This window comes from Streptomyces sp. NBC_00210 (assembly GCF_045160975.1).
Lineage (GTDB): Bacteria > Actinomycetota > Actinomycetes > Streptomycetales > Streptomycetaceae > Streptomyces.
This window is the reverse complement of sequence record NZ_CP108120.1, coordinates 2117608-2173638: the sequence shown is the minus strand read 5'-3', so window position 1 is coordinate 2173638 and position 56031 is coordinate 2117608. Positions and strand designations below refer to the sequence as shown.

At 68.9% G+C, this 56031-nt stretch carries 55 protein-coding genes and 1 pseudogene (2 of these 56 cut by a window edge); 35 read left to right on the top strand and 21 right to left on the bottom strand.

Going from position 1 to position 56031, the window contains the following annotated elements; all coding sequences use genetic code 11:
• The 3 genes in view from OG729_RS09765 to rpmG are tightly spaced (at most 31 nt apart) and all read right to left on the bottom strand, a layout consistent with a single transcriptional unit that may run on beyond the window.
• Positions 1-1096: the 5' portion of a CobW family GTP-binding protein gene (locus tag OG729_RS09765; protein WP_405805571.1), read on the bottom strand. Its footprint begins 59 nt before the window's first position; only the first 1096 of its 1155 coding nucleotides appear in the window; it begins with the start codon at positions 1094-1096; its stop codon lies beyond the left edge, outside the window.
• A complete protein-coding gene (locus OG729_RS09760) occupies positions 1096-1350 on the bottom strand; it encodes a type B 50S ribosomal protein L31 (RefSeq protein WP_360870238.1) in 255 nt (84 codons plus the stop codon). The genes OG729_RS09765 and OG729_RS09760 overlap by 1 nt, the downstream gene beginning before the upstream one ends.
• 31 nt (positions 1351-1381) lie before the next feature.
• Positions 1382-1546, bottom strand: a complete 165-nt coding sequence (rpmG, locus tag OG729_RS09755) for a 50S ribosomal protein L33 (protein ID WP_405805569.1) — start codon at positions 1544-1546, stop codon at positions 1382-1384.
• A gap of 68 nt (positions 1547-1614) precedes the next feature.
• Between rpmG and rpmB the strand changes: the two genes are divergently transcribed.
• Both rpmB and rpsN read left to right on the top strand, forming a co-directional pair.
• Positions 1615-1851, top strand: a complete 237-nt coding sequence (gene rpmB / locus OG729_RS09750; RefSeq protein ID WP_345511970.1) for a 50S ribosomal protein L28 — start codon at positions 1615-1617, stop codon at positions 1849-1851.
• The gene (rpsN, locus tag OG729_RS09745; RefSeq protein ID WP_405805567.1) at positions 1851-2156 is read left to right on the top strand and encodes a 30S ribosomal protein S14; all 306 of its coding nucleotides are present in this window, start codon (positions 1851-1853) and stop codon (positions 2154-2156) included. Before rpmB ends, rpsN begins: the two co-directional genes overlap by 1 nt.
• A gap of 640 nt (positions 2157-2796) precedes the next feature.
• On the opposite strand, the gene OG729_RS09740 is transcribed toward rpsN, so the two are convergent.
• On the bottom strand, positions 2797-3300 hold the full coding sequence (locus tag OG729_RS09740; RefSeq protein ID WP_405805565.1) for a hypothetical protein: 504 nt from the start codon (positions 3298-3300) through the stop codon (positions 2797-2799).
• 101 nt (positions 3301-3401) lie between these two features.
• Here OG729_RS09740 and OG729_RS09735 point away from each other — a divergent pair, with 101 nt between their 5' ends.
• Entirely contained in the window at positions 3402-3683 is a 282-nt protein-coding gene (locus tag OG729_RS09735) for a hypothetical protein (protein WP_405805564.1), read from the top strand.
• A 5-nt stretch (positions 3684-3688) separates the two neighbouring features.
• On the opposite strand, the gene OG729_RS09730 is transcribed toward OG729_RS09735, so the two are convergent.
• The 4 genes from OG729_RS09730 to OG729_RS09715 form a co-directional block, all read right to left on the bottom strand.
• Complete coding sequence (locus OG729_RS09730) at positions 3689-4423, bottom strand: TIGR03943 family putative permease subunit (protein WP_405805563.1); 735 nt, start codon at positions 4421-4423, stop codon at positions 3689-3691.
• Positions 4420-5430 (bottom strand): permease, encoded by a 1011-nt coding sequence (locus OG729_RS09725; protein WP_405805562.1) that lies wholly within the window; start codon positions 5428-5430, stop codon positions 4420-4422. Before OG729_RS09725 ends, OG729_RS09730 begins: the two co-directional genes overlap by 4 nt.
• 170 nt (positions 5431-5600) lie before the next feature.
• On the bottom strand, positions 5601-6776 hold the full coding sequence (locus OG729_RS09720) for an RNA polymerase sigma factor (protein ID WP_405811094.1): 1176 nt from the start codon (positions 6774-6776) through the stop codon (positions 5601-5603).
• A gap of 8 nt (positions 6777-6784) precedes the next feature.
• A complete protein-coding gene (locus tag OG729_RS09715; protein WP_405805560.1) occupies positions 6785-7192 on the bottom strand; it encodes a YciI family protein in 408 nt (135 codons plus the stop codon).
• Between the two features lie 289 nt (positions 7193-7481).
• Between OG729_RS09715 and OG729_RS09710 the strand changes: the two genes are divergently transcribed.
• From OG729_RS09710 to OG729_RS09680, 7 genes and pseudogenes are all read left to right on the top strand, one after another.
• Positions 7482-7658, top strand: coding sequence for a hypothetical protein (locus OG729_RS09710; RefSeq protein WP_405805558.1), 177 nt, complete (start codon positions 7482-7484; stop codon positions 7656-7658).
• 172 nt (positions 7659-7830) lie between these two features.
• Positions 7831-7962 (top strand): hypothetical protein, encoded by a 132-nt coding sequence (locus tag OG729_RS09705; protein ID WP_405805557.1) that lies wholly within the window; start codon positions 7831-7833, stop codon positions 7960-7962.
• 78 nt (positions 7963-8040) lie between these two features.
• Positions 8041-9027 carry an LLM class F420-dependent oxidoreductase gene (locus OG729_RS09700; protein WP_405805556.1) on the top strand — a complete coding sequence of 329 codons (987 nt, stop codon included), beginning with the start codon at positions 8041-8043 and terminating at the stop codon, positions 9025-9027.
• Between the two features lie 137 nt (positions 9028-9164).
• Positions 9165-9524 (top strand): ArsR/SmtB family transcription factor, encoded by a 360-nt coding sequence (locus OG729_RS09695; protein WP_405805555.1) that lies wholly within the window; start codon positions 9165-9167, stop codon positions 9522-9524.
• Positions 9525-9739: 215 nt separating this feature from the next.
• A pseudogene (locus OG729_RS09690) lies at positions 9740-9943 on the top strand (DUF4331 family protein); the annotation flags it as partial.
• Between the two features lie 355 nt (positions 9944-10298).
• Positions 10299-10610, top strand: a complete 312-nt coding sequence (locus tag OG729_RS09685; RefSeq protein ID WP_405805553.1) for a hypothetical protein — start codon at positions 10299-10301, stop codon at positions 10608-10610.
• Between the two features lie 300 nt (positions 10611-10910).
• Positions 10911-14924 (top strand): molybdopterin-dependent oxidoreductase, encoded by a 4014-nt coding sequence (locus OG729_RS09680; RefSeq protein WP_405805552.1) that lies wholly within the window; start codon positions 10911-10913, stop codon positions 14922-14924.
• Positions 14925-15011: 87 nt separating this feature from the next.
• Here the strand turns inward: OG729_RS09680 and OG729_RS09675 are convergent, their stop codons facing one another.
• From OG729_RS09675 to OG729_RS09665, 3 genes are all read right to left on the bottom strand, one after another.
• Complete coding sequence (locus OG729_RS09675; RefSeq protein WP_405805551.1) at positions 15012-16952, bottom strand: ABC transporter permease; 1941 nt, start codon at positions 16950-16952, stop codon at positions 15012-15014.
• A 90-nt stretch (positions 16953-17042) separates the two neighbouring features.
• A complete protein-coding gene (gene modA / locus OG729_RS09670; protein WP_405805550.1) occupies positions 17043-17849 on the bottom strand; it encodes a molybdate ABC transporter substrate-binding protein in 807 nt (268 codons plus the stop codon).
• Between the two features lie 99 nt (positions 17850-17948).
• Positions 17949-18344 (bottom strand): helix-turn-helix transcriptional regulator, encoded by a 396-nt coding sequence (locus OG729_RS09665; protein WP_360870270.1) that lies wholly within the window; start codon positions 18342-18344, stop codon positions 17949-17951.
• A gap of 321 nt (positions 18345-18665) precedes the next feature.
• Between OG729_RS09665 and OG729_RS09660 the strand changes: the two genes are divergently transcribed.
• The 3 genes from OG729_RS09660 (at position 18666) to OG729_RS09650 (ending at position 22724) form a co-directional block, all read left to right on the top strand.
• A complete protein-coding gene (locus OG729_RS09660) occupies positions 18666-19085 on the top strand; it encodes a TOBE domain-containing protein (RefSeq protein WP_360870273.1) in 420 nt (139 codons plus the stop codon).
• A gap of 334 nt (positions 19086-19419) precedes the next feature.
• The gene (locus OG729_RS09655; protein WP_324976219.1) at positions 19420-19620 is read left to right on the top strand and encodes a DUF6229 family protein; all 201 of its coding nucleotides are present in this window, start codon (positions 19420-19422) and stop codon (positions 19618-19620) included.
• A gap of 269 nt (positions 19621-19889) precedes the next feature.
• On the top strand, positions 19890-22724 hold the full coding sequence (locus OG729_RS09650; protein WP_405805548.1) for a type 2 lanthipeptide synthetase LanM family protein: 2835 nt from the start codon (positions 19890-19892) through the stop codon (positions 22722-22724).
• Between the two features lie 323 nt (positions 22725-23047).
• Here the strand turns inward: OG729_RS09650 and OG729_RS09645 are convergent, their stop codons facing one another.
• The 6 genes from OG729_RS09645 to OG729_RS09620 all read right to left on the bottom strand — a co-directional run bounded on the left by OG729_RS09645 (position 23048) and on the right by OG729_RS09620 (position 31191).
• A complete protein-coding gene (locus OG729_RS09645) occupies positions 23048-24853 on the bottom strand; it encodes a 3-deoxy-7-phosphoheptulonate synthase (protein WP_405805547.1) in 1806 nt (601 codons plus the stop codon).
• A 198-nt stretch (positions 24854-25051) separates the two neighbouring features.
• Entirely contained in the window at positions 25052-27226 is a 2175-nt protein-coding gene (locus OG729_RS09640; protein ID WP_405805546.1) for a prenyltransferase/squalene oxidase repeat-containing protein, read from the bottom strand.
• Positions 27223-28179 carry a dTDP-glucose 4,6-dehydratase gene (gene rfbB / locus OG729_RS09635; RefSeq protein ID WP_405805545.1) on the bottom strand — a complete coding sequence of 319 codons (957 nt, stop codon included), beginning with the start codon at positions 28177-28179 and terminating at the stop codon, positions 27223-27225. Before rfbB ends, OG729_RS09640 begins: the two co-directional genes overlap by 4 nt.
• Entirely contained in the window at positions 28176-29051 is an 876-nt protein-coding gene (gene rfbA / locus OG729_RS09630) for a glucose-1-phosphate thymidylyltransferase RfbA (RefSeq protein ID WP_405805543.1), read from the bottom strand. The genes rfbB and rfbA overlap by 4 nt, the downstream gene beginning before the upstream one ends.
• Positions 29048-30343 (bottom strand): hypothetical protein, encoded by a 1296-nt coding sequence (locus tag OG729_RS09625; RefSeq protein ID WP_405805542.1) that lies wholly within the window; start codon positions 30341-30343, stop codon positions 29048-29050. The genes rfbA and OG729_RS09625 overlap by 4 nt, the downstream gene beginning before the upstream one ends.
• On the bottom strand, positions 30340-31191 hold the full coding sequence (locus OG729_RS09620) for an acyltransferase (RefSeq protein WP_405805541.1): 852 nt from the start codon (positions 31189-31191) through the stop codon (positions 30340-30342). Before OG729_RS09620 ends, OG729_RS09625 begins: the two co-directional genes overlap by 4 nt.
• 540 nt (positions 31192-31731) lie before the next feature.
• On the opposite strand from OG729_RS09620, the gene OG729_RS09615 reads away from it, so the two are divergent.
• The 8 genes from OG729_RS09615 (at position 31732) to OG729_RS09580 (ending at position 38173) form a co-directional block, all read left to right on the top strand.
• Positions 31732-31878 carry a hypothetical protein gene (locus OG729_RS09615; RefSeq protein ID WP_405805540.1) on the top strand — a complete coding sequence of 49 codons (147 nt, stop codon included), beginning with the start codon at positions 31732-31734 and terminating at the stop codon, positions 31876-31878.
• Positions 31875-33116, top strand: a complete 1242-nt coding sequence (locus OG729_RS09610; RefSeq protein WP_405805538.1) for an MFS transporter — start codon at positions 31875-31877, stop codon at positions 33114-33116. The genes OG729_RS09615 and OG729_RS09610 overlap by 4 nt, the downstream gene beginning before the upstream one ends.
• The gene (locus OG729_RS09605) at positions 33113-34036 is read left to right on the top strand and encodes an NADP-dependent oxidoreductase (RefSeq protein WP_405805536.1); all 924 of its coding nucleotides are present in this window, start codon (positions 33113-33115) and stop codon (positions 34034-34036) included. Before OG729_RS09610 ends, OG729_RS09605 begins: the two co-directional genes overlap by 4 nt.
• A 374-nt stretch (positions 34037-34410) precedes the next feature.
• Positions 34411-34743, top strand: coding sequence for an ArsR/SmtB family transcription factor (locus tag OG729_RS09600; RefSeq protein WP_405805534.1), 333 nt, complete (start codon positions 34411-34413; stop codon positions 34741-34743).
• A gap of 465 nt (positions 34744-35208) precedes the next feature.
• Positions 35209-36054, top strand: a complete 846-nt coding sequence (locus OG729_RS09595; RefSeq protein ID WP_405805533.1) for an aldo/keto reductase — start codon at positions 35209-35211, stop codon at positions 36052-36054.
• A gap of 140 nt (positions 36055-36194) precedes the next feature.
• Entirely contained in the window at positions 36195-36650 is a 456-nt protein-coding gene (locus OG729_RS09590) for a hypothetical protein (RefSeq protein WP_405805531.1), read from the top strand.
• A 158-nt stretch (positions 36651-36808) separates the two neighbouring features.
• Complete coding sequence (locus OG729_RS09585) at positions 36809-37138, top strand: hypothetical protein (protein ID WP_405805529.1); 330 nt, start codon at positions 36809-36811, stop codon at positions 37136-37138.
• 6 nt (positions 37139-37144) lie between these two features.
• Entirely contained in the window at positions 37145-38173 is a 1029-nt protein-coding gene (locus OG729_RS09580; RefSeq protein ID WP_405805527.1) for an MAB_1171c family putative transporter, read from the top strand.
• A gap of 154 nt (positions 38174-38327) precedes the next feature.
• Here OG729_RS09580 and OG729_RS09575 read toward each other — a convergent pair whose 3' ends face one another.
• The 4 genes from OG729_RS09575 to OG729_RS09560 form a co-directional block, all read right to left on the bottom strand.
• Positions 38328-39407: a DUF1015 family protein gene (locus tag OG729_RS09575; protein ID WP_405805525.1), complete on the bottom strand. Its 1080-nt coding sequence runs from the start codon at positions 39405-39407 to the stop codon at positions 38328-38330.
• Positions 39408-39442: 35 nt separating this feature from the next.
• Positions 39443-40708 carry an aminotransferase class I/II-fold pyridoxal phosphate-dependent enzyme gene (locus OG729_RS09570; protein ID WP_360870283.1) on the bottom strand — a complete coding sequence of 422 codons (1266 nt, stop codon included), beginning with the start codon at positions 40706-40708 and terminating at the stop codon, positions 39443-39445.
• Positions 40701-42083 carry a lysine 2,3-aminomutase gene (locus tag OG729_RS09565; RefSeq protein WP_360870285.1) on the bottom strand — a complete coding sequence of 461 codons (1383 nt, stop codon included), beginning with the start codon at positions 42081-42083 and terminating at the stop codon, positions 40701-40703. Before OG729_RS09565 ends, OG729_RS09570 begins: the two co-directional genes overlap by 8 nt.
• A gap of 164 nt (positions 42084-42247) precedes the next feature.
• A complete protein-coding gene (locus OG729_RS09560; protein ID WP_405805523.1) occupies positions 42248-43543 on the bottom strand; it encodes an MFS transporter in 1296 nt (431 codons plus the stop codon).
• Between the two features lie 130 nt (positions 43544-43673).
• On the opposite strand from OG729_RS09560, the gene OG729_RS09555 reads away from it, so the two are divergent.
• From OG729_RS09555 to OG729_RS09490, 14 genes are all read left to right on the top strand, one after another.
• On the top strand, positions 43674-44234 hold the full coding sequence (locus OG729_RS09555) for a CGNR zinc finger domain-containing protein (RefSeq protein WP_405805521.1): 561 nt from the start codon (positions 43674-43676) through the stop codon (positions 44232-44234).
• Between the two features lie 321 nt (positions 44235-44555).
• Positions 44556-45296, top strand: a complete 741-nt coding sequence (locus OG729_RS09550) for an SDR family oxidoreductase (RefSeq protein WP_360870294.1) — start codon at positions 44556-44558, stop codon at positions 45294-45296.
• A gap of 8 nt (positions 45297-45304) precedes the next feature.
• Positions 45305-46570, top strand: a complete 1266-nt coding sequence (locus tag OG729_RS09545) for a glutamate-5-semialdehyde dehydrogenase (protein ID WP_360870297.1) — start codon at positions 45305-45307, stop codon at positions 46568-46570.
• A 109-nt stretch (positions 46571-46679) separates the two neighbouring features.
• Entirely contained in the window at positions 46680-46964 is a 285-nt protein-coding gene (locus OG729_RS09540) for an acyl carrier protein (RefSeq protein WP_360870300.1), read from the top strand.
• On the top strand, positions 46961-48319 hold the full coding sequence (locus OG729_RS09535; protein WP_405805519.1) for a TrpB-like pyridoxal phosphate-dependent enzyme: 1359 nt from the start codon (positions 46961-46963) through the stop codon (positions 48317-48319). Before OG729_RS09540 ends, OG729_RS09535 begins: the two co-directional genes overlap by 4 nt.
• Positions 48316-49425, top strand: coding sequence for an acyl carrier protein (locus tag OG729_RS09530; protein WP_405805517.1), 1110 nt, complete (start codon positions 48316-48318; stop codon positions 49423-49425). The genes OG729_RS09535 and OG729_RS09530 overlap by 4 nt, the downstream gene beginning before the upstream one ends.
• Before the next feature lie 32 nt (positions 49426-49457).
• On the top strand, positions 49458-49730 hold the full coding sequence (locus tag OG729_RS09525) for a phosphopantetheine-binding protein (protein ID WP_405805516.1): 273 nt from the start codon (positions 49458-49460) through the stop codon (positions 49728-49730).
• The gene (locus tag OG729_RS09520; RefSeq protein WP_405805514.1) at positions 49727-50929 is read left to right on the top strand and encodes an acyl-CoA dehydrogenase family protein; all 1203 of its coding nucleotides are present in this window, start codon (positions 49727-49729) and stop codon (positions 50927-50929) included. Before OG729_RS09525 ends, OG729_RS09520 begins: the two co-directional genes overlap by 4 nt.
• 61 nt (positions 50930-50990) lie before the next feature.
• Positions 50991-52046: an acyl-CoA dehydrogenase family protein gene (locus tag OG729_RS09515; RefSeq protein ID WP_405805513.1), complete on the top strand. Its 1056-nt coding sequence runs from the start codon at positions 50991-50993 to the stop codon at positions 52044-52046.
• Entirely contained in the window at positions 52043-52645 is a 603-nt protein-coding gene (locus OG729_RS09510) for a 4'-phosphopantetheinyl transferase family protein (RefSeq protein ID WP_405805511.1), read from the top strand. Before OG729_RS09515 ends, OG729_RS09510 begins: the two co-directional genes overlap by 4 nt.
• Entirely contained in the window at positions 52645-53583 is a 939-nt protein-coding gene (locus tag OG729_RS09505; RefSeq protein ID WP_405805509.1) for a hypothetical protein, read from the top strand. Before OG729_RS09510 ends, OG729_RS09505 begins: the two co-directional genes overlap by 1 nt.
• The gene (locus OG729_RS09500) at positions 53583-55139 is read left to right on the top strand and encodes an amino acid adenylation domain-containing protein (protein WP_405805508.1); all 1557 of its coding nucleotides are present in this window, start codon (positions 53583-53585) and stop codon (positions 55137-55139) included. The genes OG729_RS09505 and OG729_RS09500 overlap by 1 nt, the downstream gene beginning before the upstream one ends.
• Positions 55140-55150: 11 nt before the next feature.
• Positions 55151-55675 (top strand): flavin reductase family protein, encoded by a 525-nt coding sequence (locus OG729_RS09495; RefSeq protein ID WP_405805506.1) that lies wholly within the window; start codon positions 55151-55153, stop codon positions 55673-55675.
• Between the two features lie 30 nt (positions 55676-55705).
• Positions 55706-56031, top strand: partial view of an AMP-binding protein gene (locus OG729_RS09490; protein ID WP_405805504.1) — the beginning only. The gene runs 1273 nt beyond the window's last position; 326 of the gene's 1599 nt are visible here — the first part of the coding sequence; its start codon is at positions 55706-55708; the stop codon falls past the right edge of the window.

The window sequence follows — 56031 nt, the reverse complement described above, 5'->3', positions numbered from 1 at the left end:
GACCGGCGGCGTACTCGTCGTCGGTGAGCAGGCAGGACTCGAGCAGCTGTGCCAGGCCGTCGCGGTCGAGGCCGGGGGAGGTGAAGACGAGGTGCTGGCAGCAGTCGCCGTGCTCGGGGTGCCAGTCCAGTGCGGCAGCGGCTCGGCGCATGGGAGGCACCATTTCCCAGGCGGCGTCCGGCAGGGAGGCCAGCCAGGGCCCGGCGTTCTCCACGCACAGTGCGCCGCCGGCGGCATCCCAGGCGAGCAGGGTGTCGGGGCGGTCGGCGAGCCAGAACCGGCCGCGGCTGCGGGCGGCGGCGCAGCAGAGGTCTTCCAGTGCCTGGTAGAGGCGTTCGGGGTGGAAGGGGCGGCGGCGGTGCCAGACGAGGGTGGCGACCCCGGCTTCGTCTGCCTCTTGGGGCAGCAGGGCGCAGGCCGGGTGCTGGGCGGCGGCCGCCGCTTCCACGTCGAAGCCGGCGAAGGCCAGTTGGGCGAGTTCGCCTGATCCGGCGGGCACCCGGCGTGCGGTCGGGTGGAGCTGGGCGAGGAGTGCGCGGTCCTCGTCGTCGGCTTCTTCGCTGTTGACGAGAGCGAGCACGGGTGCGTACTCCAGCTGCCGGGCCCAGGTGTCGCCGACCGTGCGCTGATCGGTGGCGGCAGCGGCGAGACCGACTTCGGCCAGGTCGTCGCCGTTGGCGAGGTAGGGCAGCACGAGCGCGGGGTCGACGGCGGTCATCACATTGGTGAGATCGAGGGCGTCTCCGCCGTGCGCGACCACGACCTCCGCCATCGCCTTGGGTTCGACGGAGTCCCACAGTTCGACGATCGCGAGCCGGGCCAGACCGCCGGCGGCCAAGCGCTCCAGCTCGGGGACCAGGTCTTCGCGCAGCGCGCAGCAGGCGCAGTCGTTGACGAGCGGGGCATCGCCGTAGGACAGCCGGCGCGAGGAATCGCGCACCAGGCGCCGCAGGGTGCCTTCGGCCGCTGAGGCCAGGTCATGGTGGAGGGCGACACTGCCGGGGACGGTTCGCAGGAGACGGTCCACCACCTCCTTGCGGGCGTCGGAGTGGAGCCCGACGACGATCACGACGGGCAGCCGGGGCTGGTTCTGCATCAGTTCGCCTCGCGCCGGCCGTAGCGGCGCTCGAATCGCTCGACGCGGCCGGCGGCGTCCAGGACGCGGGCGGTGCCTGTGTAGAAGGGGTGGCTCACGTTCGAGATCTCGACGTCGATGACGGGATAGGTGTTGCCGTCCTCCCACTCGATCGTCTTGTCGCTGGTGGCGGTCGAACGGGTGAGGAAGGCGGAGCCGGCGGCCTTGTCGCGGAAGACAACGGGGCCGTACGGAGGGTGGATTCCGGGCTTCATGGTGTGGTCCTTCAGGGCAGGGGTGATGGGGTCAGCGCTCTTCGCGGAAGTCGACGTGCCTGCGGGCGATCGGGTCGAACTTGCCCAGGACCATGCGGTCGGGATCGTTCCGCCGGTTCTTGCGGGTGACGTAGGTGTAGCCGGTCCCGGCGGTGGAGCGGAGCTTGATGATCGGGCGTACTTCGGTGCGAGCCATGGGCGCTAGTATATGACAATGGTTTCCATTTCCAAAAGGAAGCCGTCTGAAGAGAGGCAGGTAACACCTTGTCCGCCCACTGCCAACTGACCGGCGCCCAGCCGGGCTTCGGCAACAACATCTCCCACTCGCACCGGCGTACGTCCCGGCGCTTCGACCCCAACATCCAACGCAAGCGGTACTGGTTGCCGAGCGAGGGCAGGCATGTACGCCTGACGCTCAGCGCCAAGGCGATCAAGACGATCGACAGCATCGGTGTCGAGGCGGCCGTGGCCCGTATCCGCGCCCGCGGGGTGAAGGTCTGATGGCCAAGCAGAGCAAGATCGCGAAGAACGAGAAGCGCAAGGCAATCGTCGAGCGGTACGCCGTCCGTCGGGCCGAGTTGAAGGAGATCATCCGCCGCCCGGGCACCCCGGAGCCGGAGCGGGCTGCTGCTCTGGCGGAGCTTCGGCGCCAGCCGCGTGACGCCAGCGCGACCCGGGTTCGCAACCGGGACAGCGTGGACGGTCGGCCCCGGGGGCACCTGCGGCAGTTCGGGCTGTCCCGCGTCCGTATGCGCGAGCAGGCCCACGCCGGATTCCTCCCCGGAGTCACCAAGTCGTCCTGGTGATTGTCCCGCCCTGGCGGCGGATTGGCGGCTGCTGCTGGCCGTGACTCGGCGGAGTCACGGCCAGCAGCCCATCGGCTCGCACGTGGATTTGGGCGTGTCCGGCCACGGCTCAGATCTCGCGGAAGGTGGCCGCCGCAGGTCGCTTGCCCGTGTGTGGGCGGGCGTCAATGCACCCGCGGTCTTCCAGAGGAGTCGCCCTCGGCCCTTCGTCGGCCGCGCGTGGCAGATGCGGGGTGTCGTCGACCAGCTGGCCGAGTTGCAGACGACCGCGATGCTGCTGGTGTTGTGGAGCAGGGCAGCGAGGACGGGGTTCATGGATCCCCCGGCGCTGGCGAGCAGGCCGACGAGTCGTCCACCGCACGCAAGGCCGTCGCCTGGCGGTATCGAGCTTTCAGTCGACGGGTGGGGCCCTGTCAATGTACGGGACGGGCGGCTCAGGGATTCTCGGGATGGTTGCGACGTCGAGTGCCAGGGCTGCGGAGGCGGTGCCCAGAGCGCCGCGCGGGTGCCAGGTACCCGTAACTTTCACCCAGGTGTCGGCAGGTGGTGCCTTCATACCGTGCATCTTTCTAATGCGAGGCGCTTGCGTCACCAAGGCATCGGGATCTCGAAGTGCACCGTGCCGACACCGGGACCGTGCTCACCGGTCGTCCGGGCGTCGAAGACCTCCTTGGCCATGCTCCGCCAGAACGCTTCGGCGCCCTCCAGACCTGGGCTGTCGCAGTGCACAGCCCTCACCAGGACGGTCCCGTCGCAGCCGCTGGCTGAGCTGCCCCGCTTCCGCGACGGGTGTGACGGGGTCGTGTTCGGAGGCGATCAGCAGTACTGGGGGCACCTCGGGGCTGCCGAGCCGGGTGCTGTGGGCGGTCGCCAGCGCGTCACCGGCGCCGGCGCCACAGTCGTCCGCCATGCGCCTCAACGAGTCGAGGTACGCCTCTTCCGCAGTGTGGCCGGACGGTACGGGCTCGGGTCCCGGGCTGTCGAAGAGGCCGCCCATCGGCCCGCAGTCCAGGGGCGCGCTCTGTCCCGTGCCGCGCGGGTCGACGCCGATCACGTCGTGCGAGCGGCGCACGCGCTCAGGCGGCTTGGTCCGTTTGGTGACGGCGTAGGCCATTGCCAGCCCGCCGGGCCCGCCGGGGTTCACCAGCAGAATGCCGCGCCGTTCCTCGGGTGGTCCCGAAGCGCGTACGCGCGAGACGGCGACGCGGATGTGCTCGCCGTCCGGGTGTTCCCAGTCGGCCGCGGGTGCTGATCTGCGACGAGATCACCTCCGGCCTCGACACGGTCACCCGGCGCGGCCTCCTCGACACGCTCGCCGGGCTGCTGCGAGACCGACCCGAACTGGCCCTGGTCCTGATCACCCACGACCTCGACACCGCAGCGACTGCCGCCAGCATCGCCGTACTGGACGCCGGTGAGCTCATCGACCAGGGACCGGCACAGCAGGTGCTCACCGCGCCTCGGCACGGGTTCACCGCTTCACTCGTGGCATGCTCGGCCCGCCTGGCATGGGATATGCGTCCCTGACTACTTCAGTCTTCGTATCGGTTGTGTGGGGCTGGGACCGGTCTGGCCTGGCTGATGCTGATGAACGGGATGACGCCGTCGTTGACGGGGTCTTTGGCCTGCTTGCTGGTGTAGGTGCCGGTGACTTCGAGCCACGCGTCGGGCTGAAGGACGGGGGGAATCTGTCCCGACAGGCCGATCTTGACGGGTTGGGCGTCGGCAGCGCAGCAGTTGAGAACCATGCGGGTGAGGTAGGGCGCGCCGCTGCGGTCGAGGGTGATGAAGCCTGTGATTTTGATCTGCCGATCGTCGAGTGAGCGTCCGTGGTCGTAGACCGCTCGACCGGCGTAGTCGACGACGCTGAGCCGGAGGGGGTCGCCGACGGGGAGGGCGGGGAAGCCCCAGGGCTTTTGCAGGCCCGTGCCGGTGCGCATGGCGCTGTAGGAGCCCAGAGCGGGCGGGGCGACCAGGATGAGAGCGAACAGGGGCAGGACCAGGAGCCAGGAGATTCGTGGTTCGCGGTGGGCGTGGCCGCGCTGGTCGTCGTGGGCACGCTCTGGCTGGCGCTCCTGGGTCGCTCGCGGCCGCCGCAGTTCGTACCAGACGGTGGCAATGGCGGCGGCGATCATCACGATGCCGGCCACGATCAGCAACGGGCGCAACCCGGCCTTGACGTAGCGCAGATAGAGGTCGGTGAAGCCGGCGTGCAGCACCGCCCCGCCGACGAGGAACAGCACGGCTGCTTGCGCCTGCCGGTTCACAGTAGGACCGCCCCGACCAGGGCCGATATGAGGACGGCCAAGGTGAAGGTGGTGGGGGCGAACCGCAGCGCGAACCCGCGGCCGAACGTGGCGGCCTGCATGGCGAACAGTTTCAGGTCGATCATCGGTCCGACGACGAGGAATGCCAGCCGGGCGGTGAGCGAGAACTGGGACAAGGAGGCGGCCACGAACGCGTCGGCCTCAGAGCAGATCGACAACACCACCGCCAGGAACGCCAGGGCGAGGACCGACACCACAGGGCTATTGGCCGCGGTGTTCAGCCAGCCGGCCGGTACGACGGCCTTGAGCGTGGCCGCGGCCATCGCGCCGACGACGAGGAAGCCACCGGCGTGCATCACGTCGTGCCGTACGGATCCCCAGAACGCCACCCCCTTGCTGATGCCGTCGAACGACGGATGGTCCGGTGGGCGCAGCCAGTCGCTGCGGCCCAGCCGCTGCCACAACCAGCCCATCGCGCACGCCACGAGCAGACTCGCCGTGAACCGGGCGAGGACCATCTGCGGGTTGCCGGGAAACGCGACGGCGGTGGCGGTCAGCACGATCGGGTTGATCGCCGGGGCGGACAGCAGGAACGCCAGCGCAGCCGCGGGGGTGATGCCCCGGCGCACAAGTGCCCCGGCCACCGGCACGGAGGCGCACTCGCAGCCGGGCAGGACCGCCCCGGCCATCCCGGCGACCGGCACTGCGAGGGCGGGCTTTCTCGGCAGCGCGCGGGCGAAGAACGATGGTGGGACGAACACCGCGATGACCGCCGACAGCAGCACGCCGAGGACAAGGAAGGGCAGGGCCTGAACGAACACCGCTACGAACACGGTCATCCAGCTCTGCATCGCCGGCGCCGACAACACCCGACGGACCGGCCCCTGCACCACAACCACCAACAGCAGCAGCATGGTCAGGACGAGGGATGAGTTGAACTGCCAACCCTGCGGATCGTCCCCGCCGCGGTGGTCGACCGGGGTCGGGGCTGCCTTGGTGGCGGTCACAGGTGAGGTACCTCCGGTGTGGAAGGGCTTCGTTGGTTGGTTCCCTTCGACCTTCAGTACGCCGGTTCCGGCACCGCTGCTCATTCTTCCGTTGGGCGTTTGGTTCGAAGGATCAGGTGAACGTGGCCTGTTCATTGCGTAGGTAAGGGCATGCAGAATTGAGACACCCGTCAGCGACGCCGGCGGGCGTTGAGCCGGGCAGCCTGGCGGGTCAGGTGGTCGCGCTCGGCGAGGTTGGGTGCCTTTTGGGCCGCCTCGGCGTACAGCCGTGCCGCCGTCGCCAGGTCGCCGTCGCGCTCGTGGAGGTACGCCGCCACCGCGGTGTGGCGGGGCAGTGAGTCGTCCAGCGCCACGAGCGCCGCCAGGCCGGCGCGCGGTCCGTCGGCCTCGCCGACGGCCACCGCGCGGTTGAGCCGGACGACAGGGCTGTCGGTCAGGCGCGCGAGTTCGTCGTACCACTCGACGATCTGCACCCAGTCGGTTTCCTCGGCGGTGGGCGCGTCAGCGTGGAGTGCCGCGATGGCGGCCTGGGCCTGGAACTCGCCCAGCCGGTCGCGGGCGAGGGCCGCCTGCAGGATCTCGACGCCCTCGGCGATCGACTCGGTGTCCCACCGGCCGCGGTCCTGCTCGGCGAGCGGCACCAGGCTGCCGTCGGGCGCGGTCCGGGCGGCGCGCCGGGCGTGGTGGAGCAGCATGAGGGCGAGCAGCCCCGCCACCTCGGGGTGGTCGACCTGGGCCGCGAGCTGCCGGGTGAGCCGGATGGCCTCGGCGGCGAGGTCGACGTCGCCGGAGTAGCCCTCGTTGAAGACCAGGTAGAGGATGCGCAGCACGGTGGCGACGTCGCCGGGCTGGTCGAACCGCACGCCGGAGACGGTGCGCTTGGCCCGGCTGATGCGCTGCGCCATGGTCGCCTCGGGCACCAGGTAGGCCTGGGCGATCTGGCGGGTGGTCAGCCCGCCGACGGCGCGCAGCGTGAGCGCGACCGCGGACGACGGCGTCAGCGACGGGTGGGCGCACAGGAAGTAGAGCTGGAGCGTGTCGTCCACCGCGGGTGCGGGCCCGGGCGCCGGCTCCTCGTCGACGAGGTCCTCACGCCGGCGGCGGGCGGCGTCCGCCCGGGTCGCGTCGAGGAACTTGCGCCAGGCCACGGTGACCAGCCAGCCCTTCGGGTCCCGCACGGGGTATCCCCTGCTCGAAGAGCTTGGGGAAGGGGCGGCCGGCCAGACGCGGACCGCTTCGACCAGCGCGTCCTGCACGGCGTCCTCGGCCGCCGCGAAGTCGGCTCCGCGGCGGACGAGGATCCCGAGCACGCTCGGCGTGAGACTCCGGAGCAAGGCCTCGTTCACCTGGGAGGTCACTCCGTGATGGTGGGCGGCGCGGTCAGGAACGGGCGCAGCTCGAGCCACTCGTGGATCGGCTTCCCGCCCGCCCCAGGGGCGGCCGACAGTTCCCCGGCCAGCTCGACGGCGCGCTCGTAGCTGTCGACGTCGATCACCATCCAGCCGGCGATGAGGTCCTTGGTCTCGGCGAAGGGGCCGTCGGTGACCGGCGGGCGACCCTCGCCGTCGTACCGGACGAACGTCCCCTCGGGGGCGAGCGCCTGACCGTCGACGAACTCGCCGGTTCCCTCGAGCCGGGCCGCGAAGTCGTTCATGTACTGCATGTGCGCCGAGATCTCCTCCGGCGTCCACTGGTCCATCGGCACGTCGTTGACCGAAGCCGGGGCGCCGCGGTAGTGCTTGAGCAGCAAGTACTTGGCCATCGTGTTTCTCCTCGGTGCTGGTGCGACCTATTTTGGTCGCGTTCATTGCGGGGACGGAGCCAGTCACGGATTCTCGACATCGCCGTCCGAAAATTTTTGGCTCTCGTAGATGAGCCTGGGTGAGCCGTCTCGCGTTGTCCGGGGCCACGGCGTGGCGCGAGGGCGAGACGGAGCGAGGCCTTCCAAGATCAGCAGCGACCAGGCAACTGAATCAAGAGAAGGCCTCGCGCGCGTCACCACGTGTGGTCCTGGCGCGTTGTGGTGCGCTCGGACCGATGAGTTGTTCGGCGTGGAGGGCATGCACGTCCTCGACGTCACCCGCGATCCCGACGTTGGCGGTGGACAGGGTCTGGTGGTGCTGGACGTCGATTCCGACGCCGATCTGACCGGCAGCAGGAGCGGGACGGCGGCGGCCGCACGTGTCCGCGGTTCCTCCTCTCGGCGTACCGCAGATCCGGGAATGTGATGCAGGCCACTGTGGCGACGTCGAACTTTCCGGCGCTCTTCCCGTCCTGTGGCTGTTCCTGTCCGACCACTGCGGGAGGTTTCATGACATCCCTTACACCGCCTGCCCCGGGCGGCGACCAGAACTGCGCCGGCGATTCCAGTGCGAACTCGGTCGGGCTTCCCCCGCTGGCGTGCTGGGGCAGTACTTGGGCTGGAAGCTCTTGCGGGTGCTGGACCTCGACGAAGAGCGCAACTGGGACCGGCTGCCCGGTCCGATCGAGGTGATCGTCCGTCAAACCCTCGGCCAACTGGCTAGTTCGTAGGTTGTGGAACTACTGAACCATGCCTAGTATCGGGGACCGCTGCCGCAGCTCGCGGCAGCGGACCGTCTGGAGACACCCATGACGCATCGCGCGGGATTCTCGATCCCGTTACACGGCGTACCCCTGCGGGACCACCGCACGATTCTGGAAAGGGCGCCCGACTGGGGCTATACCGACGTCTGGACCGCCGAGTCGGCCGGGCCGGACGCCTTCACCCCGCTCGCGCTGGCCGCCGCGTGGTCTCCGTCCCTGCGGCTCGGCACCTCCGTGGTGCCCGCCCAGACCCGGGGACCCGCCACCCTGGCCATGACCGCCGCCACCCTCGGTGAAGCGACGCAAGGGGGAGTGGTCCTCGGGATCGGCGCCTCGGGACCGCCGTTCGTGGAAGACATCAACGGCATCCCGTTCCGCGATCCGTACCGGCGGGTGCGGGACACCGCCCGGTTTCTGCGCACGGCGTTCCGGGGGGAGGTGGTCCAGGGGTCCTTCGACACCTTCGACATCAAGCGCTTCCAGCTCTCCGCGCTTCCGGCCGAGGCGCCGAGGGTCATGCTCGGCGCGCTCCGTCCCGGCATGCTCCGGCTCGCCGCCCGGGAGAGCGAGGGGGCGATCACCAACGTGCTGACGGTGGAGGACGTGCCGCGAGTGGTACGGGAGTTCCGTACCGACGCCACGCACCAGGAGCTGATCGGACGCTTCTTCGTCTGTCCCACGCCCGACCGTGAACTCGGCCGCATGATCGGCCGACAGGTGCTGACACCGATGCTCATGGCCCGCACCTACTGGGCGTTCCACGAGTGGCTGGGGCGTGCGGAACTGCTCAAGCCCATGCGTGAGGCGTGGCTGGCCGGTGACAGGCACCGTGCCCAACTGCTGCTGCCGGACACGCTGGTGGACGAACTGTTCGTGCACGGCAACCCGCAGGAGTGCCGTGAGCACCTGGACCGTTTCGTGGCCGCCGGCATCGACACGACGATCGTCGCCCTCATCCCCTCCCCGGAGTTAGACCATGGCCTGCCCGGTGCGATGGCCGCCCTCCACGCACTCGCCCCGTCCGGCTCCTGACCGCCGGCCCCGGCCGGTACGGCACGGCGGCCAGGCCGGTGGCGCCCCCGTACCCGTCGGCTCTCCCGGGCGCCGTGACCGGGCTGTACGGCAATCATGGTTTCAAGGATTTCAAACAAGCGAACCACGGAGCTTCGGTGCGCTCACTCAGCCATCCCGCCCGCGAGGACATCCAACTCCCCGCCGTCTTCCACGCGCTCAGCGATCCCGCGCGACTGCGGATCGTCTGGGACCTGGCCAATGGTCAGGAGCGCAATTGCAGCAAGCTCAACTCCCAGCTGGCGAAGTCGACGCTCTCCCACCACTTCAAAGTGCTCCGGGAATCCGGGCTCACCCACACCCGGGTGGACGGCACCTGGAGGTTCATCTCCCTGCGGCTGGACGATCTCGAAGCCCGGTTCCCCGGCCTCTTCGACTCGGTCTGCCGGAGTATGGCCCGTGACGACACCCTCGTACTGCCGTCCGCCGAGTCGGGCGAACCCCAGGCGGCCGGGTAGCCGCCCGGCCGTCAGCGCCCGCGACCGGCGGTGAGTCCCGCTTCGAGGGCTTGCTCAGCCAGCCGGGCAGCGGACACGGCCCGGCGACGACGGCGATCGGGAGCGAATCGGCGGCCAGTGCGGCGGACTCCCCGAACCAGTGCACTCCAGATGCCCGATCGAGCGGTCCTGTGACCTGGGCCCTCCCCCGAGTCTGTCATCGAGCCGTATCTGCCCAGCAGATCTACGGGATCCCGGCCCCGGCGACGCCGCGCAATGATCTGTTCGAGATCTACCTCACCGGCATCTGCGCGGCGTGCGGCCCCATCGTCGCGGACCTCAACGCCCACCGGCTCAATGCCGACGCCCGGCTCAACCGGATCGTGCCGGCCGAGGAACTCCGGCTGAACATGTCCATCCCGCCCACCGCCGTGCCGAACCACCGCGCGGGACGCGACCGCGAGGCGCTGACCTGGGCCGACAAGGCGCTTGCCCTGGGCGCTCAGGGTGCGATCCGACGGCGACCCGGACCCGGACCCGGACCCGGCCGCGGGGCAGCCCCACAGCCCTCACAGCGGTGATCACCACCCGCCTCCGTCATCGTCGGTTCGCACGACGGCGTCGCCCCACCGCGCCACGGTCACGCTGCTGTCCCCGCCCGAACCCGTCGGCCCCACGATCCCCACCCCACACCGGCACGGACACAGGCACAGTCACGGAGCCGCCCCGCATGCGCACGGCCACACGCACCCGCACACCTGGGGGGAGGGCATCACACGGCGAGGGCTTGTCGGCATGGGCATCGCCGGCGGGCTTGTCCCCAGCCCTTCCGCCCTCGTCGTCCTGCTGGGCGCCATCGCCCTCGGCCGCACCACCTTCGGGATCCTGCTCGTTCTCGGCTACGGCCTGGGCATGGCCGCCACCCTCACCGCTGCCGGAATCCTGCTCGTCCGGCTCCGCGACCGGCTGGACTCCGCCTTGGCCGCCGGCCGCCTGACCCGTATCACCTGGGCCGCCCGGCATTCCCCGGTGCTGACCGCGGCGCTCGTGGTCCTCGTCGGAACGGGCCTCACTCTGCGAGCCCTCGCCGGGGCGCTCCAGGTGTAGCCCTGCCGATTCCAGCGCCGTGGCGATCGCATAGGGGGCCTCGCCGGGCACGCGTTGCACGACTACGACGCTCATCCATCCATCCCTTGCCTCCGCTCGATCTCACAGTGCTGGTCCAGCGCGTGTGTGACGGGCGTTACCACCCATGATCGGCCGAGGTCACATCGGCGTAACGGGCATTTCGTACCGTCGGGGGCACGATCCGATCCACAGAGAGGCCATCCGGTGACCACACAGGAGTCGCGGACCGGTAGCGCCCAGGTTCGGACGGTCTGCTCATACTGCGGTGTGGGCTGCGGCATGGTCCTCGACATCGCGTCCGGCCCCGACGGCCGCCGCAAGGTCCTCAAGGCGTCGGGCGACAAGGCACACCCGGCCAACTTCGGCCGGCTGTGCACCAAGGGCGCGACAACGGCGGACATGCTCGCTGCCCCCGGCCGGCTGACCACGGCACTCATGCGTCCCGAGCGCGGGGCTGAGCCCGTACCCGCCGGAGTGGACGAGGCGATCACCAGCACGGCACGGCGACTGCGGACCATCATCGACGAGCATGGGCCGGACGCCTTCGCGTTCTACGTGTCCGGGCAGATGAGCCTGGAGGCCCAGTACCTGGCGAACAAGCTCGCCAAGGGCTTCATCCGTACCAACCAGATCGAGTCCAACTCCCGGCTGTGCATGGCGAGCGCGGGCACCGGCTACAAGCTCTCCCTCGGCGCCGACGGCCCGCCCGGTTCCTACCAGGACTTCGAACACGCGGATGTCTTCTTCGTCATCGGCTCCAACATGGCCGACTGCCACCCGATCCTCTTTCTACGGATGATGGAACGGGTGAAGGCGGGGGCCAAACTCATCGTCGTCGACCCGCGGCGCAGCGCCACCGCCGACAAGGCCGACCTCTTCCTGCAGATCAAGCCGGGGACCGACCTGGCTCTGCTCAACGGCCTGCTGCACCTGCTCGTGGAGAACGGGCACACCGACGCCGGGTTCATCGCGGAGCGCACCGAGGGCTGGCAGGCGATGCCGGAGTTCCTCGCCGACTATCCGCCCGCCACAGTGGCCGAGACCACCGGCATACCGGAGGCGGACATCCGACGGGCGGCGCAGTGGATCGGCGCGGCGGGGGAGTGGATGAGCTGCTGGACCATGGGGCTCAACCAGTCCACCCATGGCACCTGGAACACCAACGCCCTGATCAATCTGCACCTGGCCACCGGCGCGATATGCCGCCCGGGCAGCGGCCCGTTCTCCCTCACCGGTCAGCCCAACGCCATGGGCGGCCGCGAGATGGGTTACATGGGCCCTGGGTTGCCCGGTCAGCGTTCGGTGCTGGTGGATGAGGACCGCGCCTTCGTGGAGGAGTTGTGGGGCCTCGAGCCCGGCACCGTACGCCAGGACGGATCCGGCAAGGGCACCGTCGAGATGTTCCGGCGGATGGCGGACGGCCAGATCAGAGCCTGCTGGATCATCTGCACCAATCCCGTCGCCTCGGTCGCCAACCGCAGAACCGTCATCGAAGGGTTGGAGCGGGCCGAACTCGTCATCACTCAGGACGTGTTCACCGACACCGAGACCAACGCCTACGCCGACGTCATGCTGCCGGGTGCCCTGTGGACCGAGACCGAGGGCGTGCTGATCAACAGCGAACGCAACCTCACCCTCGCCCAGCCGGCTGTGGACCCGCCGGGGGACGCCCTCGCGGACTGGCAGATCATCGCGCGCATCGCCTGCGAGATGGGATACGCCGATGCTTTCTCCTACGGCAGCGCCGAGGAGATCTTCGAGGAGATCAAGCGCGCCGCGAACCCGAAGACCGGATACGACCTGCGGGGCGTGACCTACGAACGGCTGCGCACCACGCCCGTGCAGTGGCCCGCCGCGACCACCGACGGCCCGGACCGCAACCCGATCCGCTACCTGGGCGAGGACGGCACCGGCCCGGTGTTCCCCACCGCGAGCGGACGGGCCGTGTTCTTCGCCCGCCCGCACATCCCGGCCGCGGAGATGCCCGACGACGACTACCCGTTCGTCCTCAACACCGGGCGACTCCAGCACCAGTGGCACACCCTCACCAAGACCGGAAAGGTCGCCAAGCTCAACAAGCTCAACCCGGCGCCGTTTGTCGAGCTCCATCCGGAGGACGCTGAAAGGCTGGGGATCGGGGAGGGCGACTCGGTGGAGGTGGCGTCCCGGCGCGGCCGGGCCGTGCTGCCGGCCGTCGTGACGGACCGGGTGCGGCCGGGCTGCTGCTTCGCACCGTTCCACTGGAACGACCTGTTCGGGGAGTACCTGAGTATCAACGCGGTGACCAGCGACGCCGTGGACCCGATCTCCTTCCAGCCCGAGTTCAAGGTGTGCGCGGTGACGCTGTCGAAGGTCGCCACTTCGGTAGCCGTGGCTCCGGCGCCCGTTGCCGTCCCCGCCGAGGTGCCGGCCGCGATCGTGCCGACCGCCGTCCAGCCCGGCGCGGCCTCGATCTTCGGGCTGGAGAGCACGCCACCGCCCGTGCTCGCCGAACACGAATGCCAGTACCTGGTCGGCTTCCTCGCCGGACTTGAATCCGGCGCGCGCGGTGTTCCCGTGCTCCCGCCCGGTGCGCCGTTTCGCGAGGAGCACGCGCGGTGGGTGAACGGCGTGCTCGCCGGAATGTACTCGCGTGCCCCGCAGAGCACAGAGGAAGCGACGACGCAGGCCACTTCCCTTGGCCGTGAGGTGGTCGTGCTGTGGGCCTCGCAGACGGGCAATGCCGAGGAGTTCGCGGCGGCCGCCGCCGACCGGCTCACCGCAACAGGGCACCGTGCTGCGCTCGTCGGCATGAACGACGCGGACCCCCGGTCCCTCCCGGCCGCCGCCGACCTGCTGCTGATCACCAGCACTTTCGGTGATGGCGACGCACCCGACAACGGATCCGGGTTCTGGGACGCCCTGACAGCTGCCGACATCCCGCGCATGGACGGCAGGCGGTACGCGGTCCTGGCCTTCGGGGACTCCTCGTACGACGACTTCTGCGGCCATGGACGTCGCTTGGACCAGCGTCTGGACGAGCTGGGGGCCGTACGCCTGGCCCCGCGCACCGACTGTGAACCGGACTACGAGCCCTCTGCCCAGGCATGGCTCGACCACGTCCTCAGCAACCTCACCGCACAGCCGACGACTGGCTCGGCCCCTGCCCCCGCTGCCGCACCGGTCACCAGCGCCAAGCCGTCTCCCGCCGCCGCCCGGCTCACCGGCAACCGGCTCCTCAGCCTCCCCGGCGCGGGCAAGGAGGTCCGCCGGTTCACCTTCGACACCCGGGAAATCGAGACTCCGCTTGTCTACGCGGCCGGTGACGCTCTTGGCGTGCATCCCGTCAACTGCCCCGATCTCGTGACGGAATGGCTGGCCGTCACCGGTCTCGACCCCGCCGCCGCTGTCGACGTCACAGGCATCGGCGAGATCCCCCTCACCGACGCCCTGCACCACCACCTGGACATCACCAGACTCACCCCGGCCCTGATGGGTTTCATCACCGAACGCACCGGCGACCGCGAGCTGAAGAAGCTGCTGCGCCCCGACAACAAGGGCGAGCTCGCCCGGTGGTCCTGGGGCCGTCAAGCCGTCGATGCCATCGCCGAGCACCCCGTGCGCGCCACCCCGCGGGAGTGGGCCGGCGTCCTCAAGCGCCTCCAGCCCCGCCTGTACTCCATATCCTCCAGCCCACTCGCCGACCCCCACCAGGTCTCGCTCACGGTGTCTGTGGTCCGCTACGAGAACCTCAACGGTCGCCCCCGCAAGGGCGTGTGCTCACCCTTCCTGGCCGATGCCGCGCCTGACACCCCCGTGCCGGTCTTCGTGCAGCGCTCCCCGCACTTCCGGCCTCCGGCGGACCCCGGCACACCGATGGTGATGGTCGGCCCGGGGACCGGAGTGGCACCCTTCATCGGCTTCCTCGAGGAACGCCGAGCCCGCGGCCACCGCGCCCCCAACTGGCTCTTCTTCGGCGAACAGCACCGCGCCACCGACTTCTATTACGAGGACGAGCTGACCGCCTTCCTCGCCGACGGCACCCTCACCCGCCTCGACACCGCCTTCTCCCGCGATCAGCGCGCCAAGATCTACGTCCAGGAGCGGATGCGCGAACACGGTCCCCAGCTCTGGTCCTGGCTCCAGGACGGCGCACACTTCTACGTCTGCGGAGATGCCTCGCGGATGGCCAAGGACGTCGACCGGGCGCTGCGCGACATCGCCGTCACCCACGGCGGTCTCGACCAGGACGGAGCGGCTCTGTACGTCAAGCAGCTCGCCGCCGACAAGCGGTATGTCCGCGACGTCTACTGATCCGCGTCGGTCGAGCAGGAGTGGGCTCCGGTTCCCGCCGGGGCACCCTGGTCAGCGTCCGCCCGGTTCGCTCGTGACGGGATCGGCTCAGAGGGCCACCACGGTTGCTTCGGTCGCTTTGACGCTGGTCCAGACGGGCGTTCCGTCGGCGAGGCCGAGTTCGGCGACGGCCTGCGGGGTGATCTCGGCGACGAGGTCCGGAGCCTGCTCCGACGTGATCAGGACACGAAGCCGGCTTCCGCTGGTGGTGATCTCCCGTACGGTGCCGGGCCACACGTTGCGAGGGCTGCCGGTGGGCTTGTCACGGTGTACGGCGACGGCTTCCGGGGCGATGATCGCGAGGGCGTCGGTGCCGGCCGGGAGCGGGTCGGCGACGAGAAGCCTGCCACCGCCGGTGAGTTGGATGCCTTCGGCGGTGGCGGTGCCGGGCCAGGCGTTGCGACCGAGCATGCGGGCGACCCAGGGGGAGCGGGGGTGGCGGGTGACGTCGGTGGGCGGGGCGTCCTGCAGCGCACGTCCGTCGTCGAGGACGAGGACCCGGTCGGCGAGCGCGACGGCCTCAACGGGGTCGTGAGTGACGATCAGGCATACGCCGCCGAAGCCGTCGAGATGACGGCGGAGGGTGTGCCGGACCTGGGCGCGGGTGGTCTGGTCGAGTGCGGCAAGCGGCTCGTCGAGCAGGAGGAGCCTGGGGCGTGCGGCCAGCGCACGGGCGAGCGCGACACGCTGGGCCTGACCGCCGGAGACCTGAGCCGGTTTGCGCTGGGCGAGATGGCCGACGCCGAGCCGGTCCAGCCACTCCCGGGCGCTGCGGCGGGCCTCGGCTCGCGGGACGCCGCGGGCGCGAAGCCCGTACGCGGTGTTGGCGAGGGCGCTCATGTGAGGGAAGAGGGCGCCGTCCTGCGGGACCCAGGCCACGCCCCTGCGGTGCGGGGGAAGTGCGGTGACATCGTGGTCGCCGAGCCGGAGTTCGGCGTGGGCGCGTGGGGTGAGGCCGAGGAGTGCGCGCAGCAGGGTGGTCTTGCCGGCGCCGTTGGGGCCGACGACGGCGATGGTGGTGCCGGGTTCGGCGTCCAGGGTGAGCCTGTTGAAGCCGGTGACGTGGGCGTGCAGGGACCAGAACTCCTGCGGCGCTGCGCGCTGTGCGTCGGCGGGCTCGGGGGCCGGGGCCACACCTGGTTCGGCTTCGTCCACCGGGGGCCTGGTTTCGTGCGAGCGGACGGCGGGCGTACCGGTCCAGCGGCCGCGCAGCGCGACAAGCACCAGCATCGCGATGGCGAGCAGCAGCAGGGAGACCGATGTCGCTGCCTCCGGCTCTTCCTGGAGCAGCAGATACACCTGCAGGGGCAGCGTCTGGGTGGTGCCGGGGAGGTTGCCGGCGAAGGTGATGGTGGCGCCGAACTCGCCAAGGGCACGCGCCCAGGTGAGGGCGGCACCGGCGATGAGGCCGGGGGCGACCATGGGCATCGTGACGGTGAAGAACACTCGTACCGGTGAGGCGCCGAGTGAGGCGGCGGTCTCCTCGTAACGGGGCCGGAGTCCGCCGAGGGCCCCCTCCAGACTGATGATGAGGAACGGCATGGCGACGAACGTTGCGGCGAGGACCGCTCCCGAGGTGTGGAACGGCAGGGTGATGCCGAACGTGTCCTCCAGCCATGGACCGAGCAGTCCGCGGCGGCCGAAGGCCAGCAGCAGGGCCACACCGCCGACGGTGGGCGGCAGCACCATCGGCAGCAGCACGAGGGAGCGCACGAACGTCTTGCCGGGGAACGGCACACGTGCCAGCAGCCACGCCAGCGGTACGCCCAGGACCAGAGACAGCCCGAGAGCCCAGCACGAGACCAGCAGCGAGAGCCGCAGCGCCTCGATGGTCCCCGGAGTCGTGAGATGGCCCGCGAGTTCGCCCCACTGAGTCCGTACGAGGATCCCGATCAGCGGCAGCAACAGGAACGCGACGGCCAGCAGTGCAGGGATCGCCAGGGTGATCGGCGTGCGGGGGCCCGGTGCGCGACTGCGGATTCGTTTCATCGGGGATCCCTGGGACTCGGGGTGATGGATGAGGGAAGGGGGCTGTCCATTCCTCCGGAAGGGACGGCCCCCCCGCGGCAGTCGTCTGGACTACGGCTTCTGGAAGCCCGCGTCCTGGAGGATCTTCTGTGCCTCGGGCGTGGACAGCCACGCGACGAACGCGGCGGCGGCCTCGGCGTTCTTGGACTGCTTCAGCGCGGCGGCCGGGTATTCGGCGATGGCGTTCTGCGTGTCGGGGATCTCGACCGCGTCGACCTTGTCGGGGGCCGTTTCGGCGTCCGTCTTGTAGACGAGACCCGCGTCGGCCTCGCCGAGCTCGACCTTGCTCAGCACGGCCCGGACGTTCGGCTCCTGCGAGACGGGCTTCACGGTGATCTTCTGGGCGTCGAGGATCTTCTTGCTGTACTTGCCGGCCGGCACCTCGGGGGCGGCGAGGACGACCTTCAGCTTGGTGTCGGCGAGGTCCTGGAGTGCGTGGACCTTGTGCGGGTTGCCCTCGACGGTGGCGATGACGAGGCGGTTCTTGGCGATGACGGTCGGCGTGCTCGTGTCCGCCTTCACGCTGCCCATGCTCTTGGTGTCGGCGGTGACCAGGGCGTCGGCCGGGGCACCCTGCTTCACCTGGGCGACCAGCTCCTGCGACCCGGCGAAGGAGAACGTGATCTTCGTGCCCGGGTTCTTCTTCTCGTACGCGGCACCGGCAGTCTTGAACACGTCGGTCAGTGAAGCGGCTGCCAGCACCGTCAAGTTGGCCTTGGGAGCGCCGGTGGCGGACTCGGTGGCCTTCGCGCTGCCGGTGTCCTTCATGTCGTCGTTGCCGCATGCCGTGAGCGGGAAGAGGAGTGATGCTGCCAGTGCAGCAGCGGCGGCGCGGCGTCTGGTGAAGGTGAGGGACATGAGGGTGGAACTCCCTGAGGACGTGGTCGGCTGGTGCCGTCCGAGCGGATGGTGATGAGCCGCGCCGGTGAGGGGCGACGCCGCTTGGTTGCGTGAGGGTCAGGTGCGGTCGATGTGCACGCTGGTCGACTTCACGCGGGCGGTGGCCTGCATGCCGACCTCCAGACCCAGTTCCTCCACGGCCTCCCTGGTGAGGAGTGATACGAGCCGGTGCGGGCCTGCCTGGATCTCGACCTGCGCGGCGATGTCGCCGAGCTTGACGGCGGTGACGATGCCGGGGAAGGCGTTACGCGCCGAGGTGTAGGAGGCGTCGTCCTCGCCGTTGCCGCCCTGGGCGACCTCGATGGAGAAGGCGGCCAGATCACGGCCGTCGATAAGGCGGCGGCCGCTGTCGTCGCGATGGGTCGCGACCCGCCCGGCATCCGCCCAGCGGCGCGCGGTGTCGGGACTGACGCCGAGCAGACGTGCCGCCTGTCCGATGGTGTAGGACTGCATGAGCGACACGCTAGAGCGATCTCCCTGGCATATGCAAGTTTAGATGCGATTATCCATCGCAGATGCCAGTTCACTGGAGGAAGAGCCAATTGATCGGATGCGGGATGCCGGTGTCGTGTACACCCGGGAGGTAGCTGGTCCGGATCGGACTTGATGGAGCCGCGAACGACGGGCCTCAGACGCGCGTTTGCCGCACAATGTGCGCCGCCTGCCTGGTGCTTGCGATGCGCAGCTAAGCGGCTGCTGCGACTGTGACTACAGTTCCCGGAGTAGAGCAGGTGAAGTCCGGCATATCCCCCACGTGACCGAGGTGTTTCCTCCATGAGTCTGAGCATCCGCAACCAGCTTCCCGGCATCGTCACCGGCGTCACCCGCGGCGAGGTCATGGCAGCCGTCAAGATCCGCCTCACCGGCGGGCAGGACATCACCGCGGCCGTCACGGTTGACGCGGTCAAGGAACTGGACATCGCCGAAGGCTCCTCCGTGCGTGCCCTGGTGAAGTCCACGGAAGTAGCTCTGGCCACCGGTCCGGTCGAGGGTGTGAGCATCCGCAACCAGATCCCTGGCACCGTCACCGACGTCGTCGCGGGAGGCGCCATGGCAGGAGTGAAGGTGAACGTCGAGGGCGGCGAACTGACCGCCGCGATCACCAAGGACGCGGTCACCGACCTCGGCCTTTCGTCCGGCTCCTCCGTCGTGGCGCTGATCAAGTCCACCGAGATCTCTCTGGCCAACGCCTGAGGTCGCTGATCGGCCTCAGCGGGTGACGCTGCCCCGCCGGTCTCGCAGCGATCACCTTCGCCGAAGGATTCCGCACGGGTTGCCGTAGCAAGCTCTCCTCCGGCCACCGCACACGCATCTGTGGTCCGACCCAAAGGGCGTACGGGGGCCCGGAATCCGCTACATCCGCCCGGTCAGCGCTCGGCCGTGCCGGCGACCCGCCCGCCCCACAGATAGCGGTACGCGGCACGAACACCAAACGACTTTGGCCAGATTGGTCGTCTGACGGGTGTTCGAATCCGGCGATACTCAGGGCTGGGCAATCCGTCCCAATCCCCACGTCCGGAGGCTGCTGATGCCCCAGACCAGTGTTCCCACCACCGCCGTGCTCGACGCCTGGCTGTCGGGCGCCGAGAGCGCGTACGGCCAGACCAACCCCGCCGGGCCGCTCTACGTCGGCGGCGCCGCCGCCGAGGCCGCACTCACCGACCCGAGCGACTCCCTCTACGGCTTCTGTTCCAGCCCGAGTGGGTCGCACGGCAGCTGGTGCTGCTGATCGCCTGCCGCGCCATTAGGGCCCTGTGCGGAGGGACTTCCTACGGAGTGCCTTCTCCGGGGCGCGCTTCCTGACCGCTTCTCCTGCGGAGTGCGCTTCTTTGGGGGCGCCGCTGCGGAGTGCGGTTCGAGGAGTGCGGTTCGAAAAACAGGAGCGTGGGGAACTGCGTGCCAAGCCACGATGCGTCCGCACCCGTGAACGCGCAGTTCCCCGCGCCCCTTTGGGCGCCTGGAGGGCGCGAACGTGCGGCGGAATGGGGAGGGTGGACGGTGAGCGGATCGGCGCCGGAAAAGAGGGACGAGGCGGAGTGGTTCGCCCAACCCGTACGAAACATCGCCCGCCCGTGGCGGGAAGAGCTGGCCCGGCGGCTGGCCGCCGTGGACGCCCTGGGCCGGGGACAACGGGAAGCGGTGCTGGAGGCCGGCCACACCGCCCTGCTCAGGTCCTTGCACGCGAAGCTGTCCCGCCTGTTCCTGATTGAACTGCACGCGCTGCGCATGGCAGCAGGCGGCGGGCGGGCCGCCGAGGGCGCAGGGGCCGGATCCGACACGAGGACATGGGCCGCGTTCATCGAGCAGGCCGGTGAGGAGGGCTATCTCGACCGGCTGGCCGGCCGATACCCGAGCGCCGGCCCGCGGATCGCGTCGGTGGCGCGGCTGTCGGTGGCTGCGGCGGCCGGTTTCGCGCAACGGCTCGCCGCGGACCGCGAACTGCTGCGGCCGCTGCTGGGGGGACCCGCCGGGGAGATGCGAGCCGTCGCGTTCGGGGCGGGCGACACCCACCGGGGCGGCCTGACGGTCAGCCGGGTCGACTTCGCCGGCGGGAGCGTCATGTACAAGCCCCGGCCGTCCGAGGCAGACGTGGCGCTGGGCGCGCTGCTGGACGAGCTCTATGCGGACTTCCCCGGTGCCCCGGCGCCGGATGAGCGCATCCGGGTACCGCGGACGCTGGCGCGCGAGGGCTACGGCTGGGCCGAGTTCGTCCGCCACCGCTACTGCGCGGACGACGCCGAACTCGCCGCGTTCTACCGCAACGTCGGACACTGGCTGGCAGTCCTCCGCTTCACCGGCGGCACCGACATGCACGCCGAGAACATGATCGCCGCGGGCCCGGTGCCGGTGATCGTGGACGCCGAGACGCTCTTCGACGCCCCCGCGCCCTTCCCGCCCAGCGGCCGGGGCGACGCGGTGGACGTGGCGGCGGCGGCCATCCGCCGTACGGTGCTGCGTACCGGACTGCTGCCCGTACGCGGCACCGGCTTCGCGCTCGGTGGGGTGGACATCTCCGGGGTCGGGGCGCTGCCCGGCCAGCAGCCGCTGATCCCGAACCCGGTGATCGCGGACGGCGGCAGCGCGGCGGCCCGCTTCCAGGTGGACCTGGTGGCGATGCCCACCGCGGGCAACCACCCCAGCCCCACCCCGGTGCTGAGTGCGTACTGGGACCGGATCCTGGCCGGTTTCCTCGAGATGACCGGGCACCTGCGCCGGCCCGGGATCGACCCGTACCGGCTGCTACGCCGCTTCGAAGGCGCCCAGGCGCGGCGGATCCTGCGGCCGACGCAGGCGTACGTCGACATCGGCCGGATGCTGTGGCACCCGGCGTCGTTGCACGATGAGGCGGCGGCACTCGAGCGGGCCCGGGACATCCTGCGGCGCAACGCCGAGGTGCTGCCCGGTGCGCCGACCGACCGCGCGGCCATCGACGGCGAGATCGCGGACCTACTGGCCGGCGACGTACCGATGTTCAGCTTCACCGTGGACGCGGCCGCCGTACGGACCACCGTCGAGGACTGGCGCACCACCGACCTGGCGCTGGAGGAGTCGGTGATCCAGGACGCGCTGGTGGGCGCGTACCTCAATGAGCGTTCGCTGCCTCAGCGGGTGCAGGCCGCCGCCCGCGACCCGCACGCCCGTGACCGGGAGCGGCGCCGCCGCGACCTGGCCGCGCAGATGGTACGGAGGCTGTGTGACGGGGCGGTGCGCGGCGAGGACGGTACGGTCACCTGGATCAGCCCTGTCTTCACCCCCGCGGGGTGGTCCATCAGGGTGCTGCCCGCCGACCTCTACACCGGGCAGGGCGGGGTGGCGCTGACGCTCGCGGAGTACGTGAGAGAGGTGCGGGCCGGGCGGGCGGACGAGGTGCCGGGCGTCGCCGAGACGTTCGAGGGGGCGCTGCGGGTGCTGGTCGGCACCGAGGACCGGACGCCGACGCCGTCACCCGGGGCGTTCAGCGGTGCCGCGTCGCAGGTGTGGACGTGGCTGGCGCTGCACCGGGTGCTCGGTGAGGACTGGCTGCTGGAGCGGGCCGCCGAGAGGGCCCTGCTGCTCGCGGAGGGCCGACTGGTCGAGGACGACGTCGAGGTGGACCTCCTCAACGGGGCGGCCGGCGGAGTCGTCCCCCTCCTCAACCTGGCCGCGGCGACCGGGCAGGACCGCTGGCTCGGCGCCGCCACGCACATCGGCCGCCGGCTGACCGCGCTGGCCACGGTCGACGCGAGCGGCGCCCGCTGGACGACCCGGCTCAACCCCGAGGGCATCGGCGGCTTCGCCCACGGCGCCACCGGGATGGGCTGGGCGCTGACCCGGCTCGCCCTCAGCGACGCGGGTTCCGCGGCCGAACGGCACGGCTGGGCCCACCTCGCCGAGCGGGCCTTCGCCTACCAGGAGTCCCTCTACCAACCCGAGCACGGCAACTGGCGCGACGTCCGCATCGGCGCCGAGGAGGACTTCTTCACCAGCTGGTGCCACGGCAGCGCGGGGGTCGGTATCGGCATGCTCGATCTCCACCGACGCGCGGGCGATCCCGCCCACCTCGACATGGCGCACCGCGCAGCACGCGCCTGCGCCGCCGAGGGCTTCGGCTGGAGCCACACCCTGTGCCACGGCGACCTCGGCCTCTGGGAATTCCTCACATCCCTGAACTTCGGCGACCCCTCCGACCTCGACGCCGAAATCCTCACCGGCCTCGAACAACGAGGCCCGGTCGGGGGCCTGGCCCGCGAAGCGTTCTCCCCCAGCCTCATGTCCGGCCTCTCAGGAGTCCTTCACACTCTCCTTCGCATGCACCCCGCGGCCACCCTGCCCAATCCCCTACTCCTCGACTGACCTCCGGGCTGGTGTGTCGACTCAACTACGGCATGCGGGTGCCGCGTTCGGCCAAGCGGAGCACGTCGTCCTCCCCCGGTGGGGCAAGGAGCGCGGGGGTGCCGGTCGGGGGTGCGTGCGTGAGGCCGGGCACGTAGCCGACCTTGTGAGCACCGGACGGAGTCCGCCACACGCGATCGAGCAGGTCAAGGTGAGCAAGGCGACCCTGTTAGACCGAATGCCGTCGGACGCAGGGGTACCTCCTTTCGGAAACCGTGAATCAAACTGTCCCGCTGCGGGCGGGCCGAATGAACCGGAAGCGATGAAATGACACCAATTTCAGGTCAAGCCATCACAGTCAGTCCAGGTGACACAGCCGGCATCGCGTCGAGCAGTTCGCCGACGAGTTCCGCGAGCCGCAGCGACTGCGCCGGATTGAGCCGGGGGTCGCAGGCGGTACGGTAGTTGGCGGCCAGATAGGCGTCGTCGATCTCCGTATCGACGCATTCGGTGACGCCGTCGCCGGACAGTTCCAGATGGATTCCGCCCGGGGACATCCCGGTATCGCGGCAGGCGTCGAAGAATGCGCGAAGCTCCTCTTCGATGGCCAGCACCGACCGGGTTTTCACGCCCGCGGCACTGGCTACCGTGTTGCCGTGCATCGGATCGCTGACGAAGCGGTCGGCCAGTCCCTCGTCCGCCGCGGCGGCGAGCAACACGCGGGTGCGTTCGTACGCCTGGGCACGGCCCATGCGGAGGATGAAGGTCAGTCGCCCGGGGACGTTGTCCGGGTTGAGCACGGCGTGCAGGGCGAGAAGTTCCTCCGGCGTGCACTTCGGCCCGATCTTCACCGCGATCGGATTTGCGATCCCCGCGGCGAATTCGATGTGCGGACCCGTCAGGGACCGTGTGCGTTCGCCGATCCACAACAGGTGCGCCGACAGGTCGTACCGATAACCATGGTCCGGGCTGCGCCGGCTCAGCGGCCGTTCGTAGTCAAGCAGTAGCGCTTCATGAGAGGTGAACACGCCCGAGCCGGCCATGAACGACAAAGTCTTGCTGGACTCCTGGTAGGCGCGAATCAGGTTGCGCGGATTGGGGATTCGTTCGCGCGCAGAGAATTCTACGGAGTTCACGGCGTCACCCAAGTAGGAAGGCAGGGTGAGCTCACCGCGGCGCTCGACCGTCGCCGAGCGCGGTTTCGCGTACTGGCCGGCGATCCGGCCGACCGTGACGACCCGGGTACCGGATGCCGCCGCGATCCGATCGGACATTGTGCGCAGTAACGCGATTCGGTTCACCACTGAGCGGGGCGTGTTGTCGCGGAAAGTCTCCGCGCAGTCCCCGGCCTGGAGCAGGAAGGTCGGCGCCGCGAGTTCGGCGTGCAGGTTACGGCAGTCGGCGGCCGACACCAGCGGGTCGACGCTGGCCAGGACTTTGCGAACGTGCTGCACCTCGGACTCGACCGGCCACCGCGGCTGGTGATGCTCGCCCGGTGCGACCTGCGTGATGCCTGTCACCGGACGGTCGCCCTTTACGAGGACCGTACCCGGCGCGTTGGTCGCGACGAACCGGGGATTGAAGACCTCGTGTACGAGCACCCGCACTCGATTGGAGAATTCGATTTCGTAGACGCGGCCGGGAGACCCTGCGGGCAGCAGTCCGAATGGGTCGGTGGTGACTCCGGCTCCGAAGATCCGGCGTCGTTCGAACAGCCCGAGGCGTCGGGTATGCAGCCCGAAGGGAGTTTTTCCGCTGGGTATGACGTAATCGCGGTCGTTCCCGCAGAAGGTGATGATGTTCTCGCTCACCACGGCGCCCGTAGCGTCACGCAGCCGGGAGCGGCGGATGCCGAGATCGGCGTGCGGGCCGGTGCCGAAGACCCGGGCGAGATGTACGGACGGCGGAATCGAGCCGATGTCGATCTCCGGCAACACCTCCGCCGACAGTGCGGAGCCCACGAGTGACTGCAGCAGCACGGTCGTGGATCCTTCGTTGTGCAGCATCATTCGTGTCGATGACGGCATGGCAGGTGGCGCCGTGAATTCGGGATACGAGTCCATTCGTAACACCCTTAGGTCATTGGATTGATCATCTTGTGGGCGAAGCGCGTGAGAACGAGTGCGGCCAGGGCGAGTGACGGTTCGCACCGGGTCGTGGTGACGTGCTTGGGCGCCTTCCGGCGGTCGGCCGGCAGGGCGAGGCCGTGCTCCCTCAGGGCGCGCGGCCTCGCAAGAGCCTGTTGCGGGCGGGGTGTTCGCTTCGACGAGGACACCGCCGGTGCGCTGTTTGTCCGGGGCGCGCGCGGCTGACATCGAGCTGCGGGGAGCCGGCGGCACGCCGGGAGATCACGTCATGATCGAGGCCCAGTACTTGTTCAGCTTCTTTTCGAGCATCAACACGGCCTGCACGGCAATGAATCCTTCGTCGGTGGTGTCCGATGGTGCATCGAACTGCCGGGAGAACCCGCCGTCCCGGCTCTGATGGCCCGCTATCCAGTCGATGCACGCCGACGCATCCGCGGGCTCGGCATCGAGCAGGTACAACGCGGCCACCGCGTGATACGTGCCGACGAAGCTCACTGCGCGCCCGTGGCCATAGTGGAATCCGCCGTCGGCTGACTGCAGGCTCCGCAGATAGTCGACGGTCCGCTCGGCCTGCGGCGGCTGGAATCCCAGCGGTATGAGGCTGTCGACGGAACGGAAGGTCGAGAACGACTCCGACGGGCCGCCGGGCACACTCGAGTAACCTCCGTCGGCATTGCGGCAGGCGAGGATGTATGACGCCGCATGCTCGTGTGACCGGGTCGGCTCGCCGATCGCATGCAAGGCGAGCACGGCGAGATTGGTGTGCCAGGAGTCGGCCGGGTACCCGGGGAAGTTGCCGAACCCGCCGTGCGGGTGCTGGCAGCGCCGTAGGAATTCGCGGCAGCGCTCGACGTCGAAGTCCCATCGCTTCAGGACGTGTGCGACCAGTACGACGCAGTACGTGGTGAACAGTTCCGACGGGAGCCCGGGGGCCTCGCCGAAGCCGCCGTCACTGTTCTGCGATGCGAACAGGTAGCCGGTCAGGCGAGTCGACTCGCTGTCATCGAGCGGCAGACCGAGCGCCATCCGATCGGAGATGACGTGCACCGCTGAGAAGTTCTGCGGCGTGTTGTCGGCGCGGAACGACAGCGGTGCTGTGTAGGGCGTCAGGCCGTGGCCGGGCCCGACCCGCGTGGAATCCAGCCAAGTGAGGTAGTCGCCGACGCGCATCTGCGGTGCGTCGATCGGGCCGGTCGCCACGAATGTCAGATCCGGCACGTACGGTACGCGGGTCAGCGTCGCCGCCTCGTCGGGCTTACCCCACTCGGCCGGCTGCACACCCGCTCGGACGGCACCGTTCGGGTCGAAGAACTCCCAGATCAGTTGAGTTGCGGCGAACTTGCTGCCGAACAGCACATAGGCCGAATTGCCGACGTTGAACCCGCCGGGGGTGCGCGGCGGAACCATCACATGCCGCGCCAGGGGCACGGTCGGATCAACCGGTGTGGAGAACCAGTTCCCCTGCCCCTGGAAGATTCCCGACCCGTCGGAGTAGGTGCCAACCTGCTCAAGGCAGGTGGTGACGAGCGGCGCGCTCTCGTCCGGGAACTCGTCCGCCCAGGCCCGGGCAGCCCCGAAGAGCAGGCCGTGGTCACCTATGTCCTTCTTCGGAAAGGGCGAGGCCTTGCCCTTGAACAGCGCGAGATCAGCGGCGATGCTGACCTTTCCGGTGTGGTCGCTGCGGTTCCAGTACCCGCCGGACAGCGGGTGTGGATGATGCTCGGAGATATAGCGCAGCGGCCGACGGACGTAGTTTCCGCGGTCGAAGGCCCGACCGGCACGGTCCAGCCGGTAGAGGGCCAGCAGAGCCAGCGCGTTCCCGGTCACGTAGTGACCTTCGAGCAGATCGGGCTCGCCGGTCGGCTCGACCACTTCCCAGAACACGCCTTTGTCGTCGTCGAAGAATGCGAACAGCGCATCGGACAGGTTCGACGTCACCGCCGCGTCGATGTCCGTGCCCTGGATCGCAATGAGTGCCAACGCGACATCGGTCAAGCGGCGCTGGCGATCGATCGGCTGGACCAGTCCCGGCAGATAGGTGGTCGCCAAACGGGCCTGGAATGCCCGCGACAGCAGCGCATCGAATTCACCGCGCAGCCGCTCGGCGGCCTCCTTTTCCCCCAGTATGTCGGCGCGGGTGATCGCAGCCAGGTATGCCAGCGCCTGTGAGCCCAGCCTGCGATGGCGTCCGGCCATGGACACCACGCCGTACTGTTCCAGGACCTCGTGGAATCCGCCGCCGACGGGATCCCGGAAACGGTCTACAAAGCCCGGACCGGACGGGGTCTCGTCGCGGCGGTTGGCGATGAGATCGGCGAGCGCGGCGTCGACCAGCAGGCTTTCCTGGGTGATGATCTTCTCGTCGTAGGAGAAAACCGCCGACGGCGGCTCGTCGCCCGAAATCAGTCGCGCAGCCAAGAGAGTCGAATCGGTCATTCGTGCCACCAGCTCTTGTTGTCCGAATACCATGCAATTGTTTCCCGGATGGTCGTCGCGAAATCCCGCTGCGGCCGATAGCCGAATTCGTCACGGAGTCGCGAGTCGTCGACGCAGTAACGTGCGTCGTGGGCCTTCCGGTCGGGCACGAACGAGATTCGATCGGAGTCCAGCTCCATCTCGTCGAGAATGATGCGTGCCAGTTCGAGATTGGTCAGCTGGAAGCCGCCGCCGATGTTGTAGATCGACTCCTTGGGTGTACCGGCCAACAGTTGTGCCACCGCGTTTCCGTGGTCGCTGACATGCAGCCAGTCACGTACGTTGGTCCCCGTCCCGTAGAGCGGGATGTTGCCGCCGCCCAGCAGGGTTGTAACGAAATGTGGGATCGCCTTCTCGGCGTTCTGATAGGGGCCGTAGTTGTTCGAGCACCGGGTCACCGTGACCGGAAGACCGTGGGTGCGGGCGAAGGCGAGTGCCGCCAGATCCGATCCGGCTTTCGACGCGGCATACGGCGAATTCGGCGCCAGAGGAGCGTCTTCGCTCGACGAGCCGACCGGGACCGATCCGTAGACCTCGTCGGTGGAGATGTGCACGAACCGCCCGACACCTGCGGCCGCCGCCGCCTCCAGCATGGACTGGGTACCCAACATATTGCTTCGCATGAACGGCAGTCCCGACTTGATCGACCGGTCCACGTGCGACTCCGCCGCGAAGTGCACGACGGCATCGCAGTCGGCGAGATGTCGGGTGACCGTCCCGGTATCGCAGATGTCGGTCTGGTGGAATGTGATGTCGTCGAGCACGTCCGTCAGGTTGCTCAGCGTTCCGGCGTAGGTGAGGTTGTCGATGACAACCATCTGCTGGACGTCCAGCACCGGGAACCGTCCGGCGACGAGATCACGGACGAAGTTCGAGCCGATGAATCCGGCGCCGCCGGTCACCGCGATCCTCATGCCGCGCTCCTGTTCGCGAGCTGCACCAGGTAGCTTCCGTACTCGGAGGAGTCGAACTGCTCGGCCGCCACGAGCAGTTCGTCGGTATCGATCAACCCGGCGTCGAAGGCGATCTCCTCCGGGCAGGCGATCTTGCGTCCCTGCCGGGTCTCGATGGCGTGCACGTAATTGCAGGCGTCGATGTAGGACTCACTCGTGCCGGCGTCGAGCCAGGCGAAGCCGCCGGTCAGCGGGACGATCCGGGCCAGGCCCCGATCAACGAAATACTTGTTCACATCGGTGATTTCGAGTTCACCGCGCGCCGACGGGGTCAGCCCGGCCGCCACGTCCAACGCCTCGTTGCTGTAGATGTAGAAGCCGGTGATGGCCAGTTTGCTCGGCGGGTCGGTGGGCTTCTCCACCACATCGATCAGCGCACCATGACGGTCCAGCCGTGCGACGCCGTAGCGTTCCGGATCGGATACCTCGTATCCGAACAGCGTCGCGCCGACATTGTTCTTGATCGCGTCGGCCACGATGGAAGCGAAGTCGTGGCCGTGAAAGATGTTGTCGCCCAGGATGAGTGCCACGTCGTCGGTGCCGACGTGCCGCCTTCCCACGATCAAGGCGTCCGCCAGGCCGCGCGGGGTGTCCTGGACGGCGTAGTCGATGTGCGCACCGAAGCGGCTGCCGTCACCGAGCAGGCGCTCGAACATCGGTAGATCCTGGGGGCGGGTGATCACCAGGATCTCGGTGATCCCTCCCATCAGTAATACCGATAAAGGGTAGTAGATCATTGGCTTGTTGTAGATCGGCAGCAGTTGCTTGGAGACAACGCTGGTCATTGGGGCCAGTCGGGTGCCATTTCCGCCGGCGAGAATGATGCCTTTCAATTTCCCCCTCCTCCTGTATTGCGCGGCCAGGCCGCGCTGGCTTCTTCCTGATGCACGCGGGCTTCGGCTACCACCTGTGCTATCAATTTGGCCGCCACCTCGGCGCCGTTAACGGTCGGTGCGATCGCCCGCGAAGCCGCGGCGGTCGCTCGGGCGAAAGAATCCGATTCGGAGAACGCCTCCTGCAGGATGTCCAGCAGTGCCGCCGCATCCGGTTCGGTCACCGTGGAATAGCCGAGCAGCGCGAGCCGGCGCATTGCCTCGAGTTCGTGATATTCGTTGTAGCCGCTGAGTACATAGGCGACCGGTGCGTTCATCACCGCCATCTCCGTCACCGAGATCCACCCCGGGGGTGACAGCACGACTTTCGCGTGCTTGACCAGTGAGTGCCAGTCGGTGACGTAATTGAGGAACACCACGCCGTCGATGTCCTCGGAGAACTCCTGTCGCCCGATGAGGACGAGGCGGGCCTCCGGATGCGCAGTCCGCAGCTTCTCGAAGGCGGTGAGATAGTTGGCGAGCAGGCGGTCCCTGTTCTCGGTGAACATCGCGGTGCCGCCGACCCCGGCGACGATGTACTGCGATCCGGCGAGTCCGAATTTTTCGTCGACCGCACTGCGCGGCGCCGGGTCGGCGGCGCACTCCTCGCGCACGATCGGTCCGGTGAAATGGCCGTTACCGGCGGCGATCGCGCGGAGCACCGGGGTGCCACGGTCGAGTTCCTCGATGGGCGGTTTGTCGGTGAGCACCGCGCGGGCGCGCCGCGTCACCCAGTCGAACAGGGTGGTGAGCGCGGAGCGGATGGCATCCACCTCGGCCGGATTCTCGACGGTGAAGCCGGCGTCGACCAGGCTCTTGTTGTCGAGCTGCCCGAGCGTGAAATCGTAGCGCTCGGTGATCAGAATGTGGGGCACGCCCGACACCTCGGCGGCGAGGCTGGCCGCGATGTTGTAGTCGCTGACAACAATATCGGGCTCGACGGAGTCGATCAGAGCGACCGCATTGAGCATCTTGTCGCCGCTGATGAACGTTTGGTTCAGGTATTTGGTGACGTAGGTGGTCCAGTCGAAACTCTTGCCAAGTTGCGAAGTGTTGGCATGATCTCGTTCGGTCGGCCCCACGTGCACCCGGGTCCCGATCGATTCGAACATCGACCTGAATATCGCGCTCTTCGAGCCGAGATATACGTGCTGCTCGGACCCCGGGAAGAGTTCGCGCACCTTGGCGGCGACCGCGAGGGCTCGCATGTTGTGGCCCGTTCCGGTTTCGGCGGGCAGATACAGAACCTTCATCCGAAGATGCCTTTCGAGGTTTCGCCGGAGGCGACGGACCTGGTCACGACGGCATCGGGGGCGATGGTCGCACCCGCGCCGATCCGGACCGGTCCGACGATGGTGGCGCCGTCGCCGACCACGACCCCCGTGGCGATGTACACGGGGGCGGCCGTCCATGGCCTTCCCGGAGTGCGGTGCTCGTGCGTGGAGGTCGTGATCGTCACGGCATCGCCGAGGGTCACGTCGGCCCCGATGGCCAGCCCGCCGCCGCCTTCGGCGACGAGGTGGTCGCCGAGGGCGGTCCGCGTGCCGACCGTGATTCCACCGTCGGGGCTCGGACCGTCGGGGCGCCCGATCATGATGGCCGCGCGGCCGATGGCGACCCCCTGGCCGAGGGTCGCCGCGCAGTCGAAGTAACCGTCCGGGTCGGACGGCCCTCCTGGGAAAAGTCGTGTGGTGTCATGCTTTTGACGCTTTCGCACGATCGCCAGCACGCCCTCAATGCCGTCGCCTTCGTCGAATCGCGTCGTGATCGTCCCTCTCGCCACGGCGGGCCGTCCGTAGCTGATGGTGTGTGCCCCGACATTTTCGTGAACCTCGGAACCGGCGCCCACGATGGCGTGTTCACCGATGCGAACCCCGGGCGCGATACGCGCGCCGACGCCGATCCAGGCGCCGTCGCCGATCCGCACCGGCTGCTCTCGCGAGCCAAGAATCTGCGCGCGAGCGGCGATTTGAGCGCCGTTGCCCACCGTCGCGTGGCGCAGAACCACCCTAAATCCGACAAAGGTTTCTCGACCGACTGCGGATTCGTCAACGACCGCGCCGTGCCGGAACCAGGAGCCACCCTGAAATCGATCCTCCATGAACCCATCCCCCTGGGTCTGAAGCGTATACTTGCATACTAGCTAGTATGCTGGCATCTAGTGCTGTTGCAAACAGGCGGCAGGTCTTTGTGAGCGAGGTCACCGGCAGGTCGGCGGCCCTGGTTCTCCTCCACCGCCCACCCCGCTGCCCTTGCCGAAATCGGCTGGGGGGCGGGCGCAGTGCTCGGGGCGTAGGCGTACGCGTCTCGTCCGGGTCGCTGATCGAGCGGCATGCCGCGGTCGCGGGCCGCCTCGCCGGCAAGGACCTGCCATCCATCCTCGATTGCAAGGCCGTTCAGGACCCGGCCGTACAAGTCCGCCGCGGCGAGGGCCACTCCCTGCAGCCCGGAACCGGCGCCTGGTCGGCCTTCGGTACCCCGCCGCATCCGATCTGAGTACGCGCACCTGCCGCACACCGGCCGAACCCCCTTGGGGTGACGGCCTGAACCCTGTTAGCATGCGTGCTACTTCGATGTTTCACGAACAACGAATTAAGGATCGGCTGTCAGATCCCGATCCGACGATGTCAGGAGCCAAACGATGAGTCCTCCGTCCCTGCGCACATTCGTCCTGAAACAGGCCATGGACAACCACGCCAGAGTCCCCGCCGTGCTCGGAGAGGATGCGACCGACGTGATCACCCCGGTCGAAGAGAAGCTCAACCGAACCTCGGCGGTGATGACATGACCAGTGCTGCCTCGACCCCGACCACGGTCGCCCCGGCAGCGGGCGCCGGCGGGTCCGCTCCGTCTGCCCGGACCGTCTCCCTGCTGTCCTTCGCCACCATGTTCGTCATCGGCACGGACACGTTCCTCGTCGCTCCGCTGCTGCCGACCCTGGCCCGCACCTTCCACGTCTCCTCGGAGATCTCCGGCTGGATGGTGAGCGCCTACGCGCTCGGCTACGCGGTCTTCGCACTGGTCGCCGGGCCGTTGTCGGACGGGCGAGACCGTCGCAGGGTGCTGCTGGCCGGTCTGGTCGGTTTCATCGTGATGACCGCACTCTGCGGCTTCGCGCAGGACTTCTGGACGATGATCCTCTTCCGGTTCCTCGCCGGAGTGAGCGCGGCGTTCGTCTCGCCGCAGATCTGGGCGTCCATCCCTGGCCTGGTGAAGCCGGAGCAGATCGTCCGCACCATGGGGTTCGCCACGGCCGGCCTGTCCATCGCCCAGTTCGTCGGCATTCCGCTGGGCAGCTGGCTCGCGACGGCCTCCTGGCACCTGCCGTTCTGGGCGATCGGTGGGGTGTCCGCCCTGCTGTGGCTGGTGCTGGCTCGCTTCTTCCCGTCTGTGCCGCCCCGCCCGGGGGCTTCCGGAAACGGGGCTCGCGCCATCTTCGGCACCTATGGCACGGTGTTCGGCAGCGGTCGGCTGCGCTGGTTCCTCCTCGGCTACCTGGTCTTCCAGACCGGCAACTTCGAGGCCATCTCCTTCTTCGGCTCCTGGTTCACCAAGGACTTCGAGCTGAGTGTCGGCTCCGTGGGCACCGCCATGATGGCCGTCGGGGCGGGCAATGTGGTCGGCTCCCTGTTCGGCACCCGCCTGGTGCGGCGCCTGGGGCTTTACCGCTCGCTGCTGAGCGGGGTGCTGGCCATGGCGGTGCTGTACTGCCTGGTGCCGCTCTCGCCGAATCTGGTGACGGCGCTGGTTCTGCTCGCGCTGGTCATGGTGGTCGCCGGGTTCGTTTTCCCGGTGTTCATGAGCGTCCTGCAGCAGCAGACCGAGACCGCCCGCGGCACCGTCTCCTCCTTGGCCAACGCAGCCATGTACATAGGGACGACCATCGGCGGCGCCGTCGGCGGCGTCCTGTTGTCCAACGTCGACGGCTTCTATGGCGTCGCCGCCTTCACCGTCGCCGCCTACCTGCTCTCGCTCGTGGTGTACGCGGCGGCCGGGGCCTTCCGCCGCCAGGAGGCTGACGCATGAGCACGGCCATGCTTTTCGACCGGTACGGGAGCTCGGACGATCTGTACCTTGCCGACGTGTCCGTTCCCTCTCCGGGCCCTGGCCAGGTGGTGGTCCGCTACACCGCGATCGGGGTCAACCCCATCGACTGGAACATCCTCCGGGGCGACGTGCAGGAGTACGTTCCGCTGGACCTGCCCGGCGCCTGCCTGGGGGTCGAGGCGGCGGGCGTCGTCGTCGATGTCGGGCCCGGTGTACGGCGGTTCCGGGTCGGGGACTCCGTCATCCGCCACGGGCGGCCCGGCGCCTTCCGGGCCCACGAGGTTGTACCCGCCTCCCAGGAGGCCGACGAACTCACCCCCCAGCCAGGCCGGTTCTCCGCCGAACAGGCCGCCGTCCTGCCCGTGGCCGCGGGCACCGCGTACTCGGCCCTGCGGCAAGTGAAGCTGCGCGCGGGCGAGCGGCTCCTCGTGCACGGCGCGTCCGGCGGGGTGGGCCTCGCCACCGTCCAGCTTGCCCTGCTCCTCGGCGCGGCCGAGGCGATCGGCACCGCCTCGGCCCGCCACCACGATCTGCTCCGGCACCTTGGGGCCACGCCGGTCGAGTACGGAGACGGCCTCCTTGAGCGGCTCGCCGGGCTCGGCCCGTTCCACGCCTCTGTCGACTGTGCGGGCGGGCCCCAGCCCACGGATGTCGCGGTACGCCTGGTGGACGCCGCGCCGCGCCGGGTCACGATCGTGCCGGACCCTCAGTCCCAGACCCGAGGGGTTCAGTACCTCGACCACGTACCACTGGAGCTGGCATCCACGCTCGACCTGATCGGACACAGCCCCTTCGAACTGCCCATAGCCGCCCGCTTTCCGCTGTCGCGGGCCGCGGAGGCGCTCGAACTCGGACAGCAGGGCGGGACCGGCGGAAAGATCGTGCTCCTTCCCGAGTAGTGACCACCGCGGTCGAGGTGACCGACCTAACCGACACTCCCGGCTGGAACGCGCCGAATGTCGCACGCAGTTGGCGCCACTACCTGGGCGAGTGGCAGGAGGTGACGTGTTCCCCGGCGCCTACCGTCTGGCCTCTCTGATCCCGACGGCCACGGTCTCCCGTCGGCGGTCCGAGGAGCGCATCAATGTGCTGCGCCGCGCACCGCACGACTGACGGTGCAGGCCGGGGCTCGCGGCAGTGGACGGCGCGCGCCCCGGACGGTGCCCGTCCACCTGGTGACGTTCTATAATCGTAGAACATTGAATGACGCGGGTCGGGGCTTTGCTTCGGGAAGAGAGCCGCGCCAGGGCACGTGCCAACAAGGAGGTCGCGAATGCGCACCCAGCTCTACCACCCGGATCGGCGGGACATCTCCCTGGACAAGGTCCTGCATGCCCTGAGCGACCCGATCCGCCGGGACATCGCGCGTGTCATGTACCTGGAGGGCTCCCGCATGTGCGGGCAGCTCGACTACCCGATCGCTAAATCGACACTCTCGCACCACCTGAAGGTGCTGCGCGAATCCGGCGTCATGCACACCGAAGTCCGGGGCACCACTCGGATCATCACGCTGCGGCGCGACGACCTCGACGCCCGCTTCCCCCGCCTGCTCGACGCCGTGCAGGTCACGGCCCCGGCCCCGGAGAAGGAACCAGCCGGCGTTTGAGAGGCGCGGACGTGCGCGTCGCCGGACCGGACAAGACGCCTCCGAGGCAAGGACGGCGGTCACTGTCCGGCACTGGATTGTCCCTGGAGGGGGCCAGGGGAGCGGGGATGTCTTCGGACAGTGCAACACGAGGTGCGAACCCACCCCGTCGGTCTCGTGTGAACTCCCGTCATCCCGGCCACACGTTCCTCGTGGCGCTGCGCTTCGCCAAGGAGGCAGCACCGAATGCCTTTACTGAAGCACGCCGATCAACCCAGGTGGACGACCGCTCGTCACCACGCGACGAACTGCTCGACGCGGCTGGCTGGTGGTCTTCGCCGGCGCCGTGGACGGGCGGGTTCCGCCAGCCTGATCAACGCCGGGCTGATCGAGCATCCGGTTTCCGGAGCGCCGGCTCGTTGATCCAGACCGGCTCTACGCAATCCATTGGGACTGAACACCATTCCTTCTTGGGAGGGACCACCGATGACCTTGACAGCACCCCGGCGTACGGCCCGCAAGGCCGGAATCGACCTCCCGGTGGTCGGACTCGGCACATGGCGCACGTTCGACCATCCGGACCTGGATCGGCTCGCGCAGGTGCTTCGCGCCTCCCGCGAGGCCGGCGTCGAACTCGTCGATACCGCCCCGGTCTACTCCCGCGCGGAGCCCAATCTCGCAGCGCTGCTTCACGCCGACCGGGAGTTCTTCATTGCGACCAAGATCTGGGACAGCGACCCCGGGGCGGTTGAGGCCGTATTCGAGAATCAGCTCCGCGCCTACGGGCGCTCCTCGATCGATCTGCTGCAGGTGCACAACCTCAATGGCTGGCGCGCCAACCTGGAGTGGCTCGACCGGCAGAAGGCGGCCGGACGCGTCGGATTCACCGGTGTCACCTACCAGTTGGATCGTGCCTTCGGGCTCGGTGGCACCCACGCCGACCTCACCCGCATAGTCGCCGACAGCCTGGTCGACTTCGTACAGGTCAACCTCAACGCAGCGGAATCTGAGCTGGCCGAGGACATTCTGCCGGCGGCCGGCGAAGCCGGCATCGGCGTGCTGGTCATGCGCCCGTTCGGTCAGGGTGAGCTGCTTACGACGCCACCGCCCACCGAGTGGCTGCGCGAGCTCGGCTGCACCACGTGGAGCGAGGCACTGCTGCGCTGGGTGCTCGCGCAGCCCCAGGTCACTTCGGTGCTGACGGCAACCTCCCGGCCGGAACATCTCCGCGCCAACGTGGCCGCGGCACGGTCGGGTCCGCTCGGACCGGATGAGGCGGCCGAGGTAACCAAGTACGCCCAGTCGGTCCGGGGCTCCCTGGCCCAGCGGTGACCCTGGCCGCGCTCAGGGAGCGCAAGTATACTGGCGAACGTCGCCATTCGTGCACCCGGCAGAGCCACGGCGCCCACCCGCCGTCGCCTCGAACGGGCAGCTGTTCACAATCGGATTCCTCGACAAACGGAGCGGCAGGGATGGAGTTTCAGGGCGGCGGCGAGACCTTTGCGGATCGGCTCAACTACCTGTTCTCGATCGCGGGGACTCGCGATGCCGAGAGTCGGTGGCACAATTTCAGCACCGGTGAGGTCGCCGACTTGATCAGCCGGTCCGACGACAAGTACCGCGTCAAGTTGTCCCGCAGCTACCTCGGCATGCTCCGGTCCGGACGGTATACGAACCCGTCCATCGCCGTGGTCGTCGCACTCGTTCGGTGTTTCAATGACCATCTCCCTGAGGGATATCCAGAAATCAGCGTCGATTGGCTCGCGTCGGGTGCTTCCGGCACGAGGGATTCCACTCCAGGCAACGAAGCGCTCTCGCCGGTCGTAGACCAGCAGATTCGACACATCGCGATGCGCGCTGGAAAGATGACCCCGGAATTGCGGAATCAACTCATCGCGATCCTCGACATGATGGACGGGAAGACGTGAATGCTGCTCGACTATCGAATATTCACTCCTGCCGAAAATTCGTCCGCTCGCTACGGCTCGAGCCGTACGCGACCGCCTACGAACTGTGCGACCAGATGAGTTCGTTACGGGCTCGGCCGATACGCGTCGTCGAATGGAGGCTGCCGATTCCGGGCCCGATGGGGGTCTGGATCTCGCGCGCGAGCGATGATGTCGTGGTCGTGCAGGAACTGGCCACCGGAAGCCACCGCGATCACATCGTGCTGCATGAACTCGCCCACATTCTGTGCGAGCACGAAGGAGAGACCCTCCCGGGATACGAACCGGCCTTCCCCGTACTCGCCGACGTGGCTCCGGGGGGTGCAGTCCTGCGCCTCCGGTCGGCCTACGACTCCAACTCGGAGCGTGAGGCCGAACTGCTCGCCGCCGCATTCGCCGAGCAACTGGCTGACGACTGCTCCGGGCCAGGCATCGCGTGGGACGTGCACAGATACTTTGCGGGGGGCTGATCCCACATGGCGATCAGACTCCAGTATTTCTTGTCCGGTTTCCTCTGCGTCGCCCTGGTGGTCAAGACTGTCGAATTGCGTCTGAGGCCGCCGCGCGACCAACAGGCGACGATGCTGATCGTGGCGTTGTGCAGCTTCACCGTCGCCGCCTTGGCCGGCATTCCGGTCGTCCGGCAGTGCATTCCGTTCGAGAGCATTCCCGGAGTCGCGTCGATCACGATGGACACCGGTGTGTCCGTAAGCCTGGCGCTCCTGGCTACGTATCTCTGGCGACCGCTGGGGCGCAGCGGCGTGTATTCCTGGTGGCGCGGGCGGTTGTTCGTGTCTGCCTGCCTGGTCAGTGTGCTCCTGGCCGTGCTGATGGCGACGACGCCGCCCGCTCAGCGCACCAACCCGCTGCAGAACCAGTACACCGGCGACTGGAAGATTGTCAGCATCTACATCATCGGGAACCTATTCTTCCTCTACTGTTCGACGGTATCCGCGGTTGCCTGCGTGCGCATCACCCGGATCGTGGACGGCCACATCGCCATTGGCGTCGGCGTGGGTGCGATCGGAATGGTCGCGTACGCGGTCACCTGCATCAACCGCCTGGTTCTCGTGGCTGCACAACTCATGGCGAGCAGCTGGTTCACCTGGTACAGCGTGCTCAACTTCGTGTTCACCGAGGCTGCCGTACTTGCCAGCGTGCTCGGCCTGCATTTCTCCGCCCTGTGGCGGGCTGCGGCGGCAATCCGTCGGTCTTACGACGATCTGCGCGCCTTCCGGCGCCTAAAGCCGATCTGGAAGCTGCTCACCACCTTGTATCCACATGTTGTACTGCCCCCGGAGCGCGGACTGCGCGGGCTGTGGGATCGCATCGACATCTCGTATCGGAAGTACCGCCGGGAGATCGAATGCCAGGATGCCCTGCTGCTGTTGTCGGGCGCGTATCCGCCCGATGAGCGGCGGGCGGTGATGCAGCATGCCGGAATCCACGATGACCAGGTGAAGTTGTTGCCATCACTGTCATCGGCGTACCCCACGGCAGCGTGAAGAGGAGGAGCCGCGAACCGAAGGCACCCCCGCCGTGCCCCTGAAAGCCGGTGACTCCCTACGCGCGGTCAGTGCGAACGTGACAGTCGGAATCCGCTGAATCCTGATCTCGTGCGACTGGACAGTTCCGATGTCTTCCCGGCAAGGAAATGTCTCACCCGCGGGTCTGATGCGCGTGGTGGTAAGTGACCAGCCAGGGCAGAGGTTTCGGGCCGAAGGAGGTCGACTTCTGCGGCATGCGGGTGCCGCCTTCGGCCAGGCGGCGCACGTCGTCCTCCCTCGGTGGGGCAAGGAGGGCGAGGGTGCCGGTCGTGGGGGCGTGCGTGAGGTCGGGCAGGTAGCTGACCTTGTGGGAACCGGACTGAGTCCGCCACACGCGATCGATGAACAGGTGGTGGAGGACTGCGGCGTCGAGAGATTGCCAGGCCTCGGGATGTCCGGCCAGGGCAGCCCGCACCTCTCCGGTACGGGGCGCCGTGACGGACCAGCGGCGGTCGTCGCCGAGGAGGATCAGTTCACCGGGGTGCGGCTGCAGGTGTGTTCGGGGACAGACCTCCTCAACGGTGGCCACGGCAGCGGCGCGGGCGGCCGCCTCATGGGATGCCAGGTCCGGCAGGTGGCGGTGGATGGCCCCCAGATGCAGGGGGTGGCGCCGGGTGTCGACGACCAGGGCCAGGATGCGGTCCCATGGTCCGCAGCGGCCGCCGAAGCGGCGGCGGTGCTTCAGCGCCGCCGCGTACCGGTGATGGCCGTCGGCGATGAGGGCGCTGCGGACGCCGAAGTCCGCTGCGATGACCCGCTGGTGGCCGACGTCGGCACAGCGCCAAAGGCTGTGCCGGATTCCGTCGGGTGCCTCGACGGTCGTGTCGGGGCGTCGTCCGGTGATCTGTGCCATGACCTCGTGGGCGTCGTCCGCGCCGTGGCAAGCCAGCAGGAGCGGCTCGGGGTTGCCGCCGGCGAGGCGAATGATCCGGCGTTGCAGGACCACTTTGTCGGCGATGACATGTTCGTGCGGCAGGATCGCCCGCTGCGACGTCGTCAGGTCGAGCGTGCCGATCATCCCGCGCTGGAGCAGCGCCGCGCCGCGGCGCTGCTCCAGGATGTAGAAGGCGGGTTCGTGGTCGCGAGCCAGGGCGTGCTGGGAACGGCGAATGCCGCGGAAGGGGTGCAGGCTGAGGCCCGTCGGCCTGCTGCGGTCGAGGATGCCCGCGGCGTGCAGTGTCTGCGCACTCATATGGTGTCCCAGGTCTTCCGTGCTCCCTTGTGTGGCTAGCTGCACAGCTTGGTGAAGCTCTCTTCGATGTGTGTCAGGACAGCGGCCACATGCGGCAGGCTCAGCGGATCGTCGGATGCCAGAGCCTCTTCCTGCTGCTCGGCTGTGTCGCCGTAGAGCATGCTGGTGGCGGCCTTGAAACGCAGGGCGCTCTCGTCGTCCCCGAGGTGGTGCCCGGCCAGGACCATCACGCCGTACGCATCGAAGAGGTGGCGCTGGAGGCTGTCCGAATCGGTGATGCCGCGTAAGGCCAGGTGCTCGCGCAGCGGTTCGAAGTCGGGGTAGACGTAGAAGCCCCCGGTGGGCGGGCGGCAGGTGGCGCCCGCGTTGACCATGATGCTGTGGACGGCGCGGGCGAGGGCGCCGTGCAGGCGGGCGCCGGCGGCAAGCCGTCGACGGATCTCGGGAGGTTCCGCGAAGGCGTAGGTGGCCACCTCCTGCATGGGGCCGGCGAGGGTCGACCAGACTTCGCTGGCGACGGAGATGACGCCGTCTCGGACGCCCTGCCCCCAGGTGCCCTCAGGGAAGCGGCAGACTCCGATGCGCCAGCCGCCCAGCGCGAGGGTCTTGGACAGGCCGTTGGTGACGATGGTGCGGCCAGGGGCGACTTCGGCGGGGCTGAGGAAGGGGGTGGTGGGGTCGTGCACGATGTCGCGGTAGATCTCGTCGGAGATGATGACGAGGTCCAGCTCCTCGGCGATGGCGCAGATCTCGCGTACGAGCGCGGGTGGTGCCAGGGTGCCGGTGGGATTGTCCGGCAGCGTCAGGATGACGGTGCGCGGGTCGCCGCCGGCGGCTCGCGCGGCGACGACCGCATCGCGCAGGGCGGTCGGGTCGGGGATGCCGCCGCACTCCGCGGGGATCTGCACCGGGTACGCCTTCTTGCCGGCCAGGCGGGCCTGCGGGGCGTAGGAGTTCCAGGCGGGCCGGGGCAGGATCACATCGCCGGGCAGGACGTGCTGGAGCGCCATGAGCAGCGGTTTGCTGCCGGGGCCTACGACGATCTGGTCGGCATTGGTGGGCAGCTTGCGACGGGTGAAGTAGCCCGCGGCGGCCTGCCGGACCTCGAGCCCGCCGGCTACGGGCCCGTACGCGTTGCGTCCGGCGCCCCGTGCCAGCTGTTCGGTAAGAGGACCGAAGGCGGGCAGCCGTGATTCGCCGAAGCCGAGGTGTACGACGTGGTCTCCGGCCGCCCGGCGTTCGGCGACCAGTTGGTTGAGTGCCAGGTTGGGCGAGGTTTTCCAGAGGGGAGCGTCAGGCATGGGCAAGCTCCTCGTCGAGCCAGGCTTCTGCCTCCAACTGCTCGGTGAGGGAGGGAAGTGCGCCCTGGACGGCGGTGGCGATGTCGGTGGGGACATCGTCTGCCAGTCGCAGTTCGTCCAGCCATGCGGCGGTTTCGGAGTAGTGCGCACGGAAGGGGCGGCCGACGAGCTGGGGATTGCGGGCCTGGAGCATGCGCAGCTGGAAGAAGCGTCCCTCGGCGGTGTCTGTGACGCCGTCGACGATGACCTTGCCGGGGGTGGCGGACATGACGGGGCCGCGAACGGTGCGGGCCAGGCCGGGCAGGGTGCGGTAGGCGGTGTGGAAGATCTCTTGTGCGCGGGCGAGGGGCACCCTGAAGTAGTCGTACGGGCCGGTGTCGCGCTCGACGAACATGTAGTACGGGACGGCTCCCGCGGCCAGTTCGGCGCGCCAGAGGCTGCTCCAGGCCTGCGGATCGTCGTTCACGTGAGCGACCAGGGGAGCTTGGCAGTAGGCGAGCGCGCCGGTGGAGCGGATGCGTGAGAGGGCGCGGCGGGCGATGTCGGTCTCCAGCTCGCGCGGGTGGGTGAAGTGCATCATCACGGCGAGGTTGCGGCCGGATGCGACGACCTTTTCGAAGAGACGCAGGACGTCGTCGGCATCGTTGTCAGTGACGAAGCGCTGGGGCCAGTAGGCGACCGACTTGGTGCCGATGCGGATGGTGCTGACGGTGGGGACGTCGAGGATCGGTTCCAGGTGACTTCGCAGCCGGTCCGTGGACATGATCATCGGGTCTCCGCCGGTGACGAGGACATCGTCGACCTCAGGGTGCCGGCCGAGGTAGTCGACGAGGCGGCTGGGCTCCGGGACGGCGAAACGCAGGTCGGCGTCGCCGACGAACTGGGCCCAGCGGAAGCAGTAGGTGCAATAGGAGTGGCAGGTCTGGCCCTGGCCCGGGAAGTACAGGACGGTTTCCCGGTACTTGTGCTGCAGGCCGGGTACCTCGTCGCCGTCGATGGTGGGGACGTTCAGCTGCTTCTGGCCCGAGGGATGCGGGTTGAGGCCGCCTCGGATCTGCTGGACGGCGAGTCGGAGGGCTTGCTTGGCGCTGGGGTCGCCCACGAGGGCGCCCAGGCGCTGCTCGTCCTCGGCCTTCAGCATTCCGCTCTGCGGGAAGACCATCTGGAATATGGGGTCATGCGGAATGTTGTCCCAGTCGACGAGATTCGACAGAACGTACTCGTTGACGCGGAACGGCAGGACGGCCGACAGGACTTGTATGGACCGGGCGATGTGTTTGGGGATTCCAAACCTGTCCGCTATTTCGTCGACATGGCGTGGACCGTAGGCCCGGAACCGCTCTTTTTCCGGGATGGCAGGGACTGTCAAGGACATGCGACTTCCTCCGGTTTCAAGGAAATTGGGCCAAGCAATTTCCTTGATCCTAGAAGGCGGCGGCCGGCCCGAACAGAGAGTTCGACGGCCGGCCGATAGGCGCTTTCAATGCCTGCATAGTTGCTGCGCAAGGCTGCGGGTGAAAGGGAGGCGTTCGCTGCGGGTCAGTTCTTCGGGGCCGTGGCGTCGATCTCCGCCAGCGCCCGCGGGGTCATGGTCCGCAGGAAGGGGACGAAGATGAGGAGAGTGGCGACGGTGAAGACCGCGAAGGCTGTCCGCATCCCGAACCATTCGGCGAGCAGGCCGACCAGGCCGGCGCCAAGAGGCATTGCGCCCCAGCTGAAAAGCCGCGCGGCGGCGTTGTAGCGGCCGAGCATGCCGCTGGGGACGAGCCGCTGGCTGATGGTGCGGGAGTTGACGGTCCACAGGATGCCGCCCATGCCGCCCAGGAAGGCGCCGGTGGCGACGACCCAGAGGTTGGTGGAGAGTACGGGGGCGGCGACCATGGCAGCCGTGCCGATCAGATCGGCGAACATCGACCAGCGCCGGCCCAGCAGCCGGTTGACGGTGGTGACGGTGAGCGCGCCGATCAGGCCCCCCGCGCCGAGTGCGCTGAGCAGGATGCCGTACTCGCGCGAGTCGAGATGCATCAGCGAGGTGGCGACCAGCGGCATGAGGGCGAGCCAGGCGCCCCAGCAGGCGGAGAGCACGGTCAGGGCGAGCGCCATCAGCCGCAGCAGGCGCTCCTGCCACAGGAAGCGGATGCCCTCGGCGATGCGCTCGTTGACGGAGCCGGTCGGGCGGGTGCCGTCGGTCCCCGGCTTGAATCGCCCGGCGAGGAAGACCAGGATCAGCGTGCCGATCAGGTAGCCGACGCCGGTCCAGCCCAGCGCCACGCTGGCGCCCGCAGCGACCAGGAGACCACCGACGAAGGGGCCGCAGAACTCGTTGCAGGCGGTTTCGGCGCCCGCCACCCAGGCGTTGGCGCGCTCCTGGCCGGCCGGTGCGACCGCGGACGGGACGAGGGTGGCAGCGGATGTCAGGGCGACGACTTCGGCGATGCCCAGGACAAGGCCTGCGATGTAGAGCGCGGGGATGGTCACGGAGTCCTGCAGGGCAAGGCTGAGCATGGCCGCGATGACGAGCATGCGCGCGCCGTCGGCCAGCCACAGCAGCAGCCGACGGTCGAAGCGGTCCACGAGGACGCCGACGTGCAGGGCGACCAGCAGCCACGGAAGCGTGAGGGTGAGGCCGACTCCGGCCACCTGCGCGGGGGAGTGGGTCAGTTGGGTCGCCATCAGCGGCAGCACCACCTTGGTGACGCCGTCGGCAAGGTTGGTGATCGCGGTGAAGCCCACCAGAACCGCGGTGTTGCGTGTGCTGCGGTCGGCCGGCCCCGGCTGCTCCCGCTGCCGACCCGGTTCCGCGGACGCGACCTGCTCGTCCAGCACACCGTCCATGAGTAACCTCCTAAAGCTCTTTGATGGTGAGTATGGCACTGGTAGCCTGGCCGTACAGCAGAATTCAGACATGACCTATCAACGGCCTTGATAGGTGGAACACGATCTTCGATCCGGAAGGCGGCCTGCCATGCTCAAGCCCTCTCCCGCCGCCGAGTTGGTCGAGGCGTTCACCAACACCATTGATCTGGAGAGCGGCGACGACGATGTGGCGACCCCCGGTGAGCTCGCGCGCTGGCTGGCCGGTCGCCGGCTGGCCGACGAATCGCTGCGGCTGACCACTGAGGAGCATCGGGCGTTTAAGGATCTGCGTGCCGGAATCCGTGAGGCCCTTGACGTGGCGGACCCTGTGTCACCGCACCGGCTCGCCCTGGCCGATGCGGCGCTGGCCGAGGTTCCCGTCCTCGTCACGCTCAACCGGTCCACGTGGGGTGACCGGCCGCAGCCGCTGGTGCCGGCCCCGGGTCAGGCCCCGGCACAGGCGGCCCTCGCGTACTTGGCCATTGGTTGGGCGGAAGTCGTACTGACCGGCCAGATCCAGCGGCTCAAGCGGTGCGCGGAGCACACCTGCGGCTGGGTGTTCTGGGACTCCTCGAAGAACAACAGCCGGCGCTGGTGCTCGATGCGGGTGTGCGGCAACCGCACCAAGTCCCGGCGCTACGCCGCCCGCCGCCGGGACACCGTCGACTGACCGCCCGCACCTGGCGACCGGCAAAGCGTCAGTGCATGTTCGCGCATATACATCGGCCGCGACCAATGGCGACTACCGGAATCTTGATGGGGTCATAGGCGATATGGATCGCGATGCCTTCCCGAGCGATTCCGGATGGGAGCAGCGATACCCTCATAAGCCCTGGCTATGGCCTGACTCCCTGATTTTCTTGACCGTGACTCAGTCACCGCCAATAACATGGCATCGCTCATTCATTTCACCCGAATAGCGATTGCCGTCGGCGCGATCTCCGTGTCCGTTGTGACGGCGAATTCACCCACGCCAGAACAAGGAGTCCGGATGCCGGAACCACTTGCCGTTGTCACCGGCGGAACCAGGGGAATCGGATTGGCCCTGAGTCGCCGCCTGATCCGCATGGGCCACCACGTCGTCGCCTTCTACGGATCCGACCGGGAAGCGGCCGAGAAGGCCGAGGCGAACAATGGCGGACAGCTGACCGCTCTGCAGGTCGACCTCTCCGACGCCCAGCAGGTCGCTGACGCCGCCGCCCGGGTACTGGCCGAGCACGGCAGTCCCGCGGTGCTGGTGAACAATGCCGGCCTCAACGTCGACCGCCCGTTCCTGGAACTCACTGACGACGACTGGCGACGCGTCCTGGACACCAATCTGTCCGGGCCGTTCTGGCTCACCCGCGCCCTCGCTCCCGCCATGCTCGCCGCGGGTGGCGGGTCGGTGGTCAACATCGGCGCCACCACCGGCATCCGGCCTCGAGTCGACGGCGCCAACTACTGCGCCAGCAAGGCCGGCCTGCTGCAGCTCACCAAGTGCCTCGCCCTGGAGCTCGCCCCGGCCATCCGGGTCAACTGCCTCATCCCGGGAATGATCGACACCGAGGAGCTGCGGACCCGCTGGCGGCTGGACGACCCCGAGCGGATGGCGCAGACCCTGGACGAGATACCCACCCATCGCATGGGCACCACAGAAGACATCGCCGACGCACTCGAGTTCATCGTCGGCCCGGCCGCTTCCTACCTCAACGGTCAGAAACTGATCGTTGACGGTGGGCAGTTCATGTGGTGAGCGCCGACATGCCCGAGCAGATCCTCAACCTCGCCCGTGCCGCCTTCGACGCCGCACCGCCCCTCGGAGACCCGGCGTACACCCGCTACTGCCGGGAACTGGCCGGCCACCTCAAAGAGCGGTGGCACGAGATCCAGAGCGCCAACCAGGCCGACATCGCCCGCGCGCAGATGCGGGGCCTCCCGCCCACCCTCGTAGCCCGCCTTCGGCTGACCGACGAGCACCTCGAGGGCATGGTCGAGCTGACCGGCGCCGTCGAACGGGAACTGACCGCGGTCCTCGCCGCAACACCGGAAATCCCGGCCGGCGACTGGGGCACCCTGCGACGCGTCCCCAAGCCGCTCGGTGTGGCTCTCATGATCTACGAGGCCCGGCCCACCGTGACCGTCGACGGCGCACTGCTCCCGGTCGCCGTCGGCAATGCGGTGCTGCTGCGCGGCGGCAAGGAAAGCGCAGCCACGGACGCAGCCCTCGCCGAGGTCGTCAAATCCGCGCTGGCCGCGGCCGGCCTGCCCACCGGGCTCGTGACCGTCCTCGACGACCCCGACCGGTCCCTGATGAAGGGGATCCTTGCCCGCCCCGACCAGGTCGACGTTCTCATCCCGCGCGGCAGCCCCTCCTTGATCGAATACTGCCGCACGGCGAGTTCCATCCCACTCATCGCCAGCGGCGGCGGCGTCAACCACCTGTACGTGCACCGCACCGCCGACCTGGCGCTGGCCGCCCGCGTCACCCTGAACAGCAAGATCCCCGAGCCCGCCGGATGCACCTCGGTGGAGATGGTCCTGGTCGACCAGGAGATCGCCGCGGACTACCTCGCGACCGTCCTGGCCGAGTGCGAACGGCAGAACGCGCAGTTGACGGTGCGCCTGGATGCCTCCGTGAAGCAGCCGGCGGCCCGCGACGACAGCCCCTGGCGCACCGAGACCCTCGAACCGCACGACCTGGGCCGGGAGTTCCTCGACCCGGTGATCGGCCTGCGGCCCGTACCCGGCCTCGAAGCCGCCGCCGACCACATCCGCGCCTACGGCTCCCGCCACACCGAAGGCGTCCTCACCGAGGACCCTGCAGTCGCCCAGCAGTTCGCCCGGCAGGTCGACGCGGCCATGATCGTGGTCAACGGCTCGCTGCGGCTGCACGACGGGCCCAAGCTCGGCCTCGGCTCCGAAATCTCCATCGCCACCGGACGACTGCACGTACGCGGCCCGGTGACCCTGGGCGCCCTGGTGACCAGCACCTGGGTCGTCGAAGCCAACGGCGAACTGCGCGGCTGAACCGCGCAGGACCGGGCGCGGCCGCCCGGTCCCGCCCGACCCATCACTCCCACTGTCACCTGCTGCCCGCTGCCGCGGGCGCAATCGACCTTCCTTGCGAGAGGCAGTCATGACAACAGTGCAACACTCCGAGCGGGCCACGGTGGGCGACACCGTCAGGCGCGTTGTCGTCGCGGAGTCCCGGCTCTCCATCGACCCGGCCACCATTGCCGAGAGCGAACCGCTCGTCGGCGAGCTGCTGCGGGTGAACTCTCTCGGATTCGTGGGCATGCTCGTGCGGATCGAGGACGAGCTGGGAGTCACCCTCCCCGACGACCTCTTCGTCGGCCGCAACTTCCAGACCGTCGGCGACCTCATCGATGTCGTCGTCTCCGGTGCGGAGAACGCCCGATGACCGTCGAGCTTCCCACCAGCTGGCGCAGCACCCTGCCGTACCTGTCGGAACCCATGCCGCCGGACCTCACGCCCGAGTCCGCCGGTGGCACCGGAGTCGGCGTCAACCTGCCGATGGAGCTGGTACGGCAGAGCGTGCTCGAGCGCGAGTACTGGCAGATCCCGGCCGAAGTCCTCGACGCCTACCGGAAGTTCCGGCCCACCCCGATGTGGCGTGCCACCGGATTCGAACGCGCCATCGGCGCCCGGGTGCCGGTGTACATGAAGTACGAGGGCGGCAACATCTCCGGCAGCCACAAGCTCAACACCGCCCTCGCCCAGGCCTACTACTACAAGAAGGCCGGCGTGAAGGAGCTGGTCACCGGTACCGGAGCCGGCCAGTGGGGCACCGCCATGGCCGCCGCCTGTGCGCTGTTCGGACTGCGCTGCCGGGTGTTCATGGTGGAGTCCAGCCTGCGCCGCAAGCCGTACCGCGGTGTGCTGATGCGCATGCTCGGTGCCGAGATCCACTCCAGCCCGAGCGGTCTGACCAATGTCTCCGGTAAACGTGCCGACGGCGTGGGCAACAGCCTCGCGCTGGCGATCGGCGAGGCCGTCGAGTATGCGACGACCCATGACGGGGTGGCCTTCTGCATCGGCAGCGGAGAGACGTACAGCATCCTCCACCAGTCGGTCATCGGCATCGAGTCCCAGGCACAACTCGCCGAGCTGGACGCCCAGGTCGACACGGTTGTGGGCGCGGTGGGCGCAGGATCCAACTTCGGCGGGATCGCACTGCCCTTCCACGCGGAGGCCAGGGCAACCGGCGCGCAGCCCCCCATGCTGGTGGCCGCCGAGTCGTCGACGGCGCCGAAGCTCACCCGAGGTGTCTATGCGTACGACAAGACCGACGCGACCGGCTCCGGCCCGCTGGAAGCGATGTACACCATCGGCAGCGACTATCCGATCCCGGACGCGCATTCGGCGGGTCTGCGCTTCCACGGAGCGGCGAAGATCATCTCCGCGATGCGGCACACGGGCGACCTGGCCGCGACCGCCGTCACCCAGCAAGAGGCCCTGGACGCGGGCCGGTTGCTGACCCGGCACGAGGCCGTACTGCCCGCCCCCGAATCCGGGCACGCACTGGCAGCGGCGGCCAAGCTCGCCACCTCGGGCGCGGACGGCATGCGGTCCGAGCGCGGTGTGCTGGTGTGCGTCAGCGGCCACGGCTACCTCGACCTGGCGGCATACGAGCAGCTCCTCAATGAGGAGCTGGGCGACGAGGCGCCGAGCGAGCAGGCGCTGCTGAGCGCCGTCTCCGGCCTGAAGCCGGTCGGGCAGGGCGCCGGTCCGCTGCTCGTGGGAGGCCGGCGATGACCCCGGTCACCGAAGCGCAGGAGCGCAACCAGGCCGTCCCGTCCGTCCGCGCCGACATGCTCGACTGCGTCCAGTCCAACCTGGCCGTGCTCGCCGACCGGCACCACGGACCGGACGCCCATCTGGCGCTCGGGGCGACCCTGCGGTTCAGGCCGCGGCCCGGCCCGGGCGGACTGCCCACGGTCGAGCCCGAGTTGGAGAGCCAGCTGGCCGGCACGGAAGTCCTCGGACTGGTCGAGCGCGGCCGCTGGAGCGGGGTGCCGACGGCGGAGCTGGCGAAACTCGCCGAGAGGCACGGACCGCTGTACGTCCTGGCCGACACGTACGACATGCCGTGGCTGCCGTACCACCGGCAGCGACACATGGAGCACAGCTATCTGGTAGCGCCCGCCGGCCAGAAGGCGCAGGTCACCGACGCCTACTACAGCCACACCCCGTGGGGAATCGCATCCCCCGGACAGTGGGTCATGGACTGGGACGACCTGCCCAAGTCCACGCTGGTGGTGCGATTCGGTCCTGCCGACGCAGGGGCTCCCCTCGTCCGGCCCGGCACCGACTTCGGCGACATCGACGGTTACGTCGCCGCCTACGCGGCCCACCCGGACCGGAGTGCCGCCCTGGAGCAGCTCACCACGGATACCTGGCTGCTGGCCCGCTCCCGGCGGCTGCACGCGGCCTTCCTCGCGCGGCACGGCAAGCCTGTCGGCGCGGGGACCGCCGCCCACCTCCAGAGACTGGAACGCCTCGCGGAGCAGGCCTTCCTCGCACTGCGCCGGGTACAGCGCGGGCGCGCGGAACCGGAGCGTCTCCTGCCTGATCTGGCCGAAGCCCTACGAGCCGACCGGCACGTCTTCGCCGGCCAGGACCAGCTGCGCGAGACGGTGACCGCCACCGTCGCCGGGGTGCTGGGCGTCGATTCGGCCGAGGTGCTGACCGCGCCCTCTCTGACAGCGATCGCCGGCTTCAACTCTTTCCAGGTCGTCGAGATCGTCGAAGCGCTCGAGGAGCGACTCGCCGTCGAATTCGACCCCGAGGACCTGGTACCGGAGAACCTCCACCGGCTCGACGACCTGTGCAGGCTCGCCGCCGCGGCCGCCGCCCCCTGAACACCATTCGACTCTTATCAGGAGCAATTGCCATGGACGCCCGTTTCACCGAACTGCTGACACCATTCCTCAAGTACCTCCGGGGACAGGAGCTCACCGAGGACTCCGTGCTGCGCGAACTGGGCCTGGACTCGATGCAGTCGATCGAGCTGCTCTTCGCCATCGAGGACACCTTCGGTATCGCACTGGCCGACGAGGATCTGAACGACGCGACCTTCGCAACCGCCGGCACCCTGTGGAAAGCCATCGAGGCAGCCTCCGGCGGCAGCGCGGGCGGCGCGGGCAGCCGGGCGGAGGCGGCATGAACACCGCGCAGGCTGCCGGCCACGGCACTCTCAACGGCTCCTTCCAGGGGCAGAGCCTGACCGAGAGGGTCGGGTACGTGGCCCAGATCGCCGCCGAGCACGCACCTCGCCACGACCGCGAGGCCACCTTTCCCGTCGAGGCCCTGGCCGCGCTGAGAAAGACCGGCCTGCTGGGCCTGACCGTGCCGATCGACCACGGCGGGCTCGGTGCGACCGTGTCCGATCTCCTCGACGTCTGCATCGGACTGGGACGCGCGGACATGTCCGTCGCCATGATCCTCGGCATGCACTGCCAGCAGGTCGCCGCCCTGGTCGGGCACGCTGCACCCCAGCTGCGGGACGAGCTGCTTCCGCGGATCGCCGCGGGCCGGCTCTACCTGGCATCCGTCACCACCGAGGCGGGCAAGGGCGGCCATCTGCTCACCGCCGAGTCCCAGGCACACACCGACAACTCCCACCTGGTCATCGACCGGTTTGCGCCGATCGTGACCGGCGGCGCTCATGCCGACGGCTTTCTGATCACCGTCCGGGCCCCGGACGCGACCTCACCGAACCAGGTCTCCCTCGTCTACGCAGACCGCGAGCAGCTCACCGTCGAGCAGAGCGGTGACTGGCAGCCGATGGGCATGCGGGCCAGTCACAGCGCCGCCCTGCGGCTGACCGGCCGTGTTCCGGCACACCAGGTCGTCGGCGAGCACGGGCAGTTCTCCCGTATCGCCGGCGAGGTCTTCGGCCCGCTGGCTCACCTGGCCTGGTCCGCGGCATGGCTCGGCACGGCGGCCGGAGCACTCGCCCGGGTCGTCGCGATGCTGCGCAGCCCCGCCGGCCGACGCCGCTTCGACCTCGGCTCCGAGCTGCTGCTCGGCCGGCTCTCCGCGGCCCGCCAGAAGATCGACACGGTGCACGCTCTGCTGCGCCACACCGAGCAGGCGTTGCGCTGCGGCACAGAGCTGTCCGCCCCGCGCGTCCAGCTGCTGCTCAACGCCCTCAAAATCACGGCCTCGGAGCAGTGCCACGCTGCCGTCGACGACCTCATCCAGGCGGTGGGCCTGCGCGACGGGTACCTCAAGGACTCCGCGACCCGGCTGGAGCTGGCCCTGCGCGATCTGCGGTCAGCACCCCTGAACTACAGCAACGACAGGCTGCACCAGGCCGACGGGCGACTCGCCCTGCTCGACGCGGAGGTGCGTCTTGCCTGAAGGCGCCCTGCTCACCCTTGCGGCACGTGAGCCGACCGGGTCCCGGCCCGCCTTGGACCACTTGTCTGCGCACGCAGACGGCCGACAGGTCTGGGCGGCCCTCGGCGCGGCCGGCCGGCTGACCGGTGTCTACCGCGACGGCGACCCGGCAGCAGGAGTTGAACCTGCCGCGCTCGGCCGGCTCATGGCCGATGTGGACGCCCGCGTCGGTATCGGGTCCACGCTCTCGGTGTGCGTTCAGATCGCCACCGCCGTACCCCTGCTCGCCCTCGGTGGCCAGCCGGCCGGGCGCGCCCTGGGGCAGGCACTTGCGGGGACGTCCGTCATCGCACTCGCGGCGACCGACGAGGGATCCGGTACGGACCTCGCAGGTCTGGGCACCGCAGTGGCCATCGACGACGAGAGCATCACGGTCACCGGCACCAAACGGTGGATCACCAACGCCACCCAGGCAGATCACTTCCTGGTGCTGGCGCGCCACCGCGAGGGCCGGCACTTCACCAACTTCACCTGGGTCCTGGTGCCCGCCAAGGCCGCCGGTGTGTCGGTCGAGGCGGCCGACACCGCGCTGTTCGACGGCTCCGGCACCGGCCATGTCCGCCTGGACCACGTTCGGCTGTCGCGCGAACATCTCGTCGGAAGAGTGGGGCGCGGGATGACCTCCTTCGCCTCGCACATCGCGGTGGAGCGGCTGACCGGCACGTTGTGGGCGGTCGCGCTGTGCACCCGCATGCTGGCGCAGACCAAACAGCGCCTGGAAGAGCGTCGGTTCGGCGACGGAACGCTGTGGCAGCTCGAAAGCGTCCAGCAGCGCTTTGCCGCATGCCTGGTCCGTACGCACCAGCTGCGCGCACTCGTCGACCGGCTCGCCGACCGTGTTGCCCGCTCCTACGACACCACGGCCGCAGCGCTCCTCAAGGCCGGCGCAGCGCTGACCGTCGACGGGGTGCTGGCCGAGTGCGCCCAACTGCAGGGCGCCGAGGGTTTCGCAGGAACGGGCGCCCAGTGGACCAGGGCCCAGGCCGCCCTGTGGGGTATCGGCGGCGGGACCACCGAAGTCGTGCTCTCCACCGTGGCGGGTGCCTCGGACTCTCTCCTCGCGGAGTTGTCACCATGAACGTGATCGAGATCGAACCCGACATCTGGGCTGTGACGCGGCAGGGCGTCACCTTGGCCCGTGGGCATCCGGACGACCACGCGGCCGCCTCCGGGATGGTCGCGTGGCGGGCGGAGGAGTTCCTCGCCGGTCGGGCCCTGCTGCGGGAACTCCTGGCCGAGGTCGTTCCTCAGGCTGCCGACGGGCGGGTGTCGCTCGGGCCGAACGGCAAGCCGTTCCTGGCCGACCGGCCCGACATCGGCGTCAGTGTCGCCCACGACGAGGGCCACTTCGCCGCCTGTGTTTCCCTGGGCCGCGCCGTAGGCATCGACATCCAGCAACCTGTGCGGGACCTCGACGCCGGAGTGATCCGGCGCTGTGTCCGCCACGGACTCGAGTCACTGAACTCGCTGCCGACCGAGGAGCGTTCACTCGAGTTCGCCTGGATCTGGACCGCGCAGGAAGCCTGCGTGAAGGCCGAGGGCAGCGGCCTGGCCGGCGGCCCCTGGACCGTGGACGTGGGCCTGAAGCAGACGACCGGCACCTGGAAGGGCTTCGAGTGGCGCAGCCTTCGCGAACGGTCGGACACACCGTTGAGCTGCGCCTGGGAGGTGGCGTGATGAATGGCGTACTGACCGGTTTACCGGAATTGAGCTGCTACACCGCCAACTTGGTGTCCTACCTGGAGCCGGAACTGCCGCAGGCGAGCCGGCGGCTCGCCGAGGCCGTCCGGCTGGCGGTCCGTGTCGATGAGCCGGGCGGCCATCTGGCCTTCTCCCATCACCACCGTATCGACCTGACGAGCACTTCCGGGGGGCTCGCCTACCGCAGCGCAGCCCAGTGGCCGGACGCGCTGGCGGCCCTGCGGGCGGAACTCGCCCTGAGCGGGCGGGTACTGGCCGTCGGCAACACCCGGCATGTGCCGTGGTCGCCGGCGTACGGGAAGTCCACCGTGGCGCACTGGGTGCTTCTGGAGGCCGCTCCCGGACGCCCCGACTCATGGCGGATCACCGACCGCTTCGCCGCGCTGCTGCCCGAGGGCGAGCAGCTCCCGTACAGCGGGGTGGTGGACGACGACGGGCTGCGCGAGCTGCTCACCCCGCTCGGTGACCTGCAGCGGCAGTACGTGCTGCGCGACATCCACGCGCTCGGAGTGACGTCGGCGCTGCCCGAGCAGACGCACTACCGCTGGCTGGTCCGTGACCCGCTGTCCGTCGGTCGGCCGCAGGCCGGACGTTGGCTTGCGGATCAACTGGAGGTGCTGGAGTTCCTCGCGGAGCGGCTGGGCTCGGACTCCGCTGCGCTGGCCGCACACGCGGACGACCTCTGGGCGGCCGCCCGCCACCAGCGTCACCGCCTGGAGCTGCTCGCCTACCGCGGGCAGCTGCCGGAGCCGGTCGCTCACGCAGCGATGGCGAGCTGGGCCGAACTGCCCCGCTCGCTTCGCTTCGCCGTCACTTCGGCGGAGCGGGGCCGACCACGGCCCGGAGTGGTGGCGAAGGCCTTCGCCGACCTGATCAGCACCATGACCCCTGCACTGCGGGAGGAGCACTCCTGATGGCCGAGACAAAACGGCTCTACGAATGGTTCGCGGAATCCACCAACCGCTACGGGGACACGCAGGTCGCGCTGGAGGTCGACGGGCAGCGTCTCACCTACGCCGAGCTCGCCGCTGCGGCCGCACGAGTGGCCGGGGCCATCCTGGGCCGGCACGGCGGGGTGCCGTCCCGGGTCGGGCTGCTCGCGTCCCGCAGCGTCGTCGCCTACGCCGGGTATCTCGCGATCTCCCGGCTGGGCGCCACCGTCGTGCCGCTGAACCCCGCGTTCCCCGTCGGCCGCAACAGCGACGTGGCAAGGGAAGCGAGCCTGGACCTGGTGGTCGCGGACTCCGCCCTGCCCGGTTCGGCCGAACTGCCCGTAGCCGTACTGCGGCTGGGCGACGAGGATCTGCCGGCACTGCTGTCGGGGCCGGTGCCGCAGCTGCCCGAACTCGGCTCGGCCGCCGAGGACCTCGCGTACATCCTCTTCACCTCCGGGTCGACCGGGCGGCCCAAAGGGGTGCCCGTCACTCATGCGAACGTCGCTGCCTATCTCGACCATGTCATCCCCCGGTACCAACTCGGGCCGGACGCCCGGGTGTCGCAGACCTTCGACCTGACCTTCGATCCGTCGGTGTACGACATGTTCGCGGCCTGGGGATCGGGCGCGGCCCTCGTCGTGCCGACGCGCAACGACGTGTTGTCCCCGGTGCGATTCGTCAACCGCAACCGGATCACCCACTGGAACTCGGTGCCGTCCGTCGCGGCCATCGCGCTGCGGCTGCGCGCTCTGAAGCCCGGAGCCATGCCCTCCCTGCGGTGGAGCCTGTTCTGCGGTGAGGCCCTGAAGCTCGCGCATGCCGAGGCATGGCAGGCCGCTGCTCCGAACAGCACCGTCGAGAACATCTACGGCCCGACCGAGATGACGGTGACGTGGACGGAGTTCCGGCTGCCGGGCAGTGTTGACCGCTGGCCGCGGACAGACAATGGGACGGTGCCCATCGGCACTCCGTACCCGGGCCAGGAACACATGATCCTGGACGAGGACGGGCGCCCGGCCGACGACGGGGAACTGTGTGTGCGCGGCACGCAGCGCTTCCCCGGTTATCTGGACCCGGCCGACAACGTAGGCAGGTTCTGCACCTTCGACGGCCGGCAGAGCGCGGTCCACGACGGATCCGAACCGCTGACCGTGGAGCACTGGTACCGAACCGGCGACCGCGTGAAGCTGCTCGACGGCGTCCTGGTGCATCTGGGCCGGCTCGACCACCAGCTGAAGATCCGCGGCTACCGGGTGGAACTCGGTGAGATCGAGTCTCTGCTGCTGCGCCGGCCGGGCGTCACCGACGCCGTGGTGGTGGCCCTGCCCGGGCGGAAGGGCGATCCGCTGCTGCACGCGGTGTGCACGGGCGCCGGTGCGAACCGCGAGGAACTGCTGGACGCCCTGCGGCGCAAGCTCCCGGCCTACATGGTGCCCGCCACGGTCACCTTCACCGGGGCTCTGCCGCTCAACGCGAACGGCAAGGTCGATCGTGCCGCGCTCATCGCGTCCTTGTCCGAACCGCAAGCGGCCTGAGGGAACAGACGATGACCATCGACATACAGTCCATGCCCGACGCCCGAGTGGACCAGGGCAGCTTCCGGCGCGTGATGGCGCGGTTCCCGAGCTTCGTCGCCGTCATCACCACCGACACGCACAGTGGCCCGGCCGGCTGCACCGCCACCGCAGTGCTGTCGCTGTCGCTCGACCCGGCCAGCATCCTGCTGTCGCTGCGCAGCGAGGGGCGGACTCTGAACGACATACGTGCCTCCGGGGCGTTCGCGGTCAATGTTCTGTCCTGGCAGCAGCGGGACTTCGCCAGGCAGTTCGCCACCGGCGACCCTCGCCGGCGCTTCGACGGGGTTGCGCACTCGCACATGAACGGCGTTCCGGTTCTGGACGACTGCTCGGCCACCGTCGTGTGCCGACTGCAGGAAGCGATTGAGGTGCTCGACCACACCCTGCTGATCGGGACCGCGGAGCGGGCCACGAGCGGCACGGACGCACCGATGGTGCTGCTGGACGGCCAGTCGCACCGGATTCCCGACGTGGCGGACTTCCGCTCCCTCTGACTTCGAGACACTTCCGAGGAGACCCTCACCGTGACCACGTTTGCCGAAACCGCCGTCGCGCGCCCGCCGGCGCAGGAGGAGATGCTGCACTCCTTCCTGCTCGCCGCGGCGGCCACCATGCCCGACAGCCCGGCCGTCGCCCAGTTCGTGGCCAATGACACCGTCCAGACGGTCAGTTACCACCAGCTCGAAGAGCTGACCCGCGGCTATGCCCTCGCCCTCGACTCGCTCGGCCTCGACATGGGCGACCGGGTGATTCTGGAGTCCGACACCTCGGCGCATGCCATCGCGATGCTGCTGGCCTGCTCGACGCTGGGGCTGCCCTTCGTGCCGGTCAGTCCGGAAACCCCTGACCA

Excerpts from the sequence above, each read along its gene's own strand:
- OG729_RS09660 (WP_360870273.1), top strand. The coding sequence starts at position 18,666 with ATGAGTCTGAGCATCCGCAACCAGCTTCCCGGCATCGTCACCGGCGTC.
- OG729_RS09495 (WP_405805506.1), top strand. The coding sequence starts at position 55,151 with ATGACCATCGACATACAGTCCATGCCCGACGCCCGAGTGGACCAGGGC.
- OG729_RS09500 (WP_405805508.1), top strand. The coding sequence starts at position 53,583 with ATGGCCGAGACAAAACGGCTCTACGAATGGTTCGCGGAATCCACCAAC.
- OG729_RS09530 (WP_405805517.1), top strand. The coding sequence starts at position 48,316 with ATGACCCCGGTCACCGAAGCGCAGGAGCGCAACCAGGCCGTCCCGTCC.
- OG729_RS09560 (WP_405805523.1), bottom strand. The coding sequence starts at position 43,543 with ATGGACGGTGTGCTGGACGAGCAGGTCGCGTCCGCGGAACCGGGTCGG.
- OG729_RS09510 (WP_405805511.1), top strand. The coding sequence starts at position 52,043 with ATGAACGTGATCGAGATCGAACCCGACATCTGGGCTGTGACGCGGCAG.
- OG729_RS09525 (WP_405805516.1), top strand. The coding sequence starts at position 49,458 with ATGGACGCCCGTTTCACCGAACTGCTGACACCATTCCTCAAGTACCTC.
- modA (WP_405805550.1), bottom strand. The coding sequence starts at position 17,849 with ATGTCCCTCACCTTCACCAGACGCCGCGCCGCCGCTGCTGCACTGGCA.
- OG729_RS09655 (WP_324976219.1), top strand. The coding sequence starts at position 19,420 with ATGCCCCAGACCAGTGTTCCCACCACCGCCGTGCTCGACGCCTGGCTG.
- OG729_RS09675 (WP_405805551.1), bottom strand. The coding sequence starts at position 16,952 with ATGAAACGAATCCGCAGTCGCGCACCGGGCCCCCGCACGCCGATCACC.
- OG729_RS09620 (WP_405805541.1), bottom strand. The coding sequence starts at position 31,191 with ATGGAGGATCGATTTCAGGGTGGCTCCTGGTTCCGGCACGGCGCGGTC.
- OG729_RS09520 (WP_405805514.1), top strand. The coding sequence starts at position 49,727 with ATGAACACCGCGCAGGCTGCCGGCCACGGCACTCTCAACGGCTCCTTC.
- OG729_RS09535 (WP_405805519.1), top strand. The coding sequence starts at position 46,961 with ATGACCGTCGAGCTTCCCACCAGCTGGCGCAGCACCCTGCCGTACCTG.
- OG729_RS09700 (WP_405805556.1), top strand. The coding sequence starts at position 8,041 with ATGACGCATCGCGCGGGATTCTCGATCCCGTTACACGGCGTACCCCTG.
- rpsN (WP_405805567.1), top strand. The coding sequence starts at position 1,851 with ATGGCCAAGCAGAGCAAGATCGCGAAGAACGAGAAGCGCAAGGCAATC.
- OG729_RS09580 (WP_405805527.1), top strand. The coding sequence starts at position 37,145 with ATGGCGATCAGACTCCAGTATTTCTTGTCCGGTTTCCTCTGCGTCGCC.
- OG729_RS09610 (WP_405805538.1), top strand. The coding sequence starts at position 31,875 with ATGACCAGTGCTGCCTCGACCCCGACCACGGTCGCCCCGGCAGCGGGC.
- OG729_RS09570 (WP_360870283.1), bottom strand. The coding sequence starts at position 40,708 with ATGCCTGACGCTCCCCTCTGGAAAACCTCGCCCAACCTGGCACTCAAC.
- OG729_RS09715 (WP_405805560.1), bottom strand. The coding sequence starts at position 7,192 with ATGGCCAAGTACTTGCTGCTCAAGCACTACCGCGGCGCCCCGGCTTCG.
- OG729_RS09555 (WP_405805521.1), top strand. The coding sequence starts at position 43,674 with ATGCTCAAGCCCTCTCCCGCCGCCGAGTTGGTCGAGGCGTTCACCAAC.
- rpmG (WP_405805569.1), bottom strand. The coding sequence starts at position 1,546 with ATGGCTCGCACCGAAGTACGCCCGATCATCAAGCTCCGCTCCACCGCC.
- OG729_RS09590 (WP_405805531.1), top strand. The coding sequence starts at position 36,195 with ATGGAGTTTCAGGGCGGCGGCGAGACCTTTGCGGATCGGCTCAACTAC.
- OG729_RS09680 (WP_405805552.1), top strand. The coding sequence starts at position 10,911 with ATGGTCCTCGACATCGCGTCCGGCCCCGACGGCCGCCGCAAGGTCCTC.
- OG729_RS09615 (WP_405805540.1), top strand. The coding sequence starts at position 31,732 with ATGAGTCCTCCGTCCCTGCGCACATTCGTCCTGAAACAGGCCATGGAC.
- OG729_RS09640 (WP_405805546.1), bottom strand. The coding sequence starts at position 27,226 with ATGACCGATTCGACTCTCTTGGCTGCGCGACTGATTTCGGGCGACGAG.
- OG729_RS09575 (WP_405805525.1), bottom strand. The coding sequence starts at position 39,407 with ATGAGTGCGCAGACACTGCACGCCGCGGGCATCCTCGACCGCAGCAGG.
- OG729_RS09550 (WP_360870294.1), top strand. The coding sequence starts at position 44,556 with ATGCCGGAACCACTTGCCGTTGTCACCGGCGGAACCAGGGGAATCGGA.
- OG729_RS09545 (WP_360870297.1), top strand. The coding sequence starts at position 45,305 with ATGCCCGAGCAGATCCTCAACCTCGCCCGTGCCGCCTTCGACGCCGCA.
- OG729_RS09625 (WP_405805542.1), bottom strand. The coding sequence starts at position 30,343 with ATGAAGGTTCTGTATCTGCCCGCCGAAACCGGAACGGGCCACAACATG.
- OG729_RS09600 (WP_405805534.1), top strand. The coding sequence starts at position 34,411 with ATGCGCACCCAGCTCTACCACCCGGATCGGCGGGACATCTCCCTGGAC.
- OG729_RS09595 (WP_405805533.1), top strand. The coding sequence starts at position 35,209 with ATGACCTTGACAGCACCCCGGCGTACGGCCCGCAAGGCCGGAATCGAC.
- OG729_RS09585 (WP_405805529.1), top strand. The coding sequence starts at position 36,809 with ATGGGGGTCTGGATCTCGCGCGCGAGCGATGATGTCGTGGTCGTGCAG.
- OG729_RS09505 (WP_405805509.1), top strand. The coding sequence starts at position 52,645 with ATGAATGGCGTACTGACCGGTTTACCGGAATTGAGCTGCTACACCGCC.
- OG729_RS09760 (WP_360870238.1), bottom strand. The coding sequence starts at position 1,350 with ATGAAGCCCGGAATCCACCCTCCGTACGGCCCCGTTGTCTTCCGCGAC.
- rfbB (WP_405805545.1), bottom strand. The coding sequence starts at position 28,179 with ATGAGGATCGCGGTGACCGGCGGCGCCGGATTCATCGGCTCGAACTTC.
- OG729_RS09540 (WP_360870300.1), top strand. The coding sequence starts at position 46,680 with ATGACAACAGTGCAACACTCCGAGCGGGCCACGGTGGGCGACACCGTC.
- OG729_RS09565 (WP_360870285.1), bottom strand. The coding sequence starts at position 42,083 with ATGTCCTTGACAGTCCCTGCCATCCCGGAAAAAGAGCGGTTCCGGGCC.
- OG729_RS09605 (WP_405805536.1), top strand. The coding sequence starts at position 33,113 with ATGAGCACGGCCATGCTTTTCGACCGGTACGGGAGCTCGGACGATCTG.
- OG729_RS09685 (WP_405805553.1), top strand. The coding sequence starts at position 10,299 with ATGGGCATCGCCGGCGGGCTTGTCCCCAGCCCTTCCGCCCTCGTCGTC.
- OG729_RS09665 (WP_360870270.1), bottom strand. The coding sequence starts at position 18,344 with ATGCAGTCCTACACCATCGGACAGGCGGCACGTCTGCTCGGCGTCAGT.